The following is a 57,671-nucleotide window of genomic DNA, read 5'->3' as shown; positions in this document are numbered from 1 at the left end:
AGTGCGGATGAGGCTGCCGCTGTACACCGGCTCGTAGTAGCCGGTGATCAGCCCATCGGCGCGGTGGCCACCGGCACGCAGCGAATAGACCTCCAGATGGTCCTGCAGGAACTGGCGGATGGCCGTTGGGGTGTTGGCGATGTTGGCAGCCGCCACGCAGGTGGGCGCCCAGGTGGCGTCGCTCTTCAGCCGCGGGCAGGCGCTGCGCCAGGCGCTGAAGCCGGCCTGCAGGTCGCTGTCGCTGACGGCGGGGAGCGCTTTCCAGTCCGCCTTTGCGTAGGTGGCGGGACTTGCAGACGGCGGCGCATCGGACTTGGGAGTGCTGACGCTGCAGGCGGTCAGCAGGGACAGACCTAGAAGGGTCAAGGCAGGGTGCCTGATTGCAGCGGTGATGCGCTTGGCCTTCATGGATGCTCGTTCTGGGCGGTATCAGCGATTGATTGTAGGGGGTTGCTGAAGCAGCTGACCAACCGGCCGCTCTACCGCTGCAGGAGCAGCGAATGCAGGATGCGGGCGTCATCGACGTCGAGCGTGGGCGGCAGGTCGTCGCGGCCACGGAAACGGCGGTGGAAGGCGCCGGCGGCGGCGGCGCGGTCGTCAAGCGGGTAGCCGAACGCCTGCAGGGCCAGCCACGGGTCGAAGCCCTCCGGCGCCGGGCCGTCACTGGCGCGGGGCCAGACGCCGAAACCTGCTTCGGCCAGCTGCTGCCACGGGAAGTAGCGGCTGGGGTCCTGCTTGCGGGCCGGTGCCAGATCGGCGTGGGCGATGATCTGGGTGCGCGGGATGTTCAGACGGGTGCACAGATCGTCCAGCAGGCGGATCAACGCGGCGATCTGGTCCGCGGCAAATGGACTGCTGCCGTCGTTGTCGATCTCGATGCCGATCGACGCGGAGTTGAGGTCGGTGATGGTGCCCCAGCGGCCGCCGCCGGCATGCCAGGCACGGCGGTTGTCGGCCACCAGCTGGTAGAGGCGGCCATCCGAGCCCACCAGGTAATGCGCACTGACCTTGCCACCGCTGTTGGCGGTACGCAGGGTGTACAGGCTCTGTTGCACGCTGTCCTGGTCCGTGTGGTGCAGCACGATGATGACCGGGTTGCGCACGTTGTGGTTTGGCGAAGGCACCCACGTGGCGAGCGGGCTGCGCACGTCGGTGCTGGCGCACGCGGCAAGCAGGAGGGTGGCGAGCAGCACGAGCGGGTGGCGGACTTGGCGCATCACCCGATTGTGCTTGATTCGAGAGCGGGTTGCGCGGGTCCTGGCCTCACGACGAGGATGCGAGTCCTGGATCGCGAAGTCTCACCCGCACAGATTCGGTGTCCACGTGCCTGCGCGGGTGATGAACGACGCCGTGCGTTCCCCGTGGCCCTGAACTTTCTTCCTTCTCAACCCCGAACGAACGACAGGTTGTAGAGGAATGGCAGCCATGCAAGGAGGGCCAGTGCAATCTCAAGGATTCGCGCCCTCCTCCAATCGGTGATCCTGATGATGATCGCCATTGTCTGGATCAACAGCACCACCACGCCTGCCTGAACAACCTGCAGCGCACGCTCCGGGTTCAGATCGTAGACGTCAAACAGGCCGAGGGCTCCAGACGTGTATCTGTTATAGGCCACCGCATGGAACAGCGCCGCGCAAACGATCCAACCGACGTAGTAGACGATGTTGATCAGGCTCTTCATTCGGCTGCCTGAAAGGATGGATAGTCGTGGCGAGGCAGAAATCGTAGTGCAACACGATGCTCACCGGGTTGCGCACGTTTTGGATCGGGGAGGGCAGCCACGTGGCCAGCGGCTGCGCAAGGCGCATTCTACGAGCTACCTGGTGTCACGAGGGATTGCGCGATCAATGAACCAGACAAACGCGGTGTAAAGAAGGCCGCTCATTACGCCGATGAGCGAGAAGAGGATGAGTCGCCTGGGTGCCCAGTCAACCCAGAATTTCGGATTGGACCAAATTGCTTCCCAGGCACCGCGCGCGAACCCACCCTCCAGGACTAGCCAGCCCACCAAAGCCCCGGCAGCTCCAAAAACGATGTACCTGGGGGGCCATCTGGGGAAAATGCCGTCGACCAGCAAGACAAGTGGACATCCCACGATCAAGCCAATGATGGCACCTATGATCAGGAAAATGCCCAACACAGGCAGTGCACCATGCACAGACGTTCCGCTCGAGGACATGACAGGGATCAGAAAGAACATGCAACTGGCCACTGCAGTGCTCAGTGGCACTGCAAGCATCCTGGCAGGCAGGTTCCAAGCACTCATTGACAAACCTCAACTTTCTTTCCATCGATTATGGACGGCCAGCACTTGGCGGGCGGTGCGCCCGGCAACCACGGCAGCTTGTAGGAGTTGACCTCAGAGCCGATCTTATCTGTATTCGGCCCCCAAACCTGGTCATCCGCCCAGCTGTTCGAGTTGAACATTGGACTCGAACCCGTTCCCCAGCCCGTGGTCTCCACGTTGAAACCACCGTTTCCGGTCGGAATGATTTGCCGGATGACGAATCCTGGATCCAGGGCGTGAGCACCGGGAACAGTGATGTTGATCAGGCTACTGGTGCTGGGATCGATGAGGTGAGTCACGTATCCCAGAGAAAGGCCCATGATTGACAGGTAGCTGACCACGCCATTGCTCGCCAGGCCTTTGCCGTCTGTGCCGGGCCCGGCATATCGCCTCAGCGCATCAAACTGCGAGGCAGGCGTTCCGCAGGTACTGAATGGCTGTCCCATGCATGCGTTGGAGGTAGTTGAGTACTCATGGGGCTGCTTAGTGGTCCCGAATGCCCACTCGTACCCATCAAAGATCTGCTGGAACTTGGTTCCCGGCGTGCCTGGCGTATACGCAGAAGCGTCTACGTTGCGCAGGAACTGCTCACGGGTCGTCGTGGCGCTATTGAACTGCGGCAGGCCTGCAGCCATATTCGCCGCGATAAGCAACCCCTTCGTCTCAATATCCGAGATTGCGCCGAAAGCGAGCTTCTCCTCGTTGTCATCCGCATTGTCCGCGCGGTACAGCTTACCGAAGTGACGCGCGCCGTCGAACAGCTCTGGCATGATTGCATCAACGCACTGGGTCGTCGCACATGCTTTCAGCTTTGCACTGTTGACATCGCTTCGCTGCTGGGCCTCCGCCACTACGGCGTTTCGACATGCATCGTCCTTGGCATCGCATCGCTTCAACTTCTCGCTGAGTATCTCGACATCCTTGGCGGACAGATAGTTGTTTTCGACGGAATTCTGGGCAATGTTCGCTCCGGCTGCGGCCCCTTCGATTCCGTTTCCGCCCATGCTGCCGGCCAGCGCCCCCACGGCCTGGGAGAGCGCAAGGACCATCTGCTTGTCCTGTTCGCTCAACCCTCCAACGTCGCCCTTGTACAGTTGATCGATGATGAACTTGGCGGCCAGCTCTCCACCAGCAGCGGCAGCTGCGCCATTTGCAGCGGTGCCACCATTGGCCTCTGCCAGAAGCGCGCCGAGAACTGCATGGGAGATGAGCTGCAACGTGGCATCCGGGTTGTCCCCATGGTTCGGATCGAACTGGCCGCCGATGAAGTTCGCTGCGTAGGGTGCCAACGCGTTGGACGCCACCTGTCCGCCGCTCTGTCCGGAAACGCTGCCCACGATGGCAGTGGTCACTGCATCAAGCGCGCGGCCGTACGCCCCGCCTGTGGCCCACTTCTGCGCCTCCTTGTAGTCATCACGCGCGGAGAGTATTTCTCGCTGCGCTTCAGGGCTCGTCGCAAGGAACTTGTCCCTGTCTTCCTTGCTGGGCAGAGAAGCCAGATACGCTTCGGTCGCCGCCTTGGTCTTCGCCGCCGCGACATCCCCCGCAATCTGCTTGCTGGTGGCCACCACCGTGCCCGCAGCTGATGACATCGCCTGCTGTTCCTTCATCAACTTCTGGAGGTCTGGCAGCGCGTTGATTGCCTCATGGGCCTTGCCGGCGTCGGTGTTCACGCCGAGCTCGGCAGCCGTGACTTTTCTGCCGCCGATCGTAATATTGCCCTCGGTCAGCGTGGCGTAGGTGTTGGAGCTGTCGCTGCCGTTGCTGGTCATCGGCACGCCACCGCTGAAGTTGGTACCTTCCACATTGCCGAATTTGCCGTTTGCCACATTGCTGCCGATGTCCTTCAACTGGCCGGCTGCGTTCTGGTTGGCGCCTTCGCCCGTGGCCTTGTGCCCGAACCCACCACTGATGCTCGCCGAGCTGGCGCGGTAATCCATCTCGTTCTTGAGATCAGTGAACGTGAATGTCTCTGCACTCAGTTCGCTGTTGGCCGCATTGGTGCTGGCGATGGCACCGCCCACCAGATTTACGTGGCCGGCGTCGACGTGGTAGCCGCCGTCACCGGCGAACAGCCCTGACTGCTGGCCTACACCCTTGTAACTGCCGTTCGCCTTGGCCGCGCTGGCATAGCCACTGGCGTCCCACGCCGTGCCGATGGAGACCTGGACACGCCCCCCCACCTGGCTGTCCTTGGACATGCTTTCGGCGATGTCCTGGAGCGACTCGATGGTGAGCGTTCCTCCGGTCCTGACGTCGATCCGATCGGCGGTTGCGCTCGCGCCGCGCATGGTGGTGTCGCCCTTGGCTTTCAGCGAGATGTTGCTGCCGGTCAGCGTCGTGTTCTGCCAAGTGTTGCTTTCGGCATTTGACTTGCTGCTGCCGACACTGGCTTCCGCGTAGACATAGACACCGGTTTGTGCTCCCACCGATACGCCTACCCCCACTTCGGCACCGGCGTTGTTGCTCTTGCTCCTGTTCTGCAGGTTCGCTTGACCCGCTTCCAGCAGAATGTCGCGCGCGGAGTCCAGCGCCAGCTTGTTGCCAGCGCTGAGGTTGCCTTGCACCACGTGGATGTCGCCACTGGTGCTGGTCAGGTTGACGTTCCGACCGCCCTGGATGGTTGATCCGCGCGAGACCGTACTGCTGCCATCTGCGCTGCTGCTGGCCGACTTGAAGCCGATGCCGGCTTCGGCACTGAACAGCGCGCCGCTACCCGCGCCCTTGGCCGCGCTAGCGATGGCGCTGCCTGCCTGGTAGGCATTCGCGCCGGCAGCCATGCCCTGCATCGCCTGGAGACGCCCGTCGGACTGGCGTGCTGCATCCACGTTGTTGATCAGGTCAATGAAGGGCGACTTGATCCGCGCGAACACCCCGATCTTCAGGTCCTTGTCGCTCTGGGAGTTGTAGCCGGTCTCGTCGGCGGTGAGCAGCTCTATCTCGGCTGCGGTGATGTTCACGTCCTGTGCGGCCACCACGTTACTGGCGATCTGGGTGTACTTGCCGCCGGCGCCCAGGTTGACGTTGCCACCCAGGCTGCCGATGGTGCTGGCGACCTGCGACACCATGCCGCTGTCGTCCTCGTGCTGCTGGCGGTGCCAGCCGGCGAACTTCTCGGTGTCGGAGATCTGCACCGTGCCGATCGCCTTGCTGTCGGCAGTGTTGGCGTTGCGCACGGTGTCCTGGCCGCTCTGCACGGTGAGGTTGCCGGCAGCCCATATGGTCACGTCTTTCTCTGCGACAAGGTTCGCGGCGGTCAGGGTGATGTCCCCTTCAGTGGTGGCCATGCGCACGCCACCGCCCGCCGACAACTGGGTGCCGGTGATGGTGTCGCTCTGGCCAGTGCCCTCACCGCGCGAGTTGTTGGTGCCGAACGGCAGGCCGCTGGTGTTGTTGGCGAAGCCCCAGCCCTTGCCGCTGCTCTGGTTGGTACTGGATTCGGTGTTGTGAGCCACGCCGAACACGATGTCCTTGGTGGCGAGCAGCAGGGCGTCGCCTTCGGCCGACATCTGCGCGCCCTGGCTGGTGATCGAGCCGCCGTTGGCGATCAGGGTCAGGTCACCGCCCGCGCTCAGCTGGGCCACGCGGGCGTCGCTGGTGGAGTGGGTCTGGTTGCCGCTCGCACGCTGGCTGCCCCCACTCACCACTACGGACGTCGTGGCGGCACGCACGCCGGCGGCGGTGCCTTCGGCATTGCGGGTGATGTCGCCCATGGTCGAGCCACTGTCGGCCATGCCGTCGGTGGTGGAATCGCGGGCGCTGCGGTAGGCCTTGGTGGGGTCGTAAGTGACGCCCATCGAGAAGCCGCTGGATTTGCTGGACTGGCTGTTCTGCGTGTCCACCGTGTCCTGGCGCGCGACCAGGTTGATGTCCTTGCCGATCAGGGTCAGGTCCTGCCCGGCGGCGACGTCGGAGGCGGCCAGGGTCAGCTGGTTGCCCGCGCTGATCTGCACATTGCCGTTCATCGACCCCACGGCCGAGCCCACCTGCGTGGTGGACTGCAGCGCGCTTTCGGTGTTGCTGCGGGCGCTGCTGTAGCCCACCGACGCGACGCCGTTGGCGAAGCCGCCGGTGATGCCGGACTTCTTCTGGTTGAAGCTGTGCGCCTCGTTGAAGGTGTCCTGCGCCGATTCGATGGTGACATTGTTCGCAGCGGCGATGCGCAGGTCGTTGTCGGCCAGCACGGTGGAGCCGCTGATGCCCACGTTGTTGCCCGCAAGGATGTCCACGGTCTTGCCAGTCACGGTGGTACCTACGGCATAGCTGGTCGAGCTCTGGTCGTGGGTGGTGGTGGTCGTGGTGGACAGTGTCTTCTTCTTGCGGGTGAACTCGTCCACCACCAGGTCATGGGTCTCCTGCGCGGTGCTGAGGGTCACGTCGCGACCGGCCGACAGCACTACGCCGCCGTCGCTGCTGGCCACCGTGGTGGCCTGCAGGGTCAGGTCACGTCCTGCCTGCAGGGCAACGCCTTCACCGCCGCTCAGCTGGTTGCCCAGCACGTAGGCGTCAGCCGCGCTGACCTCGCGTGAATGGTTCCTGCTTTTGGCGCTGCTGTCGATGCTCTGCGTGTCCAGCACGGCAATGCTGTTGATGTCACGCCCCGCCTGCGCCACCAGCGCATTGGCGGCCGACACGTTCGCTGCGGCCAGGTTCAGATCGTTGCCCGCGCGGAGCGCCACATCGCCGGCACCGGTGATGGTGGTGCCGATGTGGGTGACCTGGCTCTGCTTGTTGAAGTTGCCGCTGTCGTGGGTGAGTGCGACGCTGCTCTGCTGGGTTACCGCGGTCAGATTGATGTCGCCCCCCGCCACGATGGCGGTGAGGCCGTCGGCACCGGCGTTGGCCAGCTGTGCGGCACGCAGTTCCACGTTGCCGCCGGCGTTGACACTGAGCACGCCGGCGCCGTCGGTGTTGGTCACGTACAGGCCGGCCACGCGGTCCAGCGTGGTGGTGTGCTGGGTCAGCAGATCGCCCTTGTCCTGCCACTCGTGGGTGGTGGAAGCCACGGTGATGTCACCGCCGGCCTTGAGCGCCAGCACGTCTGTGGCGGTGACGGTACTGCCGATGATGTCGATTTGGCCGGCGGCCTTCAGGCCGATCTGCTGACCGCTGATCTGTCCGCCGCCGATGTTGCGGATGTTGCCGGCGTCGATGCTGACCAACTGGCGCCCGGCGATGGAGCCGTTGCTGACCAGGTCGCCGCGCAGCTTGATGTCCACGTCGGCACCGGCGAGCAGTGCCCCGTTGTGGTCGAGGTCGCCCGGCATCACGCGCAGGTAGACCTGCGGCACCAGCGCGCGGGCAGTTGAGCCGTCGGCCAGGGTCACGTCCTGCTCCACCAGCCACACGATGTCGCTGGTGAGGCGTGCCATCTGCTCGGCAGTGAGGGCCACGCCGGGGCGCAGACCCCATTCGCCGGCCACGGTGGCACCGGCTTCCAGCAGCGCGCGGTACTGGTCTTCATCGCTGGCGTAGCCATCGAGGAAGCGACGGCCGGTGAGCTCACCGATCTGTTCGCGCACCAGCTTCTGTTCGTAGAAGCCATCGCCCAGGCGCTTCTGGGTCTGCGACGGCTCATAGCCGGCGCGCTGCAGCAGGTAATCGGAACTGAGCCAGCTGCGGTAGTTGGCAAATTTCGGATCGGTTTCGACCAGGTAGCTGCCGCGGTTGGCATCCACGTTGAACAGGCTGGCGCTGGGGGCGCTGGCGTTCGGCGCGGTGGTCACCACCACGTGCGGGTCATTTCCGGCGGCGGCCACGGCCTGTTTGCGGTCGAGCGCGGCGTTGCTGCCGCTGCCGGCATGGCTGCCGCCCTGCGCGGCGCTCGGGCCGGCGGCGGTGGCCTGGGCGGCCTGGGTTGCGCTCACGTCCTGGACGGTGCCGCTGCCGGGCCCGGCCGAGCCGACCTGGCCGGGACCCTGCGCCGTGGCAGCATCGGCCAACTGCGCACCGGTCGTTCCGGGGCCCTGCACGGCGCTGCCGTTGTGACCCTGCGCTGCGGTGGCTGCGCCGGGGCCCTGTGCGGCCACCGGGCCGGCGCCCTGGCCGGTGGCCTGGCCGGGTCCCTGTACCGCGCCGGCACCCGGACCGACGGAACCTGCACCGGGACCGCCGTTGTTGAGGTTGGCCATGCTGCTGCCGTCGCGGACGTTGGGCGCGTCGCTGCCGTTGTTTTCATTTCGCAGCGTGCCGACATCGACGACGAGCTTGCCACCGGCGACGAGGCCGGCGCCCAGTACGCCGACCTGCTCGGAAATGGGGGCTGCGCTCCAGGGGCTGGATGAGCCGCCGTAGGTGACGCTGACGTTGTTGAAGGAGTGGGTGCGCTCCAGCTTCCGGGCCGTATTGATGACCGACGCGTCCTGGGTCAGGCCGTGGATCTCCAGGTTGCCACCTGCAGCAATGCTGGCGTACTCGTTGCGCAGTGCATTGGTGTTGATGTTGATGCGCCCACCCGCGTTGATCACCGCATCGGCACCGGCCGAAACGACCACGTCTTCCACGGTGGTACGGGTGGCCAGGCGGTACTTCTCGTTGCCGCTGGTGCGTTCGGGGTGACGCTGCATGTTGATCAGCATCGCGTCCGGATTGTCGTAGTCCGGGTAGGTGATCAGCTGCACGCAGTTCGTGGTGCACGTCCCGTAGGCATTGCTGTATGCCAAGGTGTCTGACTCGTAGCGGAACGCCGGACTGCCCGGCTGGGGTTTGGAAAGCTCATGGAACGGATCTTCTGCTCCGGCACCCAGCTGGTCGGGGTTGCTGCGGTTGTCTGCACGGCCGACGTAGTAGATCACCACCGTGCCGTCCTGGACATTCAGGCGCGCACGTTCACCGCGCGCACCATAGAGGCCGCCGCGGGCAAAGTAGTAGGCGCTGGTGTTGGGGGTCAGCCGTACGACCGCCTTGCGGATCTGCTGGCCGTCGGGCGTGATGTAGGCCGTGTCTTCCAGGATGTCGGCCGGGTTGAGGTAGTAGATTTCAAGAGGCTGGAAGTTGGAGGTCTCACGCAGCCTGCCTTCGTTGTCGCCGTTCTTGAACCAGGTCGGCTGGTTCAGTGTCACGGTGTCGTGCACCGTGGTCTGCCTCTGCACCACCACGTTTTCGCGGATGTTGTTGACCGCCAGCGCGTTGATGTCCAGGTTGCCGGCGATTTCGATGGTGGAGCTGAGGTTGTCGATGCGCTGCGCGGTGCCCACCGCGTTCAGTCCGTTCAGGCCGCCGCCGATCACGGCGTCGCCATCGCTGAAGATCAGGCCCTGGCCGCTGTTGGTCAGCACGCCCACGCCCAGGTCCAGGCGCTGGCGCGCGGCAATGGTGGCCGAGCGCTGCGCGCCGCCAACGTTCTCGGCGACATTGTTGAGCGTGCCGGCATTGATGGCGATGCGATCGCCATAGATGCGGCCGGTGCCGATGTTGGTCAGGGTGCCCGCGTCGATATGCGTGGTACGCCCGTCGAGCAGACCGCGGTTGACCAGTTCACCGCCGGCCACCAGCCGGGTCAGGCCGACCGAGCTGATTTCGCCGGTGGCCGCGTTGTAGACGTTGCCGGCACTGATGTTGACGTTGGCGCCCTGCAGCTTGCCCAGGTTGTCCAGATTGCCCTGGATGGCGAGGGTCAACGTGCCATTGGCGGCCAGCTCGCCGGTATTGGTGTGGCTCTGGCCCAGTTCCAGGGTCATGTCGCCCTGCGACAGCAGCTTGCCGTCTCCGGTGATTTCGCGGGTGTGGATGAACTGGCTGGTGCCGGCCACCAGCGTACCGCCGGCGTTGGCGATGCTGTCGGCGCGGATCTCGGAAGTCTGCGAGGCCGAAACAAGCCCGCCCGCGTTGTTGAGCTGGTTGCTGAGCTGCACTTTCAGGTTGTCGGCCAGCACCTGGCCCTGCTGGTTGTCCAGGCTGCCGCTGGTAAGCAGAAGTTGCTTGCCCTGCAGGCCGAGGGCCGGGCCGTTGGGTCCGCTCAGGGTGTTGCGGTTGTCGACGCTGGCGGCCTGCACGGTCAGCGTGCCGGCGGCAGCCACCAGCCCGCTGCGGTTGTCCAGCACGCCGGGCAGCAGTAGGTCGGCATTGCGACCGACACTGATGGCGCCACCAGCGTTGTTCAGCTGCTGCGCGCGCAGCGTGAGGTCGTTGGCACCCTGCAGCGAGCCGCCGTCGGAGTTGTCCACGCTGCTGGCATTGACGGTGATGGCGCCCTGGCCAAATACCGCGCCGGCGCGGTTGTCGAATGTGCCGCTGGCGATTTCCAGCGCGCCGCTGCTGTTGATGCCGTTGCCGTTCGCGTTGGTGTTGAGCAGCGCCTGGCCGGCGGTGTCGATGCGCAGGTTGCCGGCCGATTGCAGCAGGCCGCCGCTGTTGTCCAGCAGGCCGGTATGCAGCGTGGTAACGCCGGTCAGGCTGGCCACCGTACCGGCACGGTTGTCCAGCGCCTGGCCGTGCGTGTTCAGATCGACGGTGCCGGCAATGACCCTGCCGGCCTGGTTGTTCATGCCGGCCGTGCCCAGCTGCAGGGCGGTACCGGCCTGGATCAGGCCGCCAGCATTGTTGAGCTGGGTGGTCGTGTCGAGCTGCAGCCCCGTACCGGCAGCGAGGATGCCCGCGGCGTTGTTCAGCGACTGCGCATCGATGTCGGCGCTGCCGCCCGCGTTGATGGTGCCCTGCGCGCTGTTGTCGAGCAGGCCGTCGACGGTGAGGGTCAGTGCTGACGCGCCATCGGTGTGCAGGATGCCGGCGCGGTTGTCGACGCTGGCAGCAGTGACGGTGGCAGCGCCGCCGGTGAGGATGCGTCCGTTCCGGTTCTCCAGCGCACCGCCGATGGCCACCTGGCTGCTGCCGGTGCCGGCGGCCTGAACGGTACCCTGGTTGTTGGTGAACTGGGCGGCGTGCAGATCCAGCGCGCCGTTGCTGGCGAGGGTGCCGGCGGTGTTGTCCAGGCGGCCGCGTACGTTCAGTGCAAGCACGTCCGTGCCCGCCGCGGTCAGGCTGCCCCCGGCCGTGGTCAGGTTGCCGGTCTGGACGGTGATGCGCTGCGCGGCGGTGGTGCCGTTGCGCAGGTCGGTATTTTCGCCCTGCAGGTGCAGGCTGCCATTGCTGAGCAGTTTGCCGCCCTGGCCGTTGAGCGTACCGGCGTTGATTGCCAGCGAGCCGGTCCCGGCCTGCTGCACGGTGCCGCCAGCATTGCCCAGCGTGGACGCGGTGATCTGGAGATCGCCATTGCTGGCCAGGGTCCCGTTGTTGCCATTGTCCAGGCTGCCCTGCACCGCAATCGTGCTGGCGCCGCTACCGCCGGACAGCACGGTGCCCCCACGGTTGTCGAAGCCGGTGGCGACGATGTCCAGCTGGCTGGCGCTGAGGGTGGCATCACGGTGATCGACGTCCCCCGCGCGCAGGATCAAGGCGCCTGCGGTGGCGATGCTGCCCTGCTGGCCGCTCAGGCTGCCGGTCTGCAGGGTCAAGCCACCGTTGCCCGCTTGGGCGATCCTGCCGGCGGTGTTGACCAGGCTACCGGCCTGCAGGTGCAGGGCGCTGGCGTTGCTGGCCACGGTGCCCCGGGTGTTGTCCAGCTGGCCGGTCACCTCGATGCGGGTGTTGGCGCTGCCGGCCGAGCTCAGGGTGCCGTCGACGTTGGACAACGAACCGGCAGTGATCTGCTGCGCGCCATTGGCCGCGATGGTGCCGCCGTTGTTGCCGAGCGCGTCGCGCACCTGCAGGACCATGGCCTGCTCGCCGGTGGCACTCAGCGTGCCGCCTGCGTTCTGCAGGCTGCCGGCGGTGATCTGGATGTCCCGCGCGGCGGTGGTGCCGCCAGTGAGGTCGAGGGTTTCGCCCTGCAGCGCCAGTGCGCCGTTGCTGACGATGCGGCCGCCGGCGCCGTGCAGGGCCTGCGTTTCGATCTGCAGCTGGCCGTCGCCGGCCTGCTCGATGCTGCCGGCGCGGTTGTCCAGCGTGCCTGCGCGCAGGTATGCGTCGCCGCCACTGGCGATCAGGCCTGCGTTGCTGTTGTCCAGCACACCGTCGGCGCCGACGCTGAGCGCACCGGCGCTGTGCAGGGTACCGCCCTGGTTGTTCACGCTTACCGCCGCGATGTCGAGGTCGCCGCTGACCAGCACCTTGCCGTCGCGGTTGTCCAAGGCCTGCCCGATGGCGAGCTGGCTGGCGGCGGTTCCCGCGGCCTGCACGGTGCCGGCGACGTTGACCAGGTTTGCGGCGCGCAGGTCCAGTGCGCCGTTGCTGGCCACGGTGCCGCCGCTGTTGTCGAGCTGGCCGCGCGCGTGCAGCACCAGCGCCTCGGTGCTGGTCGCGGTGAGCTTGCCACCGGCGGTGGTCAGGTTGCCGCTGTCGATGCGGATGCGCTGCGCCGAGGTGGTGGCGTTGCGCAGATCGATGTCGTCGCCCTTCAGGGTCAGGCTGCCATTGCTGACAAGCGTGCCACCTGTCCCGTTGAGCGTGGCAGCGTTGATGTCGAGCAGGCCGCTGCCGGCCTGTTGTACCGTGCCACCGGCGTTGCCGAACACCGCTGCGTTGACGGTCAGATCACCATTGCTGGCGATCACGCCCTGCTCGCCGTTGTCCAGCGTGGCGTCAACGGTGAGGCGGTTGGCCCCGGTGCCGGTGGCCACCAGTTTGCCGCCGCGGTTGTCGAAGGAGCGGGCATCCAGCGCGATCTGCACGGCCTGCAGCGTGGCACCGCGATGGTCCACGTCCGTGGCGGTCAGGGAGAGGTCGCCTGCGGTGACGATGGTGCCGTCGCGGCCATCCAGCTGGCCCGTACCCAACGTGAGGCCCTGGGTGCCGGCATGGTTGAGGGTGCCTTCCACGTTGCGCAGGCTCCCGGCATTCACGGCCAGCGCGGCGGCGTTGCTGGCGATCAGGCCCTTCGCATTGTCCAATTCGCCACTGACGGTAATCTGGCTGTTGGCGGTACCGGCCGAGCTCAGTGTGCCGTCGCGGTTGGACAGCGTGCCGGCATCAATGCGCTGGGCGCCGTTGGCGGCGATGGTGCCGCCGTGGTTGCCCAGGCGGTCGCGCACCTGCAGCAGCATCTCGGCGGTGCCGGTGGAACTGAGGGTGCCCCCGCTGTTGTCCAGGTTGCCGGCCTGCACGCTGATATCGGTGGCGCCAACCGCGCCGTCGCGCAGGTCCAGTTCCTCGCCCTGCAGCTGCAGCGCGTCGCTGGCGACCACCGTGCCGCCCGCATTGCGCAGCAGCGCGGCGTCGATATGCAGGCTGCCGTTGCCGGAAATGGCACCGCCGCCGTTGTCCAGCGTATCGGCCACGCGGATCTTCGACGTCGCTTCGCCGGCGGCGATCAGCTTGCCGTGATCGTTGATGAAGCTGCCGGCGGCGATGTCGACCGTACCATTGCTGCCGAGCATGCCGCCGCTGTTGTCCAGCAGGGTGCGTGCCTTCACCTGCAGCACCCCGGTGCCCACCGCGGTGAGCTGGCCGCCGCCGGTGATCAGGCGTTCGCTGTCGATGGCAATCTGCTGCGCCGAGGTAGTGCCTTTGCCAAGGTCGAGGGTGTCTCCCTCCAACCGCAGGGCGCCGTTGCTGAGCAGCGTGCCTGCCGTGCCCTGCAGGGTCTTCACCTCGATGGCGAGCGTGCCGCTGCCGGCCTGTTGGATCGTGCCGCCGGCATTGCCCAGGGTCTGGGCCGTGATGGTCAGGTCGCCATTGGTGGCCAGGCTGCCGCCGTCACCGTTGTCCAGCGTGTCGGCTACCTGCAACGTGTTGGCGGCGGTGCCGGTGCCGACGATGCTGCCGCCCCGGTTGTCCAGCGACTGCGCGATGAGGTCGAGCTGCGCGGCGGCCAGCGAGGCGCCGCGATGGTCCACCGCACCGGCGCTGAGGGATACCGCGCCGGCGGTGCCGATGCGGCCGTCCTGTCCGTCCAGGCGGCCGGTGGTGATCGACAGCCCGCCGCTGCCGGCGTGGCTGATGGCGCCGTCGGCGTTGACCAGCGTGCCGGCCTGCAACTGCAGCGCTGCGGCATTGCTGGCTAGGCTGCCGGCGTGGTTGTCCAGGGTGCCCGCCACCACGATGCGGGTGTCGGCGGTGCCGGCCGAGGTGAGCTCGCCGCTGCGGTTGCTCAGCGAGCCCGCGTCGATCTGCTGTGCACCGTTGGCACTGAGGGTGCCGCCATCGTTGAGCAGAGCGCCGCTGACGTTCAGCTGCAGAGCCTGCTCGCCCAGCGACAGCAACGTGCCGTGGCTGTTGTCCAGCGACCCGGCGCGGATGTCCATCTGGCGTGCGCGGGTGCTGCCCTTGCGGACATCCAGCGCCTGCGCCTGCAGCTGCAGCAGGCCGTTGCTGGCGATGCTGCCTTCGCCCCCTTGCACGGTGCTGGCAGTGATCTGCAGGGTGCCATCGCCGGCGTGATCGATGCTGCCACCTGCATTGAGCAGGCCGTCGGCGTCGATGCGCAGGTCGCCATTGCTGGACAGCGTGCCACCCTGGTTCTGCAGCAGGCCGCTGGCGCGCAGCGTGCTTGCCGCGGTGCCAGCGGCGACCAGCTTGCCGCCGTTGTTGATGAGGGTGGTGGCCTCGATGGCCACTGCACCGTTGCTGCCGAGCAGGCCACCGGTGTTGTCCAGGGTGCGGCTTACCTGCAGGTTCAGCGCATCGGGGCCAGCCGAGGTGAGCGAGCCGCCGGCGGTGACCAGGTCGTTGGTATGGATGTCGATGCGCTGGGCAGCGGTGGTGCCGTCGCGCAGGTTGGTGGTGCCGCCCTGCAGCAGCAGGCTGCCGTTGCTGAGCATGCTGCCGCCTTGGCCCTGGAGGTTGGCCGCATCGATGCGCAGGCTTCCGCTGCCGGCCTGCTGCACGGTGCCGCCGGCATTGCCCAGTTGCGCTGCGCTGATCTGCAGGTCACCGTTGCTGGCCACGGTGCCGCCGTCGCCGTTGTCCAGGGTGCCCTGTACGTTCAGGCTGCTGGCCTGCTGCCCGGTGGCGAGCACGCGGCCACCGCGGTTGTCGAAGGACGCGGCGGTCAGGCTGATCTGGTTGGCAATCAGCTGCGCGTTGCGGTGGTCGGCGGTGCCCAGCTGCAGGAGCAGGTCGCCTGCGGTGGCGAGGGTACCGCCCACGCCATCCAGGCGATCGGCGCGCAGGCGCAGGCCGTCGCTGCCGGCGTGGCTGATGCTGCCCCGCGTGTTGACCAGGGTGCCGATGCCCAAGCCGAAGCTGGCCGCGTTGCTGGCGATGCTGCCATCGCGGTTGTCGAGCGTGCCGATCGTCCAGGCGCTGGCGGCGCTGCCGCCGTGCGCCAGGCTGCCGCCCCGGTTGAGCAGTGTCTGCGTGTGCAGCTCCGCGCCCTGGGCCAGGGTCATGTGCCCGTCGCTGTTGTCCAGCGTGGCTACCCGGGCGGTGGTGGCGCCCTGCACTTCCAGGGTGCCGCCGACGTTGCGCAGGGCCTGGCCCTGCACCTTCAGGGTGTCTACACCGAGCGTGCCGCCACTGTTGTCCAGGCTGCTGCGCGCGTCGAGCTGCAGCACGCCGGTGGCGTCGATGGCGCCGCCGTCGTTGTCCAGCGTGCGCGCGATGTTGAGCACGCCGGCCGCCAGGGGAACCGTCGTGGCGGGCGGCGGGGTGGTGCCGGTGCCTGTGCCGGTGCCGGGCGTCGGGATGCCCGTGGCGGTGCCGGGAGTGCTGCCGCTGTCCGGAGCGGTGCCGCCGGTGTTGCCGGCGCCTTCGCCTGGCGTGGTGGTGGCAACGGTGCCGATCTGCCCCTGCAGGTTGCGGACGTCGGCCCCCTTCAACTGCAGCGCCTGCGCGCCCACCTGTTCGATGCTGCCGGCGCGGTTGCGCAGCGCGTCGGCGTTTAGTTCGAGCCGGCGTGCGTTGAGCGTGCCGCCGCTGTTGTCGATGTCGGCGGGGGTGTCCACGCGCAGCTCGCGCTCGGCGCTGAGCGTGCCGGCGTTGGCCACGCCGCCTGCGGCTTTGATGCGGGTGTCCTGCTGGGCGTGCAGCGCGCCGGTGTTTTCCAGCCGTCCTTCGGCGGTGACCACCAGTTCGCCGGCCTGCGCACCGATCTTGCCGGCGTTGCGCATGCCCACGCCCTGCTCGTTGCCGACCAGCCAGATCCGGTTGGCATACATGCCACCCAGCGCGCCCACGTCCAGGGCGAACGCCGGGGCGCCGCTGTCGGCGGCCTGCGGGGTCACGGCGGTGTTGTCCGCGCTGACCACGTTGTTGCCCAGGCTGGCCTGCAGCTGGTTGGCCCAGATGCCGGCGTTGACCTGCAGCGAGCGGGTGATGATGTCGGTGTAGTCGGTGCGGCTGGCATCCAGGCCGGCACCGGCAATGCGGATGGCGCCCCCGGCAACCCGGTAGCCTTCCAGCGCACCGTTGCTGACGATGGGCGTGCCGGTGGTCAGGGTGACGCGGCTGGCGTTGAGGAAGCCGGCGCCGTCGATCTGGATGCCGGCCGGATTGGCGATGATCACCTGCGCGCGGGCGCCGGCCACTTCGATGTAGCCGTTGAGCTGGCTGGGACTGCTGCTGTTGATTTCATTGAGGATGACGCGCGCGGTGCCGGTGGCCAGCCACGGGTTGCCCTGCACCCAACCGCCGATCTGGGTCTGGGTATCGCCACGCGAGTTGTTGAGGATCACGCCCTGCGCGCCAACGTCGAACTGCTGGTACTGGTTGCGCGAGACACCCGCCGCACTGGGCGTGGTGATGTTGACCTGCGGGGTGCCGTTGGCCGAGCTGACCACGGTGGGGCGCTGGTCGGCGGGCGCGTTGGGGTCGGCGATGATGCGGCCGGCGCTGGGTGACTGCTGCGCCGAGAGTGGCTGCACCACGCCCACCCAGCCCAGCGCCAGCCACAGGGCGAAGCTCACCGGGCGCAGCGTGGCCACCGTGTTGCCGCCGCGCGCGTCGCAGCCGCCGCGCGGTGCGGTGACCAGCTCGGAGGCGACCTGCATGACACCCAGCGTGCGGTTGAAGACCAGACGGTAGACTCGATTCACGGCGTTGCTTCCTTTCAATGCGGTGGTAAGGGCGCGCACCGGCAGGGTGCGCAGTACCGTACGACGGACGTCAGAACGAGACGCCGAGATTCATGCCAAAGGTGGTGTAGGCGGTCTGGAAACCGGCGGGCTTGTCCAGCGGGCTGCCCACGAAGCCTTCCCATTGCACGTGGCGGGTGCCACCGCGCAGGCCCAGCGCCATGCCGGTGAGGCGGTCGCCGAGCAGCCATCCGGTGGACGGGCCGCTGACCTGGCCGTGGTCGATCGCCACGTAGCTCTCCACTGCGCCGCCGAGCGCGAACGCCAGCTCATTGCGCAGCAGCCAGCCGCGCTCGCCGGTGAGCGAGACTTCACCGTCGAAGCCACGCACGGTGTAGCGGCCGCCGATGGAGAAGCGGTCCTGCGGGACCAGCCGCGAGCGGTTCCACTGCGCGCGCCAGCTGCCGGTGTAGCGCAGGGCCTGGCTGCCCCACTGCATCGGCACGGTGAGCTGCGCATCGGCGGTGACCACCTTGCCGCGCGCGGTGCCCTCGCCGAACCCCTCCTCCGGTGCGTGCAGCGCATCGAACGCGCCGGTACCACGTCGGTAGGCCAGGTTGGCGTCCAGGGTGGCCTTGCCGATGAACTGGCGGTGGGCGAGCCCGAGTTCCCAGCCGGCCATGCGCCGGCGCTGCACGAGGATTTCGGTGTCGTCGATGAAGTTGTCCGATTCGCGGTACCAGCCGCGCGCGTGCATGCTGGTCTTTGCGCGCGCGTTGCGGAACAGCATGCGGGTGAGGCGCAGTTCGGCGTTGCGGCTGGAGCCGCTGTATTCGTACGTCTCGAACGCGCCGGCCACGGTCTGCTGGTAGTCGTACTCGCTGGCGTTGGCACCCAGCAGCCACCACCCCATGGGCACGCTGTAGTGCGCGGCCCAGCTGTCGGTGCCGCGTGCGCTGCCGTTGAACACGGACTTGCCGGCGTTGAAATAGAACAGGTCGCTGATCCCGGCCAGGTTGTCCAGCGATACCGTGGCACCGGCCTGCAGCTTGCCGGTGGAGGTACTGCCGGCGTCGTCCAGGGTCAGGTTGAGGCGCACGGGCGCGCGCTGGCTCCAGCTGATGACCAGGTCGCTCTCACCGGGCCGGGCCTGTTCGCCTTCCTGCGGCGGTGCGATCTGGATGTCCACGGTGGCGGTCGGCACGCGCTGCAGGTTTTCCAGCGCCTGTTCGATGTCGCGCAGGTTGAGCAGGTCGCCGGGGCCGACCGCCAGTGCGTTCCACAGAGCCGGGGTGCGTCCTTCACCGCTGGCGAAGCGGACCGCGTGGATGCGCCCTGGGACCACCGTCAGCGTGAGCGTGCCGGTCTTCAGGTCCTGCGGGGCGGCAAGGATGCGGGTGGTGACGAAGCCGCGGGCGATGATCGCGTTCTGCACGCGCTTCATCACGATGTCCACGCCACCGGTGCCGAGGCAGCGCCCGGTGGCGCGATCGTTGCGCGGATCGGCGGCCTTCAGCGCCCAACCGAAGCGTTCGGCCAGTTCACCGTCGAGCACGATGTGGTTGATGGTGAAACAGGGCGATTCGTCGACCGGCAGGCGACCGACGGCTTCTTCCGGGGCTGCCTGCAGGCGTACGTCAGGCGTGGTTTCCTGCTGCTCGCGCAGCACCCGCTCACGCTCCTGCTGGCGCAGCAGTTCCTGGTCTGACGGCCCGGCCACCTGTGCAACGGCGGCGGCCGGCAGGCAGGCGATTGCCACGGCCACGGCCAACGGCCAGCGCAGCGCACGGCTGCGTTCGATACGTCCCTGATCCACGTTCACGCGCTTCCCTGGCAGAAAATTCTGATGCCTCCGATCCTGAAACGGCCGGCGGGCGGGGAACTTTAAAGGAATCCTGCGATCCGAAACAGCTCTGGATCCTCCCTTTCGTTTGTAGGAAAACTACGCATCGCGCGTGAAAATGAGACATCGCGCGGGTCGTGCGCGGGCATAAAAAAACCGGCGGCCCGAAGACCGCCGGTAGCAACGTCAATGGTCAACGTGCATTACCGCAATGGTGTAACCCCGAAGAAACTGTGACCTCTATCAGACCTCGTAAGCGGACTCGCCGTGCGAGGTGACGTCCAGACCTGTGCGCTCGGCTTCCTCGGTGACGCGCAGGCCGAACACCAGGCGCACCACCAGCAGGATGGCGACGGTGACGACCGCGCACCAGGCGATGGTGAAGCCCACGCTGACCAGCTGCACCCATACCTGGTGGCCGATGTCGAGGTCGGCCTTGGTGCCGCCCAGCGACTGCGCGCTGAACACACCGGTGAGCAGCGCGCCGACGATGCCGCCGACGCCGTGCACACCGAACACGTCGGCGGTGTCATCAACCTTGAGCAGGCGCTTGAGGCCGGTGACGCCCCACACGCACACCACGCCGGTGACCAGGCCGATCACGATCGCACCCAGCGGACCCACGGTGCCGCACGCCGGGGTAATGCCGACCAGCCCGGCGACCGCGCCGGACGCCGCGCCCAGCGCGGACGGCTTGCCCTTGCTGACCGCTTCGACCAGGGTCCAGCCCAGCACCGCAGCGGCGGTGGCGAGGATGGTGTTGATGAAGGCCAGCGATGCCACGGTGTCGGCAGCAGCAGCCGAGCCGGCATTGAAGCCGAACCAGCCCACCCACAGCAGCATCGCGCCGATGTAGGTGAACGGCACGTTGTGCGGCTTCAGGGCGGTCTGGCCGTAGCCGATGCGCTTGCCGACGAAGTACGCGGCGACCAGGCCGGCCACGCCCGCGTTGATGTGCACGACGGTGCCACCGGCGAAGTCGATCGCGCCCATTGCGCCGAGGTAACCGCCGCCCCACACGATGTGGGCCATCGGGATGTAGCTCAGGGTGAACCACAGTGCCGAGAACAGCAGCACCGCCTTGAACTTGATGCGCTCGGCGAACGCGCCGACGATCAGCGCGGTGGTGATGCCGGCGAAGGTGGACTGGAAGGCAACGAACAGGTAATCCGGCAGGCCCTTGATCGGGGTGTTACCCACCGAATCGGGCGCAAAGCCCTTGAGGAAGGCGAACTGGGTGAACGAGCCGAAGAAGGCGTTGCCTTCGCTGAACACCGCGCTGTAGCCGTAGGCCACCCACAGGATCAGCACCAGCGAGAACACCACCAGGATCTGGCTGAGGACGGACAGTACGTTCTTGGAGCGGACCAGGCCGCCGTAGAACAGGGCCAGGCCAGGCACCACCATCAGCAGCACCAGCAGGGTGGAGGTGAGCATCCAGGCGACGTCGCCGTGGTCGAAGGTGGGCGCCGCGGCAGCTTCCGCGGCGGCGGCCGGGGCCGCGGTTTCCGGGCCGGGCAGCGGTTCGACGGCAACGGCTTCCGACGGTGCCGGGCTGACCTGGGCCTGGGCATGCGCGGTGCCGGAGAAGGCACCCACCGCGAGCGCGCTGAACAGCATCAACAGGCACACCGCGTGGAACCGGGCTTGCCACCCGGTGAACAAGGAAGTCTTCATTGTGGGCTCCGAGTGGGGTTAGAGCGCGTCCGCGCCGATTTCGCCGGTGCGGATGCGGATGACCTGTTCAACGGCGGTGACGAAGATCTTGCCGTCGCCGATCTTGCCGGTACCGGCCGCGTTCTGGATCGCTTCAACCACCGCGTCCAGGCGTTCGTCGGTGACCACGGTTTCGATCTTGATCTTGGGCAGGAAATCCACGACGTATTCGGCGCCGCGATACAACTCGGTGTGTCCCTTCTGGCGACCGAAGCCTTTTACTTCAGTCACGGTAATGCCCGACACGCCCGCATCGGAGAGGGCCTCGCGGACCTCGTCGAGCTTGAACGGCCGGATGATGGCGGAGATCAGTTTCATGCGCATGTCCCGATGGTGGATGGAACCGGCCTGCAGGGCAGGCCGATGTCAGGTCAACCGGCGGCCACTTGCACATGGCCACCGGTTGTTGCGCCGAACGTTGCATGGACCGCGATGACGCGGGAGGGAGGTGTGGCCCATGCTGCGCGTCCGGTCTCTCTTTTCCCCTGGTGGTGCGGCAGAAGCAGCCGACTAACAGTCGGCTCTACCGGGTGGTGCATGCGGATTGTCGCGTGGTGCGTGCGGAATGCCGCGTGGTGCGTGTTGCCGCGTTTTGGCTCCCCAGCCATGGCGCGTTGGTGCAGAAGCGGTGGCGATGACGAAGGTGGGAGGGAAGTCCTTCGGCATCGCCACCTGTTGCTCAGTTGGCGTAGTACATCTGGTATTCGAGCGGGTGCGTGGCGGCGCGGAAGCGGGTCACTTCCTGCATCTTCAGCGCGATGTAGCCATCGATGAAGTCGTCGGTCATCACGCCGCCGGCCTTGAGGAACTCGCGGTCCTTGTCCAGCGCTTCCAGGGCCTGGTCCAGGCTGGAGCACACCTGCGGGATCAGCTTCTCTTCTTCCGGCGGCAGGTCGTACAGGTCCTTGTCGCTCGGTGCGCCCGGGTCGATCTGGTTCTTGATGCCGTCCAGGCCGGCCATCATCAGCACGGTGAAGGTCAGGTAGCCGGACTGGATCGGATCGGGGAAGCGCATTTCAATGCGGCGCGCCTTCGGGTTGGACACCCACGGAATGCGGCACGAGGCCGAACGGTTGCGGGCCGAGTAGGCCAGCATGACCGGGGCTTCGAAGCCCGGCACCAGGCGCTTGTAGCTGTTGGTGCCGGAGTTGGCGAAGGCGTTGATGGCCTTGGCGTGCTTGAAGATGCCGCCGATGTACCACAGCGCCATCTGGCTCAGGCCGCCGTAGCCGTCGCCGGAGAACAGGTTGGTGCCGCCCTTGGACAGCGACTGGTGCACGTGCATGCCGCTGCCGTTGTCGCCGACGATCGGCTTGGGCATGAAGGTGGCGGTCTTGCCATTGCGGTGGGCCACGTTCTTGATGACGTGCTTCATGCGCAGCAGTTCGTCGGCCTTCTGCACCAGGGTGCTGAACTTGGTGCCGATTTCGCACTGGCCGGCGGTGGCCACTTCGTGGTGCTGCACTTCGACTTCGATGCCGACCTGTTCCAGCGTCTTGCACATTTCAGCGCGCAGGTCGTGCAGCGAATCGGTCGGCGGGACCGGGAAGTAGCCGCCCTTGACGGCCGGACGGTAGCCGCTGTTGGCGCCGTCGAACTTGTCGCCGGTGCTCCAGGCGGCTTCTTCGGAGGAGATCTTGAAGAAGGTGTTGCCCATGTCGTTGGCGAACTGGACGGAGTCGAAGATGAAGAACTCCGGCTCCGGGCCGAAGAAGGCCTGTTCGGCAATGCCGGAGGACTTCAGGTAGGCCTCGGCGCGCTTGGCGATGCCGCGCGGGCAGCGGCCGTACGGCTGCATGGTGGCCGGGTCGAGGATGTCGCAGCTGATCACCAGGGTCGGGTGCTGGTAGAACGGGTCGACGTAGGCGCTGGCCGGGTCCGGCAGCAGGACCATGTCGGACTCATTGATGCCCTTCCAGCCGGCGATGGAGCTGCCGTCGAACATCTTGCCTTCTTCGAACAGCGACGGTTCCACGATGCTGACCGGGAAGGTGACGTGCTGTTCCACACCGCGCATGTCGACAAAACGCAGGTCGATGAACTCGATCTGGTTGTCCTTGATCAGCTTCTCAACATTTTCCACGGACATCGGTGAAACCTCAGATGGGTGATTGCCTGTGTGGATAGAGCAATCCCCGTGCCAACTTTTCGTGGCGCACAAGTGGTTGATTTCACACGGCGTGCACCCGGATGGACGCTGAACGCGGCGCACCATTGCGGTGCAATGGCCGCACCGTGCACACATTTGGTGCGGGTTGTGATGTTTTATGATTTCACCGCACCAGCCGGGCAGGGCCCGGCTCTACCCCCTTCATTTTTCGAGCAATTGCCCGCCGATGTCCGATCTGTTCTCCGCCCTGCTGTTGGGCATCCTTGAAGGCCTCACCGAATTCCTGCCGATTTCCAGCACCGGCCACCTGCTGATCGCCCAGCACTGGCTGGGCGCACGCTCGGACTTCTTCAACATCGTGATCCAGGCCGGTGCGATCCTGGCCATCACCCTGGTGTTCCGCCAGCGGTTGTGGACGCTGGCCACGGGCCTGCACGACCGCGCCAACCGCGATTACGTGTTCAAGCTGGGCACCGCGTTCCTGGTGACCGCGATCGTGGGCCTGCCGGTCCGGCTGGCCGGCTGGGAGCTGCCCGAAACGGTGACCCCGGTGGCGTGGGCGCTGATCATCGGCGGTATCTGGATGATCCTGGTGGAAGCGCGCACCGCGCGCCTGCCCGACCGCGACGAGGTGACCTGGAAGGTGGCGGTGCTGGTTGGCCTGGCGCAGGTGGTGGCGGGCGTGTTCCCGGGCACCTCGCGGTCGGCGGCGGCAATCTTCATCGCCATGCTGTTCGGCCTGAGCCGGCGCGCGGCCGCCACTGAATTCGTGTTCCTGGTGGGCATTCCCACCATGTTCGCCGCCAGTGGCTACGCATTCCTGGAACTGGCCAAGGACGGCAAGCTGGCCAGCGAGAACTGGGCCGACGTGGGCGTGGCCTTCGTTGCCGCCGTCATCACCGGCTTCGTCGTAGTGAAGTGGCTGCTGGGCTACATCAAGGCACACCGCTTCACGGCGTTTGCGTTCTACCGGATCGCACTCGGCGCGGGCCTGCTGCTGTTCCTGCCTGCCGGGAACTGAACAGCGCCGCGCCGCCGCAACCCCACCCGGGGTGTTCCAACGTTATTCCCCGGGTTCCCAAGGAGATGTCCATGAAAACCACCCGCAACCTCATGCTGATCCTGCCGCTGGCCCTGCTGGCTGCGTGCAGCAACCCCTCCAGCCAGGCCCCCGCCGGCCCCGGCCGCGACGACCTCGCGCCGGCCCCGACCGCCGCCGCCGACCAGAAGGCCGCCGCGCAGCTGGACGTGCAGCGCCTGCAGGGCAACCACTGGGTGCTCGACAGCGCCACCGACAGCGCCGGCAAGCGCATCGATGCGCTGTTCGCGCGCGCCGACAAGCCGGTCACGCTGGACTTCATCGATGGCCGCCTGGCCGTGAGCAATACCTGCAACCGCATGGGCGGCGGCTACACCCTGGCCGACGGCACGCTGACCGTTTCGCCGATGGCCTCGACCATGATGGCCTGCACCGACAAGGCACTGATGGCGCTGGACCAGGCGGTGGGTTCGCGGCTGGAAGGCGCGCTGAAGACCGAGCTGGGCGGCGAAGGCCGGCTGACCCTGCGCACCGCCAGCGGTGACGTGCTGGTGTTCAGCCCGCAGCCCACCGCCGAAACCCGCTTCGGCGGCCCGGGCGAGACGATCTTCATCGAGGTGGCCGCGCAGGCCAAGCCGTGCCCGCACCCGATGATCCGCGACAAGCAGTGCCTGCAGACCCGTGAGATCCACTTCGATGACAAGGGGATCAAGCAGGGTACGCCGGGCGCGTTCGAGAACTTCTACGACGTGATCGAGGGCTATACCCACGAAGCCGGCACGCGCAACGTGCTGCGGGTGAAGCGTTTCAACGTGGCCAATCCGCCGGCCGATGCGTCGTCGAAGGCGTATGTGCTGGATATGGTCGTGGAGTCTGCGACCGAGAAGTGACCGGCATTGCGTGGGCCGGCCAACGATATGCCCGCCGTCCTGGCGGGCACCCTGCGGGCCGTCGCTGCGCGACGTTGGGAACGGCTCCTGCCGTTCCCTTCGGCACGCGTCTGGATTATGCCAACGCCGGGTTGAGCGTGTACGTGCCGTGCAATGCGGCTTCGGCCAGCACGTGGCCGTGCATGGCCTTGTGCACGTCGGCAGCGGTGAACGGCGTGGGCAGCTCGAGCGTGGCCACGTCCAGCGCGAACAGGCGGAAGAAATAACGGTGCACGCGCGCGTCGTTGAACGGCGGGTACGGGCCGTCGTAGCCCAGGTACTGGCCTGCCATGTCCGGGTTGCCGGCGAACCAGCCGGTGAAATCGTTCAGGCCCTGGCGCGCACCGGCCGGGCCGGCAGGCTGCGGCTTGCCCTTGGCGGTGAAGCGATCGCTGCAGCTGCCTTCGGCGATCTCGCGCAGGTCGGCCGGAATGTCGGCCATCGCCCAGTGGGTGAAGTCGGCACGTGGCTGGTCGGCGGGCACGCTGCAGTCGCTGCGGCCCACCGTTTCCGGCACCGTGGGCACGTCCGGGTCGATGCACAGCAGGGCGAACGAACGGGTGCCCTCGGGCACCTCGCTCCAGGCCAGCGGCGGGTTGCGGTTGGCGGCGAAGCCGTTGGCATCGCCCGCGGCGAAGCTGCTGTCGATCGGCGCGCCGTTGCGCAGGCGGGTACTGGTGAGTTTCATCAGGGTCTCCTTACGCTTCGGTATAGCCAAGCCGCACCGCAACCGGGGTGAGCTGGGCGAACGCGGCAGACAGGACCTCGCTGTACTGGCGCCAGTGGCCGGCCGGGAAGCGCGCCGGGCCAAGGGTCTGCGCGGGCGGGAAATGCACGCCGAACAAGCGGCCCAGATGCTCGGCCATGGCGGCCGGGTCGTTGCCGATCTCGTCGACGCGCACCACCGCGTGCGGGTACAGGTCCTGCTCGTGCAGCGTTGCGATCTGGGCAAGTGCGCGCGCCAGCCACTCGGCCACTTCGTGCACCGAGTTCACCGCAAAAGGTGCCGGTGCGCCGTGTGCCAGCCACTCCAGCAGCATGTCACGCGGGTCGCGCAGCACCAGCAGCAGGCGGCCTTCGGGCAGCTGCGGGCGCAGCGCCCACAGCAGCGCGTTGTCCCACCAGAGCAGCCAGTCGATCACGTTGCCATCGGCCAGGCCGCGTTCGGGCAGGGCGGCGCGCCACTGCGCCACCAGCTGCTCCGGCGCCAGCTTGCCGGTGGAGAGGTCCTGCAGCGCGTGGTAGCTCTGGAACGCATCATTGGGCGGGTTGGGACTGAAGCGATCGCCACGCACCACCGGGCTGGCCGCCGCGATAGCGGCGACGACCCGCTCTACGCCCGAACCCGGCGCGCCCCATACGAACATGGGGCGACTGCCGACGTCGGCGGCAACCTCGCCCAGCGCCGGCCAGCTCAACGGGGCCTTGGCCTGCGGCGGCAACGGCAAGCGCATGGAGGCTTCGTTGGCATGCAGGCTGGTCCAGGTGGCCAGCGCGGCGGCGTGCTGACCGGCACGGTCCTGCACCGCGCCCAGCCAGGCGCGCAGGCCCGGCTTGGCCTCGGCCGGAACCTGCTCGATCAGCTGCTCCACGTGCGCCACAGCCGCCGCCGGGTCACGCGCCAGCAGGGCCTCGACCACGCGCATTTCACCGCTGCTGCGGCCGGGCTCCAGCGCAATGATCCGACGCGCAATGGCTTCCGCGGCGGCGGCATCGCCGGCCATGTCGTGCAGGCGCAGGCGCGCTTCCAGCGCCGGCAGGTGATCCGGCACGGCCGCGATCCAGCGATCGGCCACGGCGGCGGCCTCGGCACTGCCAACCACTTCGATGGCCAGGCGGGCCATCCACAGGTTGTGTTCCTGCGGGTGCGTTTCCAGCGTGGCGTCCAGGGTGTCGCGGGCCTGCTGCTCGCGGCCCAAGCGCTGCCAGGCCATCAGCAGCAGCTGCAGGGTCTGGCGGTCGGCCGGCCACTGTTCCAGCACCGGCAGCAGGTGTTCCAGCGCCTGCAGCGGCTGGCCCGACTGCAGGGCCAGCTCGCCGGCCAGGCGGTGCATCGCCGGGGTGTCGGTCTCGGGCTGGGCCAGCACCTGGCCCACGATGGCGGCGGCGTTTTCGGTATTGCCCTGGCGCAGGGCCAGCTGCACCAGCAGGCCCTGCAGCGAAGTAATGGCCGGGTTGATCTCCAGCACGCGGCGGAAGGCCTGTTCGGCAAACGCCAGCAGGTCCTTGCCCATGTAGGCAAAGCCCAGCGCATAGAGGATGCGTGCATCGTTGGGCAGCGCCTGGCTGGCGGCCGAGAGCAGCGCCAGCGCACGGTCGGCATCATTGCGGCGCAGCGCGATCATGCCCTGCAGCGCCACCACTTCGGCGTTGTCTTCCTCGACGCGCGCGGCGGTGCGGGTGATCCGCTCGGCCTCGTCCACATCGTTGCGCGACAACGCCAGGTGGGCCTGCATCAGGTAGGCCGACAGTTCGTTGGGATTGAGCTCTGCGGTGCGGTCCAGCGCGCTGTTGGCGGCGTCGAACTGGCGCAGCGCCAGCAGCAGGCCGGCGTGCTGCAGATGCAGTTCGGCGTTGTCCGGGGCCAGCTCCAGCCCGCGCTGCAGGCTGACGAGCGCTGCGTCGTGCTGGCCCTGCTGCTGCAGCGCCAGCGCCAGCCAGCGGTGCGCCTGCGGCTGCTCCGGCTCGGCCTGGATCCATTCGCGCGCCAGCTGCGCGGCTTCTTCAACTGCGTTGCGGCGCAGGGCTTGGAGAATAGTGTCTTGCATGACGGTCCGGCTTGGGGTCAAACCCCGATTGTAGAACACCGGCGCCGGCGCGCCGGGCCGTGCCTCAGCGCAGCGCTTCCAGGCTCAGCCGCTGGGCCACCCAGCGTTCGGAGAAGCCATCGCCGCGCCAGTTTTCCAGGAAGCCGCAGTGGCCGCCCCACGGGGCGATTTCCAGCCGGGCATGGGCCGGCAGGCGCCAGCCGTGGAAGGTGGCGTAGGGAATGACCGGGTCGTCCTGGGCCATCAGGATGTCGGCCGGCACTTCCAGCCCGGCCAGGCGGTCGCCGGCGATGGAATAGCCGTCGAAGTAAGCCTGCAGGGTGCCGAATTCGGTGTGGTGTTCCACCAGCCAGGCGGTCAGCGCGCGGATGTCCAGCTTCAGCACGCGGTCGTCCCAGTCGCTCAGCTCGGGGAACAGGTCGCGCTTGCGGCGCAGCGAGCCGGCCCATTTGCGGCGGAAGTACCAGTCGTACATCGCCGGGCCGTTTTCGATGCTTTCCATGGTGATCGCCGGGTCCAGCACCGGGCAGACTGAAGCCACCCGCCGCAGCGGCACCCCGGCCGACGGCGCGCGCAGCGCCAGCCGCAGCACGAAATTGCCGCCCAGCGAGTAGCCGGCGGCCACCAGCGGCAACTGCGGCCAGCGCCGGGCGATGTCGCCGGCGGCGTGCACCACTTCGTCGATGCGGTTGGAGTGGAAGATGCCGGGGTTGAGGTGGTGGGTGTTGCCGTGGTCGCGGAAGTTCAGGCGCACCACGTCGTAGCCGGCCTCGAGCATGCGCGCGGCGGTCATGCGCATGTAACTGGATTCGGAACTGCCTTCCCAGCCATGCAGCAGCAGCGCCATGCCGACCGGCTCACGGCCTTCGATGCGGCTGTGCCAGCCCTGCAGGCGCACGCCTTCGCCGCCATCCAGGATCAGCTCTTCGGTGAGCGCACCGGTGGCGGCCAGCAGCACCAGGCCGCGCTGCATGCGCATGCGGCTGGAGCTGAGCATCGACTGCAGGTGCGGGTTGCGCAGCCAACGCGGCGGACAGTAGTCGGCAGCGGTCAGCATCGCGCTATTGGGCGTTCATGGCCGCCACGATGCGCGCACGCGAGGTTTCCGCGATGCGGCGGCGGCCTTCCAGGTCATGGGTGCCAATGGGCGCGAGGAAATGCACCTCGGCCCGCCGTGCCGGTTCCCCCAGCAGGCGCAGGAAGTTGGCGAAGAAGCTTTCGCGCTCGCCGAACGCGACCACCGTCTGCGCGTCGCCGCGCACGCCGTAGCGCAGCGCCACCGGCTGTACCGGCACCTGGGTTTCCACTGCGGCCTGGAAGATGCGGGCGTGGAACGGGCCCACTTCATGGCCACCGCGGGTGCGCCCTTCCGGGAACACGCCCACGGCCTTGCCTTGCTGCAGGCGCTCGACCATCAGCTGCATCACCCCGCCCAGCGATTCGGTGCTGCCGCGCTGGTGGAAGATGGTCTGCCCGCGTGCGGCCAGCCAGCCGACCACCGGCCAGCCGGCGATTTCGCGCTTGGCCACGAAGCCCATCATGCGCTGGCTGTGCAGCATGGAGATGTCCACCCAGCTGACGTGGTTGGCCACGAACAGCACCGCGCCCGGCAACGGCGTGCCGATGCGGTGCAGGCGGAAGCCGAAGATCCACATCAACCCGCCCGACCAGGCATTGACCAGCAGGTGCTCCAGCGTACGCCCGCCCACGCGCAGGTTGCCCCACGGCGGCAGCATGCCGATCAGGAGCAGCGGAAGGAACAGCAGCAGGTGGACCAGCAGCAGGGGAACGCGGTACAGGTAACGGCACACACGCGCCACGCCGCCACGCGAGGCCGAAGGGGGGGAAGTCATCCGCGAACGATACCCGAGCGCTGCGGGGTCTGCCAGCGTGGCGGGCCATCCGCCACAGCAGGTCAAGCCGGGCTCAGCCCGGGCGGACCGCCGGGACCACGGCCAGGGTCAGCCGCGAGGTGCAGACCAGCTTGCCGGCCTCGTCTTCGATGCGGATGTCCCACACGTGGGTGCTGCGGCCCACGTGCACGGCCCGCGCGGTACCGGTGACGGTGCCACCGCGCTGGGCGCGGATGTGGTTGGCGTTGATCTCCAGGCCCACGCAGACCTGTTCGCGGGTATCCACGCACAGGTTGCCGGCGCTGCTGCCCAGGGTTTCGGCCAGCACCACCGAGGCGCCCCCGTGCAGGATGCCGTAAGGCTGGCGGGTGCGCGCGTCGACCGGCATGGTGGCCTGGACCCAGTCGTCACCGGCGGCGGTAAAGACGATGCCAAGGTGTTCGATCAGGGTGTTGCGGCTGAGCGCGTTGAGCGCCTCGATCGATACCGGCTCGCGGAATACCTGGGACATGCGCTGCTTCCTTGGAACGAAGAGTAATTACAGGATGGGCACCAGGCCGGCGCCGAACGCGGTGAGCATGCGCACCAGCAGCCACTTCGGGCCGACGTTGACCTCGGGGAAATCGCCCACGGCCACATAGCAGCGGTGGAAGTCCGGGTCCTGGCGGCGCAGCGGCTCCGGGCAGTCCGGGCCGGGCTGGAATTCGTAATCGGTGGCGTAACGCCACGGCCAGAAATCGAGCACCGGCAATGCTTCGGAGGCCTTGCCCACGCTGTAGTTCAGGCCCGACAGCACCGGCGGCTTGGTCCGCGGCGCCACCACCCAGGAGTTCTTGGGGTGGATGTCGCGCAGGATGCTCTGCGCCAGCGCTTCGGCAAACGCCGGGTCATCGATGATCACCGCGCCTTCGGTGTTGTAGTTCTCGCTGCGCGGGTCGAAGTTGTGGGTGCCGATCACACCGATGCGGCGGTCCACCACCAGTGATTTGGCGTGCAGGCCCATGCGCGCGCCGCTGCGGGTGACCGGCAGCGGCTTGTTCACCGCCTTGGTGCCCAGGAACGAAGGCCGGGTTTCGGCGCGCAGCACGCGGCGTTCCACTACGCTGCCGTCGGTACGGCGGCGCGCGGCCGGGCCGGGGGTCGGCTGCGGGCGGTCGCCGGCGTCGTCGGTGGCTGGCACGGTGCCGGCGTCTTCCTGCGCCACGGGCGGTGCGGTGGCGCCCGTGGTGCCCGCGCTGCGCCGGTTGCTGCCGCTGCTGCGCGCGTTGCTGCCGGCCGCGCTGCCACCCAACAGGCTGCTGCGCCCACTGTCGGTGCTGGGCGTGGTGCCCAGCGGGGCCGGCACCAGGTTGCGGTAGTCGACCGGCGCATCCAGCGGGAACGGCTTGAACTCGTAGATGTTGAAGCCCAGCTCGCGCATGTTGCGGCGCTTGTACTTGTAGGACAGCGCGTAGACGATCGGGTTGTCGGTGGCGGCCAGGCTGTTGGTGGAGACCACGATGCGCGGCGGTTGTTCGCGCTTGCGCAGTGCCTCGAACAACTTGCGCGCCGGCTTGGACAGCACCAGGTACGGGGTCTGCAGCAGCACTTCGCTCTGTGCGCCGGCAATCAACGAATCCAGCTGCGGCTCAGTCACGTGCTGGCCGTTGGCCGGCTGGCTGGCACGCTCGCGGCGGTGCTTGCGCGGCAGGTCGGCCACATAGCGGACCGAGCGCACCGGCAGCGCGGTATCGACGAACATGCGCTGGATGTAGGCCGGGTCGATCGCCTCATCGATCACCTGTTCCACCCGCGCCGGGCGGCGGTAGTCGGCCGGCGGCATGGCCGGGGCGCCCTGCTTGAGCAGGGTATTGCCCACATCGTTCAGGCGCTCGGCCGGCACGCTGCGCTGGGCCCGCCAGAACGCATCGAAGTTGGCTGCCATGCCGCGCGCTTCGGGGCCGGCCAGCAGTACGTCGCGGTCGCGGAAGTTGTATTCGCTGTCCCAGTCGTAATAGTCGTCCTGGTAATTGCGCCCGCCCACCACGCCCAGCGCATCGTCGATCACCAGCAGCTTGTTGTGCATGCGCTGGTTGAAGCGGCGGAAACAGCAGATCACGCTGCCGGCGTAATCGGCGTAGTTCAGCCGCGCCTTGCCGAACGTCGGGTTGTAGACGCGTATTTCGAAATTCTGGTGGCTGCTGGCCAGCGCGGCCAGGATCTCCAGGTCGGAGATCGCCGAGAGCTGGTCGATCAGCACCCGCACCTTCACGCCGCGCCGGGCGGCGGCCAGCAGTTCGTCCAGCACCAGCCGGGCGCTGTCGTCCTTGTCGAAGATGTAGGTCTGCAGGTCGATGCTGCGGGTGGCGCTGCGGATCAGGTTGATGCGCGCCACCAGCGCGGTTTCGCCCTCGTCCAGGATGGTGGCGTAATGGCGAGGCGCCGCTTCGGTGGATTCGCTGAAGGCCTGCCCGCCCAAGGCGCGCAATGGCGAATCGAGCGCGCAGCGGTCGGGCTTGTCGCAGTCCACCGCATGGGAACGCGCCTGCGCCGCAATGCCGGCCGCGCGCTCGCGCTGCGCGTTGGACAGCGACGCACAGCCGCTGCCCAGCAACAGGATTGCCAGCACGATCACCCGCAGCAGGGGATTCACGGTTTCAGCGCCTCGTTGAGACGCGCACGCAGGACGAAGGTCACTCGATCACTCAGGGCTAGCTGCCAGCTGTCCATCCCATACCGGCCACGCTGGACGGTACCGCGGCTGACCACATCGCAATCATACCCGGCCCGGGGGCAGGACGCCGGTTCCACCTGCAGGGTCTCGGGGTGGGATACCCCGCGCAGGATCAGCCGGCCATGGATGCCGCCGCCTTTCTCGACCAGCTGCGGGTCGTAGGGCACTGAATCGAATTCGACCACCGGGTAGCGCCCGGCGTCGAAGAACTCCTCGCCCCGCATCCAGCCGGTGTAGCGGTCCTTGCCGGGAATCTCCACGTAGCCGGTGAACATGCGCAGGTGGACCTGGTGGCGGCCATCGGCCAGCACGTCGATGCGGCCTTCAAAGCGCGGGAACACCCCTTCGATACGCTGGCCGAGCCGGGTGCGGATCTCGAAGCCCAGGCGCGAACGCGCCGTATCCAGCTCCATCACGTGTCTGGGTGCGGCCTGGGCCGGGGGTAGGGCCGTCACCGGGGGTTCGGCACGCGCCGCCCCCGCCGCCAGCCCGAGCAGACAGCACAACAGGGTTCGTACTGCTGTCACGGCTTACGGCCACCAGAACGCGGTCAGGCTCGCAACGCCGGGCTCGATGGCAGTGTCCCTGGGAATCTGCAGTACCGCTATTCCGCCCGGGGCCATGCCGCGGTATTCGCTGCTGCTGCCGTCGCTCATCAGCGCCACCAGTTGTTCCAGTGCGGGGTTGTGCCCGACCACCAGCAGCCGATCCACGTCCCTGCGGTCATCGACCAGGGCGGCCAATGCACCGGGCGTCGCCTCGTAGATCCCGTCGTCCAAGCGCTTTTCGACGTTGCCGATGACGCCCAGCACCGCTTCAAGGGTCTCGCGGGTACGCCGCGCGGGTGAATACAGCACGCAGTCGGGCAGCAGGTTGTTTTCTTTCAGCCATTTGCCGGCGGCTTCGGCTTCGGCCAGCCCGGTCGACGACAACGGCCGGTCAAGGTCGGCCTGGCCGGTACCCGCAGGTTCGGCATGGGCGTGGCGCAGCAGGATCAGTTCTCGCATAAGGCTCTCTTCTGGCTCAGGCAATCTTCAACCACTTCAACAGTGGCTCCCAGTCACTCTGGTGCTCGCGCACCTGCGCGGAGCGGTAATCGAACATGCTTCGGCCCAGGCCGGTCATGACCACGTAGGCCTGGGTATCGCGCAGCTTGGCAACGACCGGGTACGGCCACTCCTCCAGCATCTGCTCGGCCTGGCGGGAGGTCTGGGTCCACGGTTTGGTGCGGTTGAGCACCAGCCCCACCGGCAGCTTGCGCTTGTGCACGCGCGGCACCTTGGACAGGGTGTTCAGGAAGCCGACGATGGCTTCGATGTCCAGCGCCGAGGGCAGCACCGGCACCACCACCGCGTCGGCCACGTCCAGGAAGGCGTCCAGCTCACCGGCCCGGGCGCCGGCGGGGGCATCGATGACCAACACCTCGGTATCGTCAGGGACGTGTTTGAGCGGGTGCTTGCCGCTGGCATCGATGGGCAGCACCGCGCTTTCCAGCCCGGCACGGCGTTCTGCCCAGCGGGTGCCGGAGCCTTGCGGGTCGGCGTCGGCCAGTACGGTCCGTTTGCCGGCCAGGGCGGCCTGCGCCGCCAGGTGGGTGGCAATGGTGGATTTACCCACCCCACCCTTGGAACCGGCTACCAGGATCGTCTTCATGCCAGCCTCGCTTCCGGGGAACGTGACCCGAGCGTACACCGCCCTCCGTGATGGAGATAGTCGCGCGGCTGAACCTCCTGCATCCCGCGCCGCTTTGCTATCGTGCGCGATCCAATGGACTGCATGCCGGCATGAGCGAGTTACAGGACCTCAGCGCGTTGATCCGCGCCAATACCCCGCTGATCGTGATCGAGACCCAGGACGAGGGTCGTGTGGTGGAGCTGTTCCGGCAGACCCTGATGCATGTCTGGCGGGCCCTGCACCGCTGGTCCATCACCGAAGGGCTGCGCCGGATCGACATGGACCGCGAGGACGACGCGGTCGGCCCGCCCGATGCCAGTTCGGCCCTGCAGATGATCCGCCAGGCCGACCAGCGCGGCATCTACCTGCTTCTCGATTTCCACCCCTACCTGGGCTATGCCAGCCACCAGCGCGCGCTGCGCGACCTGATCCAGCGCCGCCACTGCGAGGCCCACGTACTGGTGCTGATCGGCGCCAAGGTGGAGCTGCCGGCCGAGCTGGAGGCGCTGGCCACCCGCTTCAACCCGCGCCTGCCCGACCCCAACGCGCTGCTCAAGATGCTGCGCGAGGAAGTGGCCGCCTATGCGCGAGAGAACGGCGGCCGCCGGGTCGAAGTGGACAACGATGCGGTCAAGAAGATCCTGCACAACCTGCGTGGGCTGAGCCTGGTGGATGCACGGCGGATCGCCCGCCAGCTGATCTTCGCCGACGGTGCGATCAGCCAGGACGACCTGCCGCAGCTGGCGAAGCTGAAGTTCGAGCTGCTCAACCGCGCCGGGCACCTGCATTACGAATACGACACCACCCGCTTCGCCGACGTGGCCGGGGCCAACCGGCTCAAGCGCTGGGTCAACCAGCGTCGCCCGGTGTTCCTGGGCGGCCAGGGCCCGGCCGGGCTGGACCCGCCCAAGGGCATGCTGCTGCTGGGCGTGCAGGGCTGCGGCAAATCGATGCTGGCCAAAGCCACCGCCGCCGGCTTCGGGGTGCCGCTGCTGCGCCTGGACTTCGGCAGCCTGTACGACAAGTTCCACGGCGAAACCGAGAAGAACCTGCGCGAGGCGCTGGCCTCGGCCGAGCAGCTGGCGCCGTGCGTGCTGTGGATCGACGAGATCGAGAAGGGCCTGGCCAGTGGTGGCGAGGACGGCGGCGTGTCCCGGCGCGTGCTGGGTCACCTGCTGACCTGGCTGGCCGAGCGCAAGAGCCAGGTGTTCATCGTGGCCACCGCCAACCAGGTGCATGAACTGCCGCCGGAGCTGCTGCGCAAAGGCCGCTTCGACGAGATCTTCTTCGTCGACCTGCCCGATGCCAACACCCGGGTGGAGCTGCTGCGGCTGCACCTGGGCCGGCGCACGCTCAATGCCGACGATTTCGCGCTGCCGGCGCTGGCGGCGGCCAGCGATGGTTTCTCTGGAGCGGAGATCGAACAGGCCGTGGTGGCTGGGCTGTACGCGGCACATGCCGAACAACGTGCGCTGGACACCGAACTGCTGATGACCGAGATCCGCGGCAGCCGCCCGCTGTCGGTGCTGATGGCCGAACAGGTCAACGGCCTGCGCGACTGGGCACGCGGGCGTACCGTCAGCGCGGACGAATAGACCACGCTCCAGCACGGTGCGGCGACCGGCTTCGAGCAGGGTCGAAGCCGGCTAACCTGCGGGTGTTACGGCCAAGCCGGCGGCTGCGCCGCCCAGGCCTGCTGCACTTCGGCCAAGGTGGCACGTTCACTGTCGCGCCAGCCCGGCAGTGCCTGCGCGTAGCCGTCGCTGGTGCTCCAACGCTGCGGCTCGGTGCGCACGGCGGCGGCGTACCACTTCACCGCTTCGTCCTTGCGACCCAGCGTCCACAACGCCAGCGCGTAGGTCTGCGGCACCCAGGATGCGTTGCCGCGCAGACCCTGCTGGGCGCTGTGCCACTGCACCAGGGCCGCCTCGGCGTCACCCTGGCGGAACAGATCCCAGCCATGGTTCCAGCGCACCATGCGGCCCGGCACCGAGGTACCCGGCGCATTCTTTTCCGCATCGGCGTACAGCTCACGGCCCAGCTCCGGGCGGCCCTGTGCATAGGCCACGCTGGCCAGCTGCACGGTGGCTTCCAGCGCCTTGCGGCCACGTTCGCGTTGTTTCATCAGCTGGTCGACGACATCGCTGCTGTCGGCCGGCACGACCACGGGCGTGACCGCAGCCACGTCGTCATCGAAGTAGAACTCCTGCAATGCCGGCAACGATTGCGCTGCCGCCCCGAACACGGTCATCCCCGCCGCCAGCACCATGCCGGTCAGCATCTTTCTTGCCACTGCCATACAAACTCCCCCAGGTTGTCACAACAACCTCCCTCCCCGATCCTAACCGCAGCTCGCCCGCGGTGCGAGTCCCGAAGGCCAAAAAATGCCCGGCTGATACAATTCCGCCCTTTCCGGCCGCCCTCGCGGTGGCCGTGCCAGCCGTCAGCACGGGCCAGCCATGACCAGTACCGCCGAACTCACCTCGCCTTCGTCCGCCAACCTGCCTGCCGGGCCGCTGGACGACAGCTACACGCTGGACCACAAGTACACCCGTACCGATGGCCGCATTTACCTGAGCGGGGTGCAGGCGCTGGTACGCCTGCCGCTGATGCAGCGGCTGCGCGACCAGGCCGCCGGACTGGACACCGCCGGCTTCATCAGCGGCTACCGCGGCAGCCCGTTGGGCGGCTTCGACCTGGAACTGTGGCGCGCCCGCCAGCACCTGGAGGCGGCGAAGGTGAAGTTCACCCCCGGCCTCAACGAGGACCTGGGCGCGACCATGGTCTGGGGCACCCAGCAGACCAACCTGTTCCCCGGGGCCAGGGTCCAGGGCGTGTACGGCATGTGGTACGGCAAGGGCCCCGGCGTGGACCGCTGCGGCGATGTGTTCAAGCACGCCAATGCGGCGGGTACGTCCGTGCACGGTGGCGTGCTGGCGCTGGCCGCCGACGACCACGCCTGCCGCAGCTCCACCCTGCCCCACGGCAGCGAAGATGAATTCGTCAGCGCGATGATGCCGGTGCTCAACCCGGCCGGCGTGCAGGACATCCTGGACATGGGCCTGCTCGGCTGGGCCATGAGCCGTTACACCGGGCGCTGGATCGGCTTCAAGACCATCGCCGAGACGGTGGAATCGTCCGCGTCGGTGCAGGTGGACCCGTTCGCGCGCCGGATCGTGCTGCCGGAAGACTTCGAGATGCCCGCCGGCGGGCTCAACATCCGCTGGCCGGACCCGCCGCTGGACCAAGAGATGCGCCTGCACCGCTATGCGGTCAAGGCCGCCCAGGCGTTCGCGCGGGCCAATGGCATCGACCGGGTGGTGATGGATTCGCCGCGTGCGCGGCTGGGTATCGTCACCACCGGCAAGAGCTACCTGGACGTGCTGCAGGCGCTGGAGTACCTGGGCCTGGACGAGCGCGCCTGCGCCGACATCGGCATCCGCGTGTACAAGGTCGGCATGACCTGGCCCCTGGAACCGGAAGGCATCGCGCGCTTCGCCCAGGGGCTGGAAGACATCGTGGTGGTGGAGGAGAAGCGGGCCTTCATCGAGCGCCAGATGAAGGAGCAGTTCTACAACTGGCCGGCCAGCTGGGGGCAGCGCCCGTCCATCGTGGGCAAGTATGACGAAGCGGGCCAGTGGATCCTGCCGTCCACCAATGAGCTCACCCCCGCCACCATTGCCGGGGTGATCGGCCGCCGCATCCAGCGCTTCTTCACCAATGACTCCATTGAACAGCGCCTGCGCTGGATGGATGCCAAGGAGGCCGAGCTGGCATTGCCGCGCGCCAGTTTCCCGCGCGTGCCGCATTACTGCTCGGGCTGCCCGCACAACACCTCCACCCGCGTGCCGGAAGGCTCGCGTGCGCTGGGCGGGATCGGGTGCCATTACATGGTCACCTGGATGGACCGCAGCACCGACACCTTCACCCACATGGGCGGGGAAGGCGTCACCTGGGCCGGCCAGGCCGCGTTCACCGATACCGAACACGTGTTCCAGAACCTGGGCGATGGCACCTATTTCCACAGTGGCTCGCTGGCGATCCGCCAGGCGATCGCCGCCGGGGTCAACATCACCTACAAGATCCTCTACAACGACGCGGTGGCCATGACCGGCGGCCAGCCGGTGGACGGCACCCTGACCGTGCCGCAGATCGCCCACCAGATGCGCGCCGAAGGCGTGCAGACGATCGTGCTGGTGAGCGATGAGATCGGCAAATGGAACAAGCGCGAGCTGTTCCCCGAGGGCGTGGAATTCCACGACCGCGCCGAGCTGGATGCGGTGCAGAAGCAGCTGCGCGAGGTGAAGGGCACCAGCATCCTGATCTATGAGCAGACCTGCGCCACCGAAAAGCGCCGCCGCCGCAAGCGCGGCAAGCTGGTCGACCCGCCCAAGCGCGTGGTGGTCAATTCGCTGGTCTGCGAGGGCTGCGGCGACTGCGGCCAGAAGAGCTTCTGCGTGTCGGTGCTGCCGAAGGAAACCGAATTCGGGCGCAAGCGCGATATCGACCAGTCCAACTGCAACAAGGATTACTCCTGCACCACCGGTTTCTGCCCCAGCTTCGTCACCGTGCACGGCGGCACGCTGCGCAAGGGCTCGCGCAGCGAGCGCAGCAGCCTGCTGGACAACCTGCCCGCGCCGACCTTCCGCAGCACGCTCGAGCAGCCCTGGAACATTTTGATCACCGGCGTCGGTGGCACCGGCGTGGTGACCATCGGCGCTCTGCTGGGCATGGCCGGGCACCTGGAAGGCAAGGGTGCCAGCGTGCTCGACCAGACCGGACTGGCCCAGAAGGGCGGCGCGGTCACCACCCATATCCGCATCGCCAAGCGTCCGGAAGACATCCATGCGGTGCGCATCGCCGCCGGCGAAGCCGACCTGGTGGTGGGCTGCGACATGGTGGTGGTCAACGATTACTGGGCGCTGTCGAAGGTGCGCGCCGAGCGCTCGCAGGTGGTGCTCAACACCTATGAAGCCATGCCGGGCACCTTCACCACCCGCCCGGACATGCAGTTCCCGGCGGCCGACATCATTGCCGGCATCCGCGTGGCGCTGGGCGGCCGCGACCCGCTGCTGCTGGATGCCACCCAGCTGGCCACCGCGCTGCTGGGCGATGCGATTGCCTCCAACCTGTTCATCCTGGGCTACGCCTGGCAGCAGGGGCTGGTGCCGATCTCGTTCGAGGCGCTGATGCGCGCGGTCGAGCTCAATGGCGCAGCGGTGGCGATGAACCAACAGGCATTCGCGTGGGGCCGGCTGGCCGCCGTGGATCCGCAGGCGGTGCAGCAGGCCGCCGGTCTGGTCCGCAACGGCCATACCGATGCCGAGCGCACCCCGGGCCCGCTGCACGACCTGCCGCCGGGCGAGTGGGAAGGCAACGAATGGGGCGCCACCGCGGCACCGCGCGAAACCGGCGACGAGCGCGAACTGCGCGGCCTGCCCGGGCATGGCGGCGGCAGCGACGTGGCATTCCTGCCGCTGGATGACGAGCGCCTGTCGCGTTCGCTGGATGAGCTGGTGGAACGCCGCGTGCGCTTCCTCACCGAGTACCAGGACGCGGCCTATGCCGCGCGCTACCGCACGCTGGTCGACCGCGTGCGCACGGCGGAGTGGGACAAGGCCGGCAGCACGGCGCTGACCGAAACCGTGGCGCGTTACTACTTCAAGCTCATGGCCTACAAGGACGAGTACGAAGTGGCGCGCCTGTACACCAGCGGCGAATTCCAGCGCCGCCTGGAGCAGCAGTTCGAGGGCGATTTCCAGGTGCACTTCCACCTGGCTCCGCCGCTGTTCGCGAAGAAGGACGAACAGGGCCGCCTGATCAAGCAGGAATACGGGCCGTGGATGCTCAAGGCGTTCGGCCTGCTGGCCAAGCTTAAATTCCTGCGCGGTGGCACATTCGACATCTTCGGGCGCACCGAAGAACGCCGGGGCGAGCGCCAGCTGATCGCCGATTACGAACAGACCGTGGCACTGCTGCTGGAAGGGTTGAGCGATGACCGCGTTGCGTTGGCGGTGGAGATTGCCAGCATTCCGGAACATATCCGCGGCTATGGGCATGTAAAGGAAGCGCACCTGCACAAGGCCAAGGCGCGGGAAGCGGTGCTGCTGGCGCAGTGGCGCAACCCGAAGGCGCTGCATATCGTGCAGGTGGCGTAATCGCCGACCCTGCGTCTCAGGGCGATGCGACTTCAAACGCATCGCCCTGACACCCGGAACGCACGCGCACCCCGAGGGTAGAGCGGACCGTTGGTCCGCTGAGCGCGAAGCGCGCTGCCGCCCGCGTTCGCGATTTCCGGCATCCCGCAAAAGGCAGCGGACCAACGGTCCGCTCTACCGCCCGCCGCCGCTGTGTCTCCCGGGCCCAGCGCGTGGAATGTGTACGACTCACCGCCTCGGCATTCCGGATGCCCGATGGCGAACGCCCTTCAGCCATGCGTCTCGGCAATGCCCGGCAGTCAATACGGGTGACCAATGGCCTGCCGGCGCAGGTCGAGGTCGAATGCGTCAGCCAGTAGCACAGGCGCCCGCAGGCTCGTCTATGATCGGGCGACGACAGGGACGATCGGAGGGGGGCAATGGACAAGCACAGGAAACTGCACGGTCCCGGGGTAATGAACGTTCAGGACCCCTTCCACGACGCCCAGCTGCTGCGCGACGTGGCGATCATCAACACACAGACGAAAGAAGCACTCGGGGCACTGCCACCGGGTGGTTTACCGATCCTGCCCAAGCGCAGGCCGCTTCCGCTGTTGCCGGAAACACCGATGCCCACTGGGCGCGATGATGAGGAAAGTGCGATGCCAAAGATCCCCATGCAGGTTGCCGCCGTCGCCAGCCTGGCGCTGGCCGCCTGCGCCACGCCCGGGGCGGCCACGCCCACGGCCCCACAGTTGCAGGAGAACACGGCGGTGTCGTCAGTCCGCTTTACCTATCCTGAGACGCCGGTATTGACCAGCGGTGAATTGGTACCCGAAGGTGATCCTGCCATCTCGGCGAAGATGAACTACAAGCCGGTGGAATGGCCGCTGCGGTTTGAGAAGCATAGCTTCGAGCCGCGCTGTTATGACACGCTCGAGTGCCAAGTTGTTTACGCCGGATTCTCCTTTGGCCGCGACAAGCCCACCAAGTCTTCAGCGTCCTACGGCGACGATTACCTCAAGGGATGGAACGGGAGCTACGGTGCCATCCCTAACTTTGTTGCCCCAGCAAAGGTTACCTGGAGGTCGAAGGACGGAACTTTGCACGAAGCAGAGATTGATATCGGGGCCATATTCAAAGACGAACTGGTTCGCCACTTCGTTCCACGTGAAGAGGCCGCTGACCTTCCAGATGGAAAGAACGAAAGTGTTCCTTCCATCCTTCTGGAGGTCAATGACCGCACCATTCGCTTGTACATGAAGGCGTCGATTCCAACGAAGCATCTTCAGGATCCTGGGAATCGCTACAGCACCTCGCGCCGTGATCTTGTGCTGGTGAGAACGTATACCTATTGAGCAAAGGGAGAATTGCCATGGGCAAGGTTGGCTCCAGCGCGGGCGTTCGGCCCGCTAGCGCAGATGACCTTCGGATGGAACTCGATGTGCGGCAGCAGATGCAGCAGCTGTCGGTGCCGATGCTTCAACGAGACGACAATGCGAACGAGTATGTGTTCTTCGCCTTCTTGGATGGAACGGGTCAGGATGTCAGGAATCCCAAGCTGGGTCCGAGCACCACTGTGGGGGAGTTGTATGACCAAGCATTCGAACTCTCGAAGGACCCACAGAGTCGGATCGGTACGCATTATGCTGCGGGCATCGGCACTCAACAAAACGCAGTGAGCCGTGCTCTTGACGGCATGCTTGCAAGTACTTGGGAGGATGGCATAACACGCTCGTACCGCGAGCTCGCCGAGCAGGTGAGTACTTGGAAGGCTACCAATCCCGATGCCGAAATCCGCGTTGTCGGCATCGGCTACAGCCGTGGCGCGGTTCAGACGGCCGGCCTGCTCCGGTTGATTGATGAGTACGGCATCGTTCCTGAAGAAGGCCTTGGGTTTGGCCATGACAGGAACGGCAACATCAGCGTCATCAGCCGATTACCACCGCTGGTGCCGCCAGGCCAGGCCGCACAGGCCACCCTGTTGCTGGATCCAGTGGCGACCAACATGCCCGCCAACTTCGACGCGCGCCTTCCACCGAGCGTGATCTCGCGCGTGGCGATCATGGCCGCCCATGAGCAGCGCGAGCTGTTTCCGCACCAGGCCATCAACGATCCCGGGATGACGCCGGATGGGCGTGCGATCAACGTCGCCGCGCCAGGTGGCCATTCCAACGTGGGCGGCGGGAACCGTGATGCTGGCCTGGAGATCCTGACCGGCAACGCCGCCATCGACTATCTGAACACGTTGCGCGACCAGCCACTGTTCGAGAAGCGCGCCGTGCCGATGGACCTGGATACGATGACGCTGTACCAGGCCGGCGGCGCGACCGCGCTGTATGGCTTGAAGATCGACCGCGACGGCGAGCGCAATCTGCGTGATGCACTGGCCAACTGCAAGATTGTCGATCCGTGCAACGACTCCGAGCCGATTGACCAGGCGCTGGCGGCGCGGTTCGAACACCGTTCCATCCAGCCCGATCCGGCGGAACAGGCGCAGCTGCAGGCCCTGGTGGAGCTGGCCGCGCAGCGCGATCAGCGGAAGGCGCCGGACGCCCCCGGGCACGTGGACAACCCCACGCTGGCCCGCATCCGGGAAGGCGTGCAGGCCGCCGAGGACAAGGGGGAGGTCAGCTTCGCTAACGGGCTGGAACGCGAACAGTTCTGCCGCTCGGCGCTGGCCTGCGCGATGGACAACCGGGAGACGCGCCAGGCGCTGTATCCCGGCAGCATGATCGGCCCGCTGCAGGGGAGCGAGATCTCCCGCGTCGATGAGGTTGTGTTCGGATCGAAGGGCTACGCCTTCCTTGTCCAGCATGGCAGCGGACCGCATGACCAGCAGCGGGTGCCGTTTGATATCGAACTGGCCAAGCAGACGCCGGTAGCGGTGTCGGACCAGAAAGTGGAGGCTGCCGCCCGCGAGATCGAGCAGCAGCAGGCGTTCCAGTTGCAGCACGCCGCCCCGCAGCAGGCGCCAGAGCCGGCGCTGGGCGGGTTTGCACGGTAACTATCGTAAGGACACGCCATGCGTGTCCAGGTGGCGGGCCGCGCGACTCACCGCCGCCAGACACGCAGCCGGTTGTTGGCCGGCATCGCCACATCGTCAACCAGCCGCAAGCCCTGCGCTGCGGCCAGCGCATCCACCGCCTCGGCATCCCGGATGCCCGATTCCGGGTCCCGCGCCTTCAGCCACCCATCGAACTGCCGGTTGCTGTCGCTGCTGTAGTTGCCGTTGTAATTGAATGGGCCATACACGCACAGCAGCGCATCGTCGGCCATCACCGCCGGCAGCCCGGCGAAGAGTGCCTGCACGTGCGGCCAGCTCATGATGTGCAGGGTGTTGGCGCTGAACACCGCATCGAAGCCCAGCGGGGCCTCCGGCAGTGGGGCCAGGCCCGGCACCGGCGCAAGTACCGCCTGCAGCGGCCACGGCGCCGGTGCGTTGGGCAGCCCCGCCGCGGCCAGGCGCTCGGCGATACCCGGCAGGTAGTCCGGATGGTCGCTGGCCTGCCACTGCAGGTGCGGCAGCTGGGCGGCGAAGTATTCGGCATGCTGGCCGGTGCCGCTGCCGATCTCCAGCACGCGCTGGCGGTCCTGCAGCAGGCGGCGCAGTACCGCCAGGATCGGGTCGCGGTTGCGCTCGCAGGCCTCGGACCAGCGTTGTTGGCTCATGACGTTCGGAAATGTCGGATCAGCGCACATCCAACCATGACCGCAGTCACTTGTGCCAGCACCGGGTCGCAAACGACAGTCGAAGGCTGATCGTTCCCGGGGAATCGAACGCTGTGCAACGCCGTGAGTTTTTGACGCTGTCTGGCATGGGCCTGGCGGGCCTGATGGTGCCGCACGCCCGCCTGATCGCCGCCGAGCAGCTGCTCGAGCCGGCCAACGCGGTCCGCAACAAGGCACTGGCCGAGGCCGCACTGGCTGCTGCCAAACGCGCCGGGGCCAGCTACTGCGACGTGCGCATCGGTCGCTACCTCAACCAGGCGGTGATCACCCGCGAGGCGCGGGTACAGAATGTCACCAACAGCGAGTCCTCCGGGATCGGCATCCGGGTCATCGTCAATGGGGCGTGGGGCTTTGCCGCCACCCACCAGCAGACCCCGGCCGCGATCCTGGCTGCAGTGGAGCAGGCCGCCGCCATTGCCCGTGCCAACGCCGGCATCCAGACCCGCCCGGTACAGCTGGCGCCGGTCAAGGGGGTGGGCGATGTGAGCTGGAAGACGCCGATCCGCAAAAACGCCATGGCGGTGCCGATCAAGGACAAGGTCGACCTGCTGCTGAGCCTGAATGCGGCCGCGACCAATGCTGGCGCCGACTTCATCAACTCCACCCTGTTCCTGGTCAACGAGCAGAAGTACTTCGCTTCCAGCGATGGCTCGTTCATCGACCAGGACGTGCACCGGATCTGGCTGCCGTTCACCGCCACCGCCATCGACAAGAGCACCGGCAAGTTCCGCACCCGCGCCGGGCTGTCCTCGCCGATGGGCATGGGCTATGAATTCCTGGATGGCGAGGCCAGCGGCAAGATCCAGCTGCCCGGCGGGATCACCGCCTACCGTGACTCGTACGATCCGGTGGAGGATGCCATCGCCGCCGCCCGCCACGCCCGCGAGAAGCTCAAGGCACCGTCGGTCAAGCCGGGCAAGTACGACCTGGTGCTGGACCCGTCCAACCTGTTCCTGACCATCCACGAGAACGTCGGCCACCCGCTGGAACTGGACCGCGTGCTCGGCTACGAGGCCAACTACGCCGGCACCAGCTTCGCCACGCTGGACAAGCGCGACGCCGGCTACCGCTGGGGCAGCGAGCGGGTCAACTTCTTTGCCGACAAGACCGCCCCGGGCAGCCTGGGTGCGGTGGGCTACGACGACGAAGGGGTCAAGACCAAGCGCTGGGACCTGGTCAAGGACGGCATCCTCGTCAACTACCAGGCCACCCGCGATGAAGTGCACCTGCTGGGCGAAACCGAATCGCACGGCTGCAGCTACGCCGATTCCTGGTCCAGCGTGCAGTTCCAGCGCATGGCCAACGTGTCGCTGGCACCGGGCAAGACCCCGCTGAGCGTGGCCGACATGATCAAGGACGTGGAGAACGGCATCTACATCCACGGCCGCGGCTCGTATTCCATCGACCAGCAACGCTTCAACGCGCAGTTCGGCGGGCAGCTGTACTTCCAGATCAAGAACGGCCAGATCGCCGGCATGGTCGAAGACGCCGCGTACCAGATCCGCACGCCGGAGTTCTGGAACGCCTGCAGCGCGATCTGCGACGAGCGCGATTTCCGCTTCGGCGGTTCGTTCTTCGATGGCAAGGGCCAGCCCGGCCAGGTCTCGGCGGTGTCGCACGGCTCGGCGACCACGCGTTTCGACGGCATCAACATCATCAACACCGCACGCAGCCTGGGCTGAGCCGCCCGGCCACCGTGCCAAACGTCACTACCGTTGGACCGCCGCGCCCGCAAGAATCGATGCACCGCTGTACCGCTGATCCCGCCTTGTTCCTGCCACCCCCACACCGACGTGGAGAGCTGCCTTGCAAAGACGTGACTTCCTTGCCCTGACCGGGCTTACTGCTGGCGGCCTGATCGTGCCGGCGTTCTTCGGCAAGGTGATTGCCGCCGAGCAACTGCACAGCACCCTGGACCCGGCGCTGAAGAAGCGCCTGGCCGACGCCGCGCTGGCCGCCGCCCGCCAGGGCGGCGCCACCTACTCCGATGTGCGTATCGGCCGCTACCTGCGCCAGTTCGTGATCACCCGCGAAGACAAGGTGCAGAACGTGGTGAACACCGAGTCCACCGGTGTGGGCATCCGCGTGATCGTCAATGGTGCCTGGGGCTTTGCCGCCACCAACCAGCTCAACCCGACCGACGTGGCGCGTGCCGCGCAGCAGGCGGTGGCCATCGCCAAGGCCAATGCCGGCGTGCAGACCGCCAAGGTGCAGCTGGCCGCTGCGCCGGGTGTGGGCGAGGTGAGCTGGAAGACGCCGATCCGCAAGAACGCGATGGAAGTGCCGATCAAGGAGAAGGTCGACCTGCTGCTGGACGTCAACGCCGCCGCGATGGGTGCGGGGGCCAGCTTCGTCAATTCGATGCTGTTCCTGGTCAACGAGCAGAAGTACTTCGCGTCCACCGATGGCTCCTACATCGACCAGGACGTGCACCGCATCTGGGCGCCGATGACGGTCACCGCCATCGACAAGGCCAGTGGCAAGTTCCGCACCCGCGAAGGCCTGTCCGCGCCGATGGGCATGGGCTACGAATACCTCGATGGCGCCGCGAGCGGCAAGGTGCTCACGCCGAACGGCGTGGTCAACTACGGCTCGTCGTACGACATGAAGGAAGACGCCATCGCGGCGGCCAAGCAGGCGCAGGAGAAGCTGAAGGCGCCGTCGGTCAAGCCGGGCAAGTACGACCTGGTACTTGACCCCTCGCACACCTGGCTGACCATCCACGAATCGGTCGGCCACCCGCTGGAACTGGACCGCGTGCTGGGCTACGAGGCCAACTACGCCGGCACCAGCTTCGCCACCCTCGACAAGCGCGAGCAGCACTTCCAGTACGGCAGCGACCTGGTCAACATCTTCGCCGACAAGACCCAGCCGGGCAGCCTCGGCGCGGTGGCCTACGACGATGAAGGCGTCAAGACCAAGCGCTGGGACCTGATCAGCAACGGCAAGCTGGTGGATTACCAGACCATCCGCGACCAGGCCCACATCCTGGGCAAGACCGAATCGGACGGCTGCTGCTATGCCGATTCCTGGTCCAGCGTGCAGTTCCAGCGCATGGCCAACGTGTCGATGGCGCCGGGCAAGACCCCGCTGAGCGTGAGCGACCTGGTCAAGGACGTCGAGAACGGCATCTACATCATCGGCGACGGTTCGTTCTCCATCGACCAGCAGCGCTACAACGCGCAGTTCGGCGGCCAGCTGTTCTATGAAATCAAGAACGGCCAGATCACCCGCATGCTCGAAGACGTGGCCTACCAGATCCGCACGCCGGAGTTCTGGAACGCCTGCAGCGCCGTGGCCGACGAACGCGATTACCGCCTGGGCGGTTCATTCTTCGACGGCAAGGGCCAGCCGGGCCAGGTTTCGGCGGTCTCGCACGGTTCGTCCACCGCGCGCTTCAACGGCATCAACGTCATCAACACCGCGCGCAGCCTCGGCTGACCGGTCAGGAGCCCTTATTCCATGAGTATCTTCACCGAAGCCCAGGCCAAGGCCATCCTCGACAAGGTCATCGCGCTGTCCAAGGCCGATGAGACCACCGCGGTGCTGGCCGGCTCGATCAACGGCAACATCCGTTTCGCGCTCAACAACGTCTCCACCAGCGGCATCGTCGACAACACCGAACTGGCCGTCACCGTGGCCTTCGGCAAGCGCGTTGGTACCGCCTCGATCAACGAGTTCGACGACGCCGCGCTGGAGCGCGTGGTCCGCCGTGCCGAGGACCTGGCCCGCCTGGCCCCGGAAAACCCGGAGTTCCTGCCGGCCATCGGCAAGCAGACTTACACCGCCAGCCCGACCTTCAGCGAATCCACCGCCGCCATCGACCCGGCGTTCCGCGCCAAGGTCGCCGCCGATTCGATCGCGCCCTGCCGTGGCAACGGCCTGATCGCCGCCGGCTTCCTGGAAGATGGCCAGGGTTTCCAGGCCACCGCCAACAGCAACGGCAACTTCGGCTACCAGCGCACCACCAACTTCGACTACACCTGCACGGTGCGCACCGAAGACGGGCGCGGTTCGGGCTGGGTGGGCCGCAACCTGAAGGACGCCGCCGACTTCAAGGCCGACCAGGACGTGCGCATCGCCATGCGCAAGGCCACCGAGTCGTCCGAAGCCAAGGCGCTGGAACCGGGCAAGTACACCGTGATCCTGGAACCGGCGGCCGCTGCCGGCCTGATCAGCTTCATGATGAACTTCTTCGATGCGCGCTCTGCCGATGAAGGCCGCAGCTTCCTGTCCAAGAAGGGTGGCGGAAACAAGCTCGGCGAGCAGGTCTACGACCCGCGCGTGAACATGTACGCCGACCCGTGGCACCCCGAGGCACCGGTGCTGCCGTGGGACCAGCAGGGCCTGCCGCGCAACAAGCTGGCCATCATCGAGAACGGCAAGGTCGCCAACCTGGATTACTCGCGCTTCTGGGCGCAGAAGCAGGGCAAGACCGCCAATGCCACCCCGGGCAACCTGCTGATGAGCGGCGGCGACAAGAGCACCGCCGAGCTGGTCCGCGGCACCCAGAAGGGGATCCTGGTCACCCGTACCTGGTACATCCGCATGGTCGATCCGCAGACCGTGCTGCTCACTGGCCTGACCCGCGACGGCACCTTCTATATCGAAAACGGCCAGATCAAGTACCCGGTGAAGAACTTCCGCTTCAACGAATCGCCGGTGATCATGCTCAACAACATCGAAGAGCTGGGCAAGCCGGTACGTGTGGCCGGTGACGAATCCAGCTTCGTGATGATGATCCCGCCGATGAAGCTGCGCGATTTCACCTTCACCTCGCTGTCCGACGCGGTCTGATGGCGCGCGTGCGGCAATGAACCGCGCGCAGTTCCTGCGGTTGATGCTTGGCGGGGCCGCCCTGGCGGCCCTGCCCTCGTTCGCCCGCGCGCAGGCCGGGCGTTACGACTTCTGGTTCACCCGGCTCAAGTACGACTCCGGCGACTGGGACGTGGACGCGCGCATGCCGTCCAACCTGATCACCTCGCTGATCGACTACACCACCCTGCGGGTCGACCCGACCGAGCATGTGGTCGCGCTGTCCGACCCGCGCATGCTGGAAGCCCCGTTCTGCTACCTGGCCGGGCACAAGCTGGTGGAATTCAACGCCGCCGAGCGGCAGAACTTCGTGCGCTATGTGCGCAACGGCGGCTTCGTGTTCGTGGATGACTGCAACCACGATATCGATGGATTGTTCGCCAAATCGTTCGAAGCACAGATGGCCAAGCTGTTCGGGCCGGCCGCGCTGAAGAAGCTGCCCAACACGCATGCGCTGTATCGAAGCTTTTTCAAGTTCCCGGACGGGCCACCAGCCACCGGCTTCGAGCTCAATGGCTGGGGCGATGATCTCGTGCACGATTACCTCAAGGGCATCGAGGTCGATGGCCGGCTGGGCGTGCTTTACAGCAATAAAGACTATGGCTGCGAGTGGGATTACGACTGGCGCAACAAGCGCTTCCTGGCCGAGGACAACACCCGGTTCGGGGTGAACATCGTGATGTATGCGTTGAACAACTAGGTTTCGCTGATTTCTTCAGCCACGCAGGGCGTGGCTCTACATTCATTGCTGCGAGCGTGCCATGCAAAACGATAGCCCCATTGACGCCCTTCTCTCCAAGCTGCAGCCCCTGCGCGATGCGCTGGGCACGGCCGTGGTCGGCCAGCATGAGGTGGTGGAGCAGCTGCTGATCGGCCTGCTGGCCGGTGGCCATGTGCTGCTGGAGGGCGCGCCAGGGCTGGGCAAGACCCTGCTGGTGCGTTCGCTCGGGCAGGCGCTGGAGCTGCAGTTCCGGCGCGTGCAGTTCACCCCGGACCTGATGCCCAGCGACATCCTGGGCACCGAGCTGCTGGAAGAAGACCACGGCACCGGCCACCGCCATTTCCGCTTCCAGCAGGGGCCGATCTTCACCCACCTGCTGCTGGCCGACGAGCTCAACCGCACCCCGCCCAAGACCCAGGCGGCGCTGCTGGAAGCCATGCAGGAACGCACCGTCAGCTACGCCGGCACCACCTACCCGTTGCCGGCGCCGTTCTTCGTGCTGGCCACGCAGAACCCGATCGAGCAGGCCGGCACCTACCCGCTGCCGGAAGCCCAGCTGGACCGGTTCCTGCTGCACGTGCGGGTGGACTACCCCACCGAGCAGGAAGAGCGCGACATCCTGGTGCAGACCACCGGCAGCAGCAGTGGCACCGTTCCCAAGGTGATGCACGCCGAGGATGTGCTGGCCCTGCAGGCGGCGGTACGGCAGGTGCATGTGAGCGATGACGTCCTGGGCTGGATCACCCGTTTGGTGCGTGCCAGCCGTCCGGGTGCCGGTGCGCCGGATGCGGTGAACCATTGGATCAAGTGGGGCGCCGGCCCACGTGCCGGGCAGTCGCTGGTGCTGGCGGCCAAGGCCCGCGCGTTGCTGCAGGGGCGTTTCGCGGCCACCCGCGACGACGTGCAGGCGCTGATCGCGCCGGTGATGCGCCACCGCCTGCTGCTCTCGTTCGCCGCCGAAGCCGAGCAGAAGGGCGCCGACGATGTGATCGCCGCGCTGCTGCAGGCCGTGCCCTTCCCCGCCTGAGCCCGCCGTGAGCCCGCACGCCCCGATCGCCATCCCCGCCGATGTCCGCAGCCGCCTCAAGGCGCTGCGGCTGTTGCCGCGGCGTGCGATTGGCGCGCAGGGCATCGGCCAGCATGCCAGCCGCAGCCGTGGCGCCGGTTTGGAATTCGCGCAGTACCGTGCCTACGAGCCCGGTGACGAACTGCGCCAGATCGACTGGAAGCTGTACGCCCGCTCGGACCGCTTCTTCGTGCGCGAGTCCGAGCGCGAAAGTCCGGTCACGATCTGGATCCTCGTCGATGCCACGGCATCGGCCGGGCAGGCCGACCGTGCACGCCCCGCGCTGTCGCGGCTGGACCATGCCTGCGCCACCGCGGCCTGCATCGTGGAACTGGCGCTGCAGCAGGGGGACCGCTTCGGCCTGGTCGCCATCAACGGCGACGGCGTGCAGCTGGTGCCAGCCGGCAGTGGTGCGCGCCAGCGCGACCGCATCCACCTGCTGCTGCACCGCCTGCGTGCGCGTGGCGCATGGCCCGCTGCGGACGCACTGCGCCCGGTCTGGGAACGCGTACAGGCCAACGACATGCTGGTGGCGCTGGGGGATGGCTTCGACGACGCCGGCACCGTGCTGCTGGAGCGGTTGGCCGCCGCCCGCCGCGATGTGGTGCAACTGCAGATCCTGACCGCCGACGAGCGTGATTTCCCGTTCCAGGACGGCCACCGCTTTCGCGATCCGGAAACGGGTGAAGAGCTGCTGGGTGATGGCCGCGCGATCCGCGACGCGTACCTGGCCCGCTTCGCCGAGGCGCAGCGCGTGCTGCAGGCACGGTTGCAGCGCGGCGGCGTTGCCCATGTGGTGACCCATACCGACCAGCCGCTGGACGCGCCGCTGCGGCTGCTGGCGGGGAGCGCGCGATGAGCCTGTCGCTGCTGTTCCCACTGGGCCTGCTGGCGTTGGCGTCACTGCTGGTGCCGTTGCTGATCCATCTGGCGCGCCGCCACCACTACGCGCCGCTGGAGTTCGCCGCGCTGCGCTGGCTGCGCGCGAAGGCCCGCCCGCGCCAGCGGATCCGCTTCGACGAATGGCCGCTGCTGCTGGTGCGCCTGTTGCTGCTTGCCGCGCTGGCCGTACTGCTGGCCCGGCCGCTGCTGCACGGCGCGCCGGTGCAGACGCCACCATGGGTGGTGGTGGCGCCGGGACTGAGCCCGCCCACGCTGCCCGCAGGCAGCGAGGGTCGCTGGCTGGCGCCCGGATTCCCGCCGCTGCAGGACACTGCCCCGGCCGGCCAGCAGCCGCTTTCGAGCCTGCTGCGCGAGCTGGATCAAACCCTGCCTGAGGGCACGGCATTAACGGTGTACGTCCCCGATCCGATGCGCGGGCTCGACGGCGAGCGGCCACGGTTGTCGCGTGCGGTGAACTGGCGGCCGGTGGCGATGCCGGTGGGCGCGCCGGTGCAGGACAGCGCGCCGCAGCTGCGCGTCAGCGGCGATGACCAGGAACCGTCCAAACGGGGTGTGCTCGATGCCCTGCAGCGCGCGTGGAGCGGGCAGCCGCTGTCGGCGCCGCTCGCTACCGATGCCGTGCCGGAACAAGGTCAGGTCGGCGTGTGGCTGGCCGATGCGCCACTGCCGGCCGCTTGGCAGGCCTGGGTGCACGATGGCGGCAGCGTGTTGACCGTTTCGACCAAGGCGGCCACCGGTACCGGTACGACGGTGCTGCAGGATGCCAGCGGCAAGGCTGCGGTCATGCGCCATGCCCTCGGTCGCGGACAGGTGCTGCGCTTCACTGCCGCGCTGTCACCCGATGCACTGCCGATCGTGCGCGAACCGTCGTTCCCGCGCCGCCTGCTGGAGCAGGTGCGGCCGCTGCCGTCGCCGCAACTGGCGCCGGCTGCCGTGCAGGCGCCGCTGACCGGTGCCAGCCCGCCGCTGGCACAGCCGCGTGATCTGGCAACCTGGCTGCTGGCGGTGATCGTGCTGCTGTTCGCCCTGGAGCGCTGGATGGCCACCGCACCGCGACGCGGGGCAAGCGCATGAACTGCGTTCACCAGGCATGGCAGCGCGCGCGTCGCCGGCGGTGGTGGATCACCGCATTGCTGCGGGTGCCACTGGCGCTGGCCCTAACCGCCATCGCCGCGCGCGTGGCGGGCATCAACATCGGCTCTATCGTGCTGCTGGCAGCCCTGCTGGTCGTCGCAGGTACGGCCACCTGGCGCGCGCGACGGCTGGACCGGCACTGGCTGGTGCGCCAGCTGGACACGCATGCCATCGCGCAGGACAGCGCCGATCTGCTGTTCGCCGATACCGCCGCACTCAATCCCCTGCAGCAACGCCAGCAGGCACGCGTCACTGCCGCGCTGCAGGCCGCGCCGCCGGACCTGCGCACCGCTTGGCCGAAGCGCTGGCTGGCCGTGTCGTGGTGTGGCGGAATGCTGGTGGCCGTGCTCGCCGCAGGCTGGCCTGCACCGGGCGCACCGCTGCCGGGCCTTCCCGGCCGTGCGACGCCTACCGCCAGCCCGGCCCAACCGCCCAGCCTGCAGTCCTCCCGGTTGCAGATCCAGGCACCGGCCTACACCGGCCAGGCACTGCGCACCCAGACCGCACTGGACGCCAAGGTAGTGCAGGGCAGCGTGCTGGACTGGTCGCTGCGTTTCAGCGCACAGCCCACGCAGGCCGCATTGCAGCTGCATGACGGCACCCGCATTGCGCTGCGCCGCGATGGTGAGGCGTGGGTGGCGCAGTGGAAGGCGGCCAGGCCCACGCTGTACCGCATCGTCACCGAGCCGGCGCTGACCGCACCCAAGCTGTATCGCCTGGATGTGGTGCCCGACCGCCCGCCGAGTGTCCGCGTGATCGCACCGGACCGCACCCTGGTCCTGGCCACGCCCGGCCAGCGCCAATGGACCCTGCAGTTCGAGGCCAGCGATGACTTCGGTGTGGCGGCAAGCGCCGAACTGCACCTGACCCTGGCCCAGGGCAGCGGGGAGAACATCACCTTCCGTGAGCAGCGCATCGCGCTGGCCGGCACCGGCCCGGCCACCCAGCGCCGCTTCGCGCGCACGCTGGACCTGGCTGCACTCGGCGCCGGACCGGGCAACGATGTGATCGCGCAGCTGCAGGTGCGCGACAACCACACGCCCACCGCACAGACCGCGCAAAGCACCAGCCTGATCCTGCGCCTGCCCAGCGAAGAACAGGTACTGGGCACGGATATGGAGGGCATGGTCAAGAAAACCCTGCCAGCCTACTTCCGCAGCCAGCGCCAGATCATCATCGACGCCGAAGCACTGATCAAACTGCGCCGCCAGCTGCCGGCCGACGAATTCGTGAAGCGCTCCGATGCGATCGGCGTGGACCAGCGCATTCTGCGCCTGCGCTATGGGCAGTTCCTGGGTGAGGAAAGCGAAGGGGGCGCCAAGCCGCCGCCGACCAGTGACAGCCTGCCCACCAGCGACGTGCCTGCCGACGGTCATGCTGACGAGCACGATCACGAGACTGCCACTGCCCAGACGGGTCATGACGACCACGACCATGCCCCGGCCAAGGCCGACGGCGCGCCGACATTCGGCGCCGCCACCGACGTGCTCTCCGAGTACGGCCACACCCACGACCATGCCGAAGCAGCCACCCTGCTCGATCCGCAGACCCGCGCGATCCTGAAGGCCGCGCTGGACCAGATGTGGTCATCGGAAGGTGAACTGCGCCAGGGCCGCCCCGAGCGCGCGCTGCCGTTCGCCAACAAGGCACTGGCCTTCATCAAACAGGTGCAGCAGGCCGAGCGCATCTATCTGGCCCGGGTCGGGCCCGAGCTGCCGCCCATCGACGAAAGCCGTCGCATGACCGGCGACCGCACCGATCTCGGCAGCCGCTCCTCCACCATTACCCCCGTGGACGCGCCCGATCCCGCCATCGTGGCGGTCTGGCAGCAGTTGGCCGACACCCGCACAACGCCGGACCTCGACGCGCTGAGCCAGTGGCTGGGCCGCCATCAATCGCGACTGTCCGACCCCCTCAGTCTCGCGGCGGCAGTCGAAGAACTGCGCCTCACACCGGACTGTGCACCCTGCCGCACCACATTGCGCGCACAACTGTGGCGCGCGTTGCAGCGACCATTGCCGCAGTTGGAACGGCGCAGCGCGCCGGACCCGATGGCGCAGCGCTACCTGGATGCCCTGGAGGGCGCGCGATGAGCATGGCCCTATGGATCGCCATCGCCTTGGCCCTGATCACCCTCGCAGGCAGCGTACGCATCCTCCGCGTAGAGCCACGCCGTGCGGGGCTGCCTTCACCCAGACGCACCGCATTGCTGGTGTTGCAGGCACTGTCCGCCCTCCTGCTCTACTTCACGCTCGTACCACCACAGCGCAGCGTGGAAGCCGGCCAGCTCACCGTACTGACCGGCAATGCCGCATCGGCAGGCACCGTGCCCGCCGGTGCAAACATGATCGCGCTGCCCGAGGCAACGCCCAATGCAGGCGCCGTACGTGCCCCCGATCTGGCCACCGCGTTGCGCCAGCATCCGGGCAGCACGTCGCTGCTGCTGGTCGGCGATGGACTGTCCGCGCGCGATCGCGATACCGCGTTGCCGCTGCGGGTAACGGTGCAATCCCCTGCCGCGCCCCGCGGTTGGCTGGATCTCCAGCCGCCGTCGGTCACCGCACCCGGCGCGCTGTTCGAGGTTGCCGCACGTGCCGGCGGTGTCGACGGGGCGCGGGCCGAACTGCTCGACCCGGCTGGCATGGTGGTCGACCGCGCACCGCTGGACGCGCAGGGCAATGTGCGCCTGCACGGCAGCGCGCGCGCCGCAGGGCGCAGTGAATTCACCCTGCGCCTGCTCGACGCCAAGCAGCACGCGGTGGACAGCCTTCCGGTGCCGCAGCAGACCGTGGCCGCAGCCCCACCGCGCGTGCTGATCCTCGCCGGCGCACCCGGCCCGGAACTGAAGTACCTGCGTCGCTGGGCCAGCGATACCCGCCTGGCCGTGCAGGCCCAGGCCAACGCCGGTGGCGGGGTGATGCTGGGCGATGCGCCGGTTGCCCTGAGCACTGCACGTCTGGCCGCCACCGACGTGCTGGTGCTCGACGAACGCAGTCTGGCGGCACTGAGTGCGGCGCAACGCACGCTGGTGCAGCAGGCACTGTGCGATGGGCTGGGCGTGGTGGTGCGCAGCAGCGGCCCGCTCAACGACGCTACCCGCCAGGCGCTGCGCAATTGGGGCCTGCCGGTGAGCGCCGGCACCCGCGCAGCACCGCTGCAGCTGCCGGCCGATCCGGAAGCGGCGCTGCTACGGGCACGGCGCGGCCCGCAGCGCCCGTCCACCGACAGCACCGCGTGGATGGACGAAGCCGACGCCGCATCACATAGCGCCACGCCGCCCGCGCTGGAGCGGTTCGACGCGGGGGTGACCGATTCAGAGGCGTTGCTGCTCGACGCCAAGGGCAACGCCGTGGGCGGCTGGCGCAGCGTCGGTCGCGGCCGCATCGCCCTGCTCCCGGTTACCGACAGCTACCGGCTGGTCCTGTCCGGCCGCGACGACCGCTACGCCGAGCTGTGGTCGGGCGTGTTGTCCAAGGTCGCGCGCGCGCTGCCGGGTGCGCCTGCCATCCGCCTGCAGACAGCAACGCCCTGGTCGGGCGAGCGCGTGACCCTGTGCGAGGTACCCAACGGCACCCGCGTCCGCGACGCCGAAGGCCATACGGTCGCCCTGCAGGTCGATCCGGCCAGCGGCAGCCAGCAGTGCGCCGGCTACTGGCCGCAGCAGCCCGGGTGGCACCAGCTCCAGCACGGCGACACCGTGCAGGCGTTCTACGTATTCGACCCGGCCACCGCGCAACCGCTGTACCGCCAGCAGCTGCGCGCCGCCACTGCGAATCGCCTGGCTGAAACGAATGCCACCTCGAGCGGAACGCCCGACAGCGTCCCCGGCCCGCGCTGGCCGTGGCTCCTCGCCTTCATCGCCGTCGCCGGCATGATGTGGTGGCTCGAGCGGCGTCGACGGCCCGCCTCAGGTTGAACGCTTCCAGTCAGAAGCAGCGGGCGCCAACGAGATGATCCGCACATCGTTACCTTCGCGCGTGTATACAAGAAGATGGCGCGTGCTTCTGCATACGTAGAGGCGTGTGCCCTTTAGAGGTCCCTGTCGCCAAGTGGCCACGCCGTCCAGGGCATCAGCCTCCTGCTCCATGTTCGCGTCCGCTTCCAACGAGGCGCGGTAGATCGCAGGATCTTCGTAGTCCATCGCGCGGGCGAATGCCGCATCAAGAAGTCGCTGGCGATCCTCCAGTGCCGAAGGTGTCCACAGGACGCTCACCTCTTCCGGTCCTTCCGCCTCATCATTTCATCCAGCTGGGCCAGGTGCCTGGCTTTGATGTCGTCCATGTGCGCCTTTGCGTCCGCGCTCGAAAGCGGCGGCCGGGTGTCAGCCAGCGCCTTTGCTGCACCTTCGCGCAGAAACTCGGCATACGCCGCGTCCTCATGGCTTTGCTTCAGCGCTGCAGTCCGATCCGGTCGCCGACGCCGTTCCTCGGGTTCGGAATAGCCACTTGCATCAACGTGGTACCGGTTGATGCCGAGCTCTCTGCGAAGCACGCGTACGGCGGCATCGAGTCCAGCGAACAGGCGGGTGGCCCCAGCCTTGGTGGCCAGTGCACGTTCTCCGATCCCAAGTTTGAACGTGACGGCATATCCGCCAGCCTGACCCACCAAGAGGGTGTCGTGAACACTGCCGGCAGCGGCAAGTTCCCTCGCGGTGGCGAGTTGTACTGTCTGCATCATGCCAGCCTCCCAATTAATCATTACTTGGGAATAATACAACCATTGCTCATGAACTGGCTGAAGCCGCTCATTTTGCCGACGCGGGGTCACACTCCGCCTCCACCTCACAGAATTTCATCGCGCGGCGCTGCTGGGCCGCGTCCAGCTGCGGCGGCGGGCGCGCGATGGCGGACTGGATCGGGTCCGGGGCGCGGGTCAGGGTATGCAGCCCCTGGGCGGTTTTTGCGATGCCGTAGTTGATGCCCATCATCAAATAGCCGCCGCGCATGCCCACCTCCTCCAGCGAGGGGGGTTCGTGCCAGACGCGGTTGAACGCGTTGGGTTCGGGCTGCACCGGGGATTTGAAGCGATACAGGTCCACTGGCACGTCGTCCTCGGGCTTGAGCGCGCGCACCTCGCCCAGCGTGGTGACGCGGGCGTCCGCGCTGTCGGCGGGTTCGCCGCGATCCTGCTGGGCCTGGGCCCCGTTCGCCAGCAGCAGCCCGGCGATCATTGTCGTTGTTGCCATCCCTGTGGGTAATGCCACGTGTCGTCCTGTCAGCAGCGTCCAGCGCGCAGCGTACGAAGACCGCCTTCAGATTTCGTTGCCCGTGCCCGACCGCAGCG

Annotated in this window: 37 protein-coding genes (1 of these 37 only partly in view); 15 read left to right on the top strand and 22 right to left on the bottom strand. The window is 67.4% G+C overall.

Annotation, left to right across the window (positions count from 1 at the left end):
* From mltA to glnA, 8 genes are all read right to left on the bottom strand, one after another.
* A protein-coding gene (mltA, locus tag BAY15_RS01285; RefSeq protein ID WP_068848249.1) for a murein transglycosylase A crosses the window boundary here: on the bottom strand, positions 1 to 408 show its 5' portion. The gene continues 765 nt to the left of window position 1, outside the view; 408 of the gene's 1,173 nt are visible here — the first part of the coding sequence; the start codon lies at positions 406 to 408; the stop codon falls past the left edge of the window.
* A gap of 71 nt (positions 409 to 479) precedes the next feature.
* A complete protein-coding gene (locus BAY15_RS01280; protein ID WP_068848248.1) occupies positions 480 to 1,217 on the bottom strand; it encodes an N-acetylmuramoyl-L-alanine amidase in 738 nt (245 codons plus the stop codon).
* A gap of 167 nt (positions 1,218 to 1,384) precedes the next feature.
* Positions 1,385 to 1,681, bottom strand: coding sequence for a hypothetical protein (locus BAY15_RS01275; protein ID WP_068848246.1), 297 nt, complete (start codon positions 1,679 to 1,681; stop codon positions 1,385 to 1,387).
* Between the two features lie 581 nt (positions 1,682 to 2,262).
* Positions 2,263 to 17,256 carry a hemagglutinin repeat-containing protein gene (locus BAY15_RS19055; protein WP_157771660.1) on the bottom strand — a complete coding sequence of 4,998 codons (14,994 nt, stop codon included), beginning with the start codon at positions 17,254 to 17,256 and terminating at the stop codon, positions 2,263 to 2,265.
* A 70-nt stretch (positions 17,257 to 17,326) separates the two neighbouring features.
* Positions 17,327 to 19,051: a ShlB/FhaC/HecB family hemolysin secretion/activation protein gene (locus BAY15_RS01260; RefSeq protein WP_068854488.1), complete on the bottom strand. Its 1,725-nt coding sequence runs from the start codon at positions 19,049 to 19,051 to the stop codon at positions 17,327 to 17,329.
* A gap of 270 nt (positions 19,052 to 19,321) precedes the next feature.
* Positions 19,322 to 20,755, bottom strand: a complete 1,434-nt coding sequence (locus tag BAY15_RS01255) for an ammonium transporter (RefSeq protein ID WP_068848241.1) — start codon at positions 20,753 to 20,755, stop codon at positions 19,322 to 19,324.
* 18 nt (positions 20,756 to 20,773) lie between these two features.
* Positions 20,774 to 21,112 carry a P-II family nitrogen regulator gene (locus tag BAY15_RS01250; RefSeq protein ID WP_068854487.1) on the bottom strand — a complete coding sequence of 113 codons (339 nt, stop codon included), beginning with the start codon at positions 21,110 to 21,112 and terminating at the stop codon, positions 20,774 to 20,776.
* A gap of 361 nt (positions 21,113 to 21,473) precedes the next feature.
* A complete protein-coding gene (gene glnA / locus BAY15_RS01245) occupies positions 21,474 to 22,883 on the bottom strand; it encodes a type I glutamate--ammonia ligase (protein ID WP_068848239.1) in 1,410 nt (469 codons plus the stop codon).
* 247 nt (positions 22,884 to 23,130) lie between these two features.
* On the opposite strand from glnA, the gene BAY15_RS01240 reads away from it, so the two are divergent.
* Both BAY15_RS01240 and BAY15_RS01235 read left to right on the top strand, forming a co-directional pair.
* Entirely contained in the window at positions 23,131 to 23,925 is a 795-nt protein-coding gene (locus BAY15_RS01240) for an undecaprenyl-diphosphate phosphatase (protein WP_068848237.1), read from the top strand.
* A gap of 71 nt (positions 23,926 to 23,996) precedes the next feature.
* Positions 23,997 to 24,833, top strand: a complete 837-nt coding sequence (locus BAY15_RS01235) for an META and DUF4377 domain-containing protein (RefSeq protein WP_068848235.1) — start codon at positions 23,997 to 23,999, stop codon at positions 24,831 to 24,833.
* Positions 24,834 to 24,948: 115 nt separating this feature from the next.
* On the opposite strand, the gene BAY15_RS01230 is transcribed toward BAY15_RS01235, so the two are convergent.
* From BAY15_RS01230 to BAY15_RS01190, 9 genes are all read right to left on the bottom strand, one after another.
* On the bottom strand, positions 24,949 to 25,560 hold the full coding sequence (locus BAY15_RS01230) for a YbhB/YbcL family Raf kinase inhibitor-like protein (protein ID WP_068848233.1): 612 nt from the start codon (positions 25,558 to 25,560) through the stop codon (positions 24,949 to 24,951).
* Positions 25,561 to 25,570: 10 nt separating this feature from the next.
* Positions 25,571 to 27,640, bottom strand: a complete 2,070-nt coding sequence (locus tag BAY15_RS01225) for a tetratricopeptide repeat protein (protein ID WP_068848231.1) — start codon at positions 27,638 to 27,640, stop codon at positions 25,571 to 25,573.
* Between the two features lie 64 nt (positions 27,641 to 27,704).
* Positions 27,705 to 28,697: a YheT family hydrolase gene (locus BAY15_RS01220; RefSeq protein WP_068848229.1), complete on the bottom strand. Its 993-nt coding sequence runs from the start codon at positions 28,695 to 28,697 to the stop codon at positions 27,705 to 27,707.
* Between the two features lie 4 nt (positions 28,698 to 28,701).
* On the bottom strand, positions 28,702 to 29,493 hold the full coding sequence (locus tag BAY15_RS01215) for a lysophospholipid acyltransferase family protein (protein ID WP_068848227.1): 792 nt from the start codon (positions 29,491 to 29,493) through the stop codon (positions 28,702 to 28,704).
* 73 nt (positions 29,494 to 29,566) lie between these two features.
* A complete protein-coding gene (locus tag BAY15_RS01210) occupies positions 29,567 to 30,004 on the bottom strand; it encodes a hotdog fold thioesterase (protein WP_068848225.1) in 438 nt (145 codons plus the stop codon).
* A 27-nt stretch (positions 30,005 to 30,031) separates the two neighbouring features.
* Positions 30,032 to 32,125, bottom strand: a complete 2,094-nt coding sequence (locus BAY15_RS01205; protein WP_068848223.1) for a phospholipase D family protein — start codon at positions 32,123 to 32,125, stop codon at positions 30,032 to 30,034.
* The gene (locus BAY15_RS01200) at positions 32,122 to 32,619 is read right to left on the bottom strand and encodes a YceI family protein (RefSeq protein ID WP_083214025.1); all 498 of its coding nucleotides are present in this window, start codon (positions 32,617 to 32,619) and stop codon (positions 32,122 to 32,124) included. The genes BAY15_RS01205 and BAY15_RS01200 overlap by 4 nt, the downstream gene beginning before the upstream one ends.
* A gap of 117 nt (positions 32,620 to 32,736) precedes the next feature.
* The gene (locus BAY15_RS01195; protein ID WP_068848219.1) at positions 32,737 to 33,213 is read right to left on the bottom strand and encodes a SixA phosphatase family protein; all 477 of its coding nucleotides are present in this window, start codon (positions 33,211 to 33,213) and stop codon (positions 32,737 to 32,739) included.
* 16 nt (positions 33,214 to 33,229) lie between these two features.
* A complete protein-coding gene (locus BAY15_RS01190) occupies positions 33,230 to 33,859 on the bottom strand; it encodes a ParA family protein (RefSeq protein WP_068848217.1) in 630 nt (209 codons plus the stop codon).
* Positions 33,860 to 33,990: 131 nt separating this feature from the next.
* On the opposite strand from BAY15_RS01190, the gene BAY15_RS01185 reads away from it, so the two are divergent.
* Positions 33,991 to 35,475 carry an AAA family ATPase gene (locus BAY15_RS01185; protein ID WP_068848215.1) on the top strand — a complete coding sequence of 495 codons (1,485 nt, stop codon included), beginning with the start codon at positions 33,991 to 33,993 and terminating at the stop codon, positions 35,473 to 35,475.
* 65 nt (positions 35,476 to 35,540) lie between these two features.
* Here BAY15_RS01185 and BAY15_RS01180 read toward each other — a convergent pair whose 3' ends face one another.
* Positions 35,541 to 36,179 (bottom strand): tetratricopeptide repeat protein, encoded by a 639-nt coding sequence (locus BAY15_RS01180; protein ID WP_068848212.1) that lies wholly within the window; start codon positions 36,177 to 36,179, stop codon positions 35,541 to 35,543.
* A gap of 160 nt (positions 36,180 to 36,339) precedes the next feature.
* Between BAY15_RS01180 and BAY15_RS01175 the strand changes: the two genes are divergently transcribed.
* The 3 genes from BAY15_RS01175 (at position 36,340) to BAY15_RS01165 (ending at position 43,024) form a co-directional block, all read left to right on the top strand.
* On the top strand, positions 36,340 to 40,038 hold the full coding sequence (locus BAY15_RS01175) for an indolepyruvate ferredoxin oxidoreductase family protein (RefSeq protein WP_068848210.1): 3,699 nt from the start codon (positions 36,340 to 36,342) through the stop codon (positions 40,036 to 40,038).
* A 419-nt stretch (positions 40,039 to 40,457) separates the two neighbouring features.
* Positions 40,458 to 41,375: a hypothetical protein gene (locus tag BAY15_RS19470; protein ID WP_237334299.1), complete on the top strand. Its 918-nt coding sequence runs from the start codon at positions 40,458 to 40,460 to the stop codon at positions 41,373 to 41,375.
* A 17-nt stretch (positions 41,376 to 41,392) separates the two neighbouring features.
* Positions 41,393 to 43,024 carry a phospholipase effector Tle1 domain-containing protein gene (locus tag BAY15_RS01165; RefSeq protein WP_083214024.1) on the top strand — a complete coding sequence of 544 codons (1,632 nt, stop codon included), beginning with the start codon at positions 41,393 to 41,395 and terminating at the stop codon, positions 43,022 to 43,024.
* Positions 43,025 to 43,071: 47 nt separating this feature from the next.
* Here BAY15_RS01165 and BAY15_RS01160 read toward each other — a convergent pair whose 3' ends face one another.
* Positions 43,072 to 43,689 (bottom strand): DUF938 domain-containing protein, encoded by a 618-nt coding sequence (locus BAY15_RS01160; RefSeq protein WP_083214023.1) that lies wholly within the window; start codon positions 43,687 to 43,689, stop codon positions 43,072 to 43,074.
* 113 nt (positions 43,690 to 43,802) lie between these two features.
* On the opposite strand from BAY15_RS01160, the gene BAY15_RS01155 reads away from it, so the two are divergent.
* From BAY15_RS01155 to BAY15_RS01115, 9 genes are all read left to right on the top strand, one after another.
* Entirely contained in the window at positions 43,803 to 45,431 is a 1,629-nt protein-coding gene (locus BAY15_RS01155) for a TldD/PmbA family protein (protein WP_068848204.1), read from the top strand.
* Positions 45,432 to 45,555: 124 nt separating this feature from the next.
* Positions 45,556 to 47,190 (top strand): TldD/PmbA family protein, encoded by a 1,635-nt coding sequence (locus BAY15_RS01150; protein WP_068848202.1) that lies wholly within the window; start codon positions 45,556 to 45,558, stop codon positions 47,188 to 47,190.
* 21 nt (positions 47,191 to 47,211) lie between these two features.
* Complete coding sequence (locus tag BAY15_RS01145) at positions 47,212 to 48,546, top strand: TldD/PmbA family protein (RefSeq protein ID WP_068848200.1); 1,335 nt, start codon at positions 47,212 to 47,214, stop codon at positions 48,544 to 48,546.
* A 16-nt stretch (positions 48,547 to 48,562) separates the two neighbouring features.
* Positions 48,563 to 49,264 (top strand): DUF4159 domain-containing protein, encoded by a 702-nt coding sequence (locus tag BAY15_RS01140; protein WP_068848198.1) that lies wholly within the window; start codon positions 48,563 to 48,565, stop codon positions 49,262 to 49,264.
* A 61-nt stretch (positions 49,265 to 49,325) separates the two neighbouring features.
* The gene (locus BAY15_RS01135) at positions 49,326 to 50,312 is read left to right on the top strand and encodes an AAA family ATPase (protein ID WP_068848196.1); all 987 of its coding nucleotides are present in this window, start codon (positions 49,326 to 49,328) and stop codon (positions 50,310 to 50,312) included.
* A 7-nt stretch (positions 50,313 to 50,319) separates the two neighbouring features.
* Entirely contained in the window at positions 50,320 to 51,210 is an 891-nt protein-coding gene (locus BAY15_RS01130) for a DUF58 domain-containing protein (protein WP_068848195.1), read from the top strand.
* Positions 51,207 to 52,328, top strand: a complete 1,122-nt coding sequence (locus BAY15_RS01125; protein ID WP_335743683.1) for a BatA domain-containing protein — start codon at positions 51,207 to 51,209, stop codon at positions 52,326 to 52,328. The genes BAY15_RS01130 and BAY15_RS01125 overlap by 4 nt, the downstream gene beginning before the upstream one ends.
* On the top strand, positions 52,325 to 54,481 hold the full coding sequence (locus tag BAY15_RS01120) for a hypothetical protein (RefSeq protein ID WP_068848193.1): 2,157 nt from the start codon (positions 52,325 to 52,327) through the stop codon (positions 54,479 to 54,481). Before BAY15_RS01125 ends, BAY15_RS01120 begins: the two co-directional genes overlap by 4 nt.
* Positions 54,478 to 56,304: a hypothetical protein gene (locus BAY15_RS01115; RefSeq protein ID WP_068848191.1), complete on the top strand. Its 1,827-nt coding sequence runs from the start codon at positions 54,478 to 54,480 to the stop codon at positions 56,302 to 56,304. Before BAY15_RS01120 ends, BAY15_RS01115 begins: the two co-directional genes overlap by 4 nt.
* Here the strand turns inward: BAY15_RS01115 and BAY15_RS01110 are convergent.
* The 3 genes from BAY15_RS01110 to BAY15_RS01100 all read right to left on the bottom strand — a co-directional run bounded on the left by BAY15_RS01110 (position 56,296) and on the right by BAY15_RS01100 (position 57,558).
* A complete protein-coding gene (locus tag BAY15_RS01110; RefSeq protein WP_068848189.1) occupies positions 56,296 to 56,601 on the bottom strand; it encodes a type II toxin-antitoxin system RelE/ParE family toxin in 306 nt (101 codons plus the stop codon). The two genes, BAY15_RS01115 and BAY15_RS01110, sit on opposite strands and share 9 nt — an antisense overlap.
* Positions 56,598 to 57,065 (bottom strand): hypothetical protein, encoded by a 468-nt coding sequence (locus tag BAY15_RS01105; protein WP_068848187.1) that lies wholly within the window; start codon positions 57,063 to 57,065, stop codon positions 56,598 to 56,600. Before BAY15_RS01105 ends, BAY15_RS01110 begins: the two co-directional genes overlap by 4 nt.
* Positions 57,066 to 57,132: 67 nt before the next feature.
* A complete protein-coding gene (locus BAY15_RS01100) occupies positions 57,133 to 57,558 on the bottom strand; it encodes a hypothetical protein (RefSeq protein ID WP_237334298.1) in 426 nt (141 codons plus the stop codon).
* Positions 57,559 to 57,671: the final 113 nt, after the last annotated feature.

Origin of the sequence: Stenotrophomonas rhizophila (genome assembly GCF_001704155.1) — a bacterium.
Classification (GTDB): Bacteria; Pseudomonadota; Gammaproteobacteria; order Xanthomonadales; family Xanthomonadaceae; genus Stenotrophomonas; species Stenotrophomonas rhizophila_A.
Note: the sequence above shows the minus strand (reverse complement) of the source record. Positions and strands in the feature narration are given on the sequence as shown.

Coding starts and splice junctions, on each gene's coding strand:
- BAY15_RS01235 (WP_068848235.1), top strand. CDS start 23,997: ATGAAAACCACCCGCAACCTCATGCTGATCCTGCCGCTGGCCCTGCTG.
- BAY15_RS01125 (WP_335743683.1), top strand. CDS start 51,207: ATGAGCCTGTCGCTGCTGTTCCCACTGGGCCTGCTGGCGTTGGCGTCA.
- BAY15_RS01160 (WP_083214023.1), bottom strand. CDS start 43,689: ATGAGCCAACAACGCTGGTCCGAGGCCTGCGAGCGCAACCGCGACCCG.
- BAY15_RS01145 (WP_068848200.1), top strand. CDS start 47,212: ATGAGTATCTTCACCGAAGCCCAGGCCAAGGCCATCCTCGACAAGGTC.
- BAY15_RS01225 (WP_068848231.1), bottom strand. CDS start 27,640: ATGCAAGACACTATTCTCCAAGCCCTGCGCCGCAACGCAGTTGAAGAA.
- BAY15_RS01135 (WP_068848196.1), top strand. CDS start 49,326: ATGCAAAACGATAGCCCCATTGACGCCCTTCTCTCCAAGCTGCAGCCC.
- BAY15_RS01240 (WP_068848237.1), top strand. CDS start 23,131: ATGTCCGATCTGTTCTCCGCCCTGCTGTTGGGCATCCTTGAAGGCCTC.
- BAY15_RS19470 (WP_237334299.1), top strand. CDS start 40,458: ATGGACAAGCACAGGAAACTGCACGGTCCCGGGGTAATGAACGTTCAG.
- BAY15_RS01165 (WP_083214024.1), top strand. CDS start 41,393: ATGGGCAAGGTTGGCTCCAGCGCGGGCGTTCGGCCCGCTAGCGCAGAT.
- BAY15_RS01230 (WP_068848233.1), bottom strand. CDS start 25,560: ATGAAACTCACCAGTACCCGCCTGCGCAACGGCGCGCCGATCGACAGC.
- glnA (WP_068848239.1), bottom strand. CDS start 22,883: ATGTCCGTGGAAAATGTTGAGAAGCTGATCAAGGACAACCAGATCGAG.
- BAY15_RS01185 (WP_068848215.1), top strand. CDS start 33,991: ATGAGCGAGTTACAGGACCTCAGCGCGTTGATCCGCGCCAATACCCCG.
- BAY15_RS01175 (WP_068848210.1), top strand. CDS start 36,340: ATGACCAGTACCGCCGAACTCACCTCGCCTTCGTCCGCCAACCTGCCT.
- BAY15_RS01255 (WP_068848241.1), bottom strand. CDS start 20,755: ATGAAGACTTCCTTGTTCACCGGGTGGCAAGCCCGGTTCCACGCGGTG.
- BAY15_RS01200 (WP_083214025.1), bottom strand. CDS start 32,619: ATGGAGCTGGATACGGCGCGTTCGCGCCTGGGCTTCGAGATCCGCACC.
- BAY15_RS01105 (WP_068848187.1), bottom strand. CDS start 57,065: ATGATGCAGACAGTACAACTCGCCACCGCGAGGGAACTTGCCGCTGCC.
- BAY15_RS01120 (WP_068848193.1), top strand. CDS start 52,325: ATGAACTGCGTTCACCAGGCATGGCAGCGCGCGCGTCGCCGGCGGTGG.
- BAY15_RS01195 (WP_068848219.1), bottom strand. CDS start 33,213: ATGCGAGAACTGATCCTGCTGCGCCACGCCCATGCCGAACCTGCGGGT.
- BAY15_RS01210 (WP_068848225.1), bottom strand. CDS start 30,004: ATGTCCCAGGTATTCCGCGAGCCGGTATCGATCGAGGCGCTCAACGCG.
- BAY15_RS01180 (WP_068848212.1), bottom strand. CDS start 36,179: ATGGCAGTGGCAAGAAAGATGCTGACCGGCATGGTGCTGGCGGCGGGG.
- BAY15_RS01250 (WP_068854487.1), bottom strand. CDS start 21,112: ATGAAACTGATCTCCGCCATCATCCGGCCGTTCAAGCTCGACGAGGTC.
- BAY15_RS01100 (WP_237334298.1), bottom strand. CDS start 57,558: ATGATCGCCGGGCTGCTGCTGGCGAACGGGGCCCAGGCCCAGCAGGAT.
- BAY15_RS01190 (WP_068848217.1), bottom strand. CDS start 33,859: ATGAAGACGATCCTGGTAGCCGGTTCCAAGGGTGGGGTGGGTAAATCC.
- BAY15_RS01280 (WP_068848248.1), bottom strand. CDS start 1,217: ATGCGCCAAGTCCGCCACCCGCTCGTGCTGCTCGCCACCCTCCTGCTT.
- BAY15_RS01140 (WP_068848198.1), top strand. CDS start 48,563: ATGAACCGCGCGCAGTTCCTGCGGTTGATGCTTGGCGGGGCCGCCCTG.
- BAY15_RS01215 (WP_068848227.1), bottom strand. CDS start 29,493: ATGACTTCCCCCCCTTCGGCCTCGCGTGGCGGCGTGGCGCGTGTGTGC.
- BAY15_RS01275 (WP_068848246.1), bottom strand. CDS start 1,681: ATGAAGAGCCTGATCAACATCGTCTACTACGTCGGTTGGATCGTTTGC.
- BAY15_RS01115 (WP_068848191.1), top strand. CDS start 54,478: ATGAGCATGGCCCTATGGATCGCCATCGCCTTGGCCCTGATCACCCTC.
- BAY15_RS01220 (WP_068848229.1), bottom strand. CDS start 28,697: ATGCTGACCGCTGCCGACTACTGTCCGCCGCGTTGGCTGCGCAACCCG.